The following is a 57,671-nucleotide window of genomic DNA, read 5'->3' as shown; positions in this document are numbered from 1 at the left end:
ATAAACAATCACGATTTGCCAAAACTTTTACAACAATCAAACTTTTACATAAGTATGCCTACAACTGAAGGTGTTTCTGCATCATTATTTGAAGCAATGGCATGTGGAAGCTTTCCTATTGTAACCGATTTGCCTGGAAATAGAAGTTGGGTTAAACAAAAAGAAAACGGAGTCCTAGTTGAATCAGAAAATATTGAAATATTAGCAGATTCAATTATTTGGGCTTTTCAAAATTCAGAAATTAGACAAAAAGCAGTTCTTGAAAACAGAAAATTTATAGAAGAAAATGCCAATTATACTGTTAATATGAAAAAAATAGCAGATGAATACCATAAATTAATTAGTAGAAAAATAAATTAATATATGTGTGGTATAAACGGGATTCTACATTTAAACAATAAATCTGTTGATGAAAATCAACTGTTAAAAATGCGAGATGTTCTTGAACATCGAGGACCCGATGATGCTGGTTTTTTTATCGACAAAAATATTGGTCTTGGTCACAGACGATTATCTATCATAGATACTTCATCAGCAGGACATCAGCCATTTTATTCTGAAAACGGAAGATATATTCTCGTTTTTAATGGAGAAATATACAATTATAAAGATTTTTATCCTGAATTAGAAAATAAAGGAATTAAACTAAAATCAGGTTCCGACACAGAAGTTTTACTCAAACTATACGAACTATATGGTTTAGATATGTTACCTCGTCTAAACGGAATGTTTGCTTTTGCTATTTGGGATAAAGAAGAAAAAAAACTCGTTCTTGTAAGAGATCGAATGGGCGTAAAACCTCTATATTATTCTTTATATCAAAACACCTTATACTTTGCATCAGAACAAAAAGCACTTTTTGCAGCTGGAATTCCAATACAAATATCTGCAAACGGACTTGAAGAGTATTTCTTTAACAGATTTGTGGCTGGGGAAAATACTTTATACAATAATGTAAATAAAATTTTACCAGGACACTATATGATTATCCATGAAAATGGAAATACAAAAACTAAAAAATGGTGGAATCTCAAAGAAGAAATTCAAAATCATAGTCCTATTCTTAATCCAAAAAAATGGTTTGAAGAAACATTTTTCGAATCGGTAAAACTACGTATGGTAAGTGATGTTCCTGTTGGTATTTTACTTAGTGGAGGATTAGATTCTTGCTCTATTTTATCTTCATTATATCATCAGAATTACAAAAATATTCAAACATTTAATATTGGTTTTTCAGAACAACAACACAACGAGTCCTATTTAGCAAAAAATATTACCGAAGAATATAATTATCAATTTAATTCTATAAAAGTTGAAGGAGACATCCTTTTTGATAGTTTATTAAACTCAACCTATTTTCAAGACGAACCAATAATGCATCTAAATGAACCTCATTTACTTGCAGTGTCTAAATTAGCAAATTCTAAAGTAAAAGTGTTGCTTTCTGGCGAAGGTGCTGATGAGCTAATGGGAGGTTATGTTCGTTATAAAGCTTTAAAAAGTCCCTCATTACTAAACGCTATTTCTCACCTAAGACATTTAGAGTATTTCAATAAAAACCCGAGATATAACAAACTATTACGATATTCGAATATTAAAAATAATTCAGATTTAATTCTCTTTAATAGTACAAGCATTTATCCTAATGACATTAACACATTTTATGGAGAAAAGGAAAAGCCTGCTAATGAATATCGTTATCAAATATTAAAAGAAGCAAAAGAATTATATCCTAAAAGTTTGCAAAGACAAGCGTTATATTTTGACCAGCATACTTATATGTGTTCACTTTTAGATAGAAATGATCGTTGCACAATGGGAGCATCTATAGAATGTCGAGAGCCTTTTTTAGACCAACGATTAATCGCTGGATTAGGAACCCTAAATGATAAATTATTATTTTCTGGAAAAAAAGGAAAATACATCTTAAAATCGACGATGGAAAACAAACTACCTCAAGAAATTCTGAACTTTAGAAAAATAGGTTTAAGTTCTCCTTGGGAAAATTATTTAGTCTCTAATTCAAAATTTAAATCTGAATTACAAGATTTTGCTAAAAGTGAGATTTTTAATATGCCTTTTTTAGAAAACATAAATGGTAAAAAAATTGTCGAGCAAATAGAAAAAGGCGACAAGAAAATAATACCTTACATTTTACCATTATTTATGCTACATATTTGGCAAAAAAATTACTTTGAAAAGTTTGTTTAAAATTCTTTATGCTATTTTTGCATATAAATTCATTTTTGATGACTATAATTCCTAATTTCTCTTTAAAAAAGCACAACACTTTTGGTATCGAAGCCAAAGCAAAACAATTTGTAGCCATACATTCTATCCCAGATTTAAAAGCTGTTTTGCACGAAAATCCAACTGAAAAAAAATTTATATTAGGTGGCGGAAGTAATATGTTACTCACACAAGATATTAATGCATTGGTTATTCACATCGATTTAAAAGGAAAAAAAATAATCAAACAAGATGACGATTTTGTTTGGGTAGAAAGTCAAGCAGGCGAAAACTGGCACGAATTTGTTCTTTGGACTATAAATCAAAATTTCGGCGGATTAGAAAATATGTCACTCATTCCTGGCAATGTGGGTACAACTCCAGTGCAAAACATAGGTGCATACGGAACCGAAATAAAAGATACTTTTGTCTCTTGTGAAGCAATAAACATTGCCACTCAGGAAATGAAAACTTTTACAAATACCGAATGTCATTTTGGTTATCGTGAAAGTATTTTTAAACATGATGTAAAAGACCAATTTATTATCACATCGGTAGTTTTTAAATTAACAAAAAAAGATCATAAAATAAATATTTCTTATGGAGATATTCAGTTAGAATTAGCCAATAAAAACATCGAAACTCCGAGTTTAATTGACGTTTCTAATGCTGTAATTGCCATTCGTCAGAGCAAATTGCCAGATCCAAAAGAATTAGGTAATAGTGGAAGTTTTTTTAAAAACCCTATTTTATTAAAGTCGGAATTCGAACCTATTCATAAAAAATTTCCAGAAATGAAGTTTTACGAAATTTCAGAAACCGAAGTAAAAGTCCCAGCAGGTTGGCTTATTGAGCAAGCAGGTTTCAAAGGAAAACGCTTTGGTGATGCCGGAATTCATAAAAACCAAGCCCTAGTTTTAGTAAATTATGGTAATGCAACTGGTCAAGAAATTCTGAATGTATCAAAAAACATTCAAAAGACAGTTTTCGAAATGTTTGGTATTCATATAGAAGCAGAAGTAAATGTGATTTAAAAAACGTGATTTCGTTTTAAAATCAAAATACATAATTAATATACAATGTACATTCCAGCCATTTACAAAAACGAAAATCGGGAAGACATAATCAGTTTTCTTCAAAAAAACAGTTTCGGAATTTTAATAAATCAAAATGACGGAAATATACTGGCAACTCATATTCCATTAGAACTTGAAATAAAAGAAAATGGAGAACAATTTCTAGAAGGACATATATCTAAAGAAAATCCGCAATGGCAAACTTTCGAAAATGATAATCGAATTTTAGCTATTTTCTCGGGTCCACATACTTATATTTCTTCTTCTTGGTATGATCACGAAAATGTTCCTACTTGGAATTATATTGCAGTTCATGTATACGGAAAAGTGAAAATTCTAAATTTTGAAGAAACAATCCTTTCATTAAAAAAACTAGTCGATAAATACGAAGTCAATTCAAAAAATCCAATAAGAATTGAAGATTTATCAGAAAAAACGATGAGACAAGCTAAAGGAATTATTGCTTTTCGAATCGAAATTACTTCGATAGAAGCTGTAAAAAAAGTTTCTCAAAATCGAGACGAAAAAAACCACCAAAATATTATTTCTGAGTTAGAAAAAACGAAAGATTATAATGCTTGCCAAATAGCACAAGAAATGGCAAAAAATAAAAAATAATCTTTTACAAACAATCTGAATTCTAAAATCTGAAATCTAAAATCTTTTAGTACCTTTGCAAAATATTTTTTGACTCATTTTATGACACAATTTTTACTCATTTTACTTTACATTTTTATAGGAATTGTAGTTATTCAGGTAATTTACTATTTATTTATTTTTGGCAAATTTTCTTTTGCAAAAACTCAAGAAAGTACTACTAAGCACGTTTCGGTTTCGGTAATTGTATGTGCAAAAAACGAAGAAGAAAATGTAAAAAACTTTATTCCTCTTCTGGCAAATCAAAATTATTCAAATTTTGAAATTATACTAATAGATGATGCTTCTAGTGACGATACTTTAGAGATTTTCGAACAATTTGAGAAACAGTATGCTAATATAAAGCTAGTAAAAGTTGCTAATAATGAGGCTTTTTGGGGAAACAAGAAATTTGCATTAACCCTTGGTATCAAAGCAGCTACAAAAGATTATTTACTTTTTACAGATGCCGATTGTTATCCAAATTCTGAAAATTGGATTACCGAAATGTCTTCTCATTTCACTCTACACAAAACCATTGTTTTAGGCTACGGTGCATACGAAAAAGAACCTAGTTTTTTAAATAAATTAATTCGTTTCGAAACTTTACTTACCGCAACACAATATTTTGCTTGGGCAAAGTTAGGAAAACCTTATATGGGTGTAGGTAGAAATTTAGGTTATAAAAAAGATGAATTCTTTAAAGTAAATGGTTTTATAAATCACATGAAATTACGTTCTGGTGATGATGATTTATTTATAAATGAAGCAGCAAACAAAGACAATATTGCTGTTGCTTATAACTCTGAAAGTTTTACTTATTCGAAAGCGAAAGAAACTTTTAAAGATTGGATTATGCAGAAACGTCGCCATATTTCTACAGCAAAATATTATAAATCTTTTGACAAAACACAATTGGGAATTTTTTATTTTTCTCAATTATTTTTCTTTCTCGTTCCTATTGTCCTATTAGCTTTTCAATTTCAATGGATTATTGTAACTTCAATAATTATCTTTAGATATTTAGTAGCATGGATATCTTTAGGATATTCTGCAGGAAAATTAAAAGAGAAAGATGTCATCTATTGGTTCCCAATTCTAGAAATTATTCTTATATTCACACAATTAAGCGTATTTATTAGAAATATTTTCTCAAAACCAGTCACTTGGAAATAAAACAATATATAGACAAAGCCAAATTAGGCGATCAAGTTGCTTTTACTTTTCTACTAGATAATTACTGGAACGAAGTATATGGTTTTATGTTGCAACGAACAGAAAACGAAACTGATGCCGAGGACATTACAATCGAAACTTTTTCTAAAGCTTTCGACAAAATTACTACTTACAACCCTGAATTTCAGTTTAACACTTGGCTTATTGCAATCGCAAAAAACGTTCATATCGATTTACTTCGAAAAAAGAAATCATCTCTTTTTATAGATATTACTGATGAAGAAGATGATATTGCTTATTCTATTGCAGATACTTCCCCTTCGGCAGAAGACAAATTAATCACCGAGCAAAATTTATCTCGATTACTACAATTCATCAAAGAATTAAAACCAGCTTACCAAGAAGTTATCCAAATGCGCTATTTTCAGGAAATGAGTTACCAAGAAATTGCAGATGATTTAGAAGAACCTCTAAATAATGTAAAAATTAAACTTCTTAGAGCAAAAAAGTTATTAGCTGAAATTATCACAAAAGCATAATTAGTAGTCTAAAATTAGTTTTGTTTGAATTATAATTACAAATTTAATCACAATTCAATATTTTACATAAAAATCAACGCTTTTAATACATTTAACAAAATTTTGGCACGGTTTTTTCAATTAACTAATCAAAACACTAGAAGATTATTAATTATAAAAACCGAAAATTATGTCAAAATTAAACATTAACAAAAACGAATGGTTAGAGTTGGTTTTTGAAGGAAAAAACAAAGAGTACGGAGCGTACAAAATGCGTCAAGAAGACGGCAAAACAACAATGAAAGCTTTTTTAAGTGCCATTGTATTAATTTCTGGAATTGCACTATTACCCGTTTTATTAAGTTCATTTACTGACAAACCAATTGCAAAACCTATAGAACCTGATATTGTACTTCATGTTACAGATTTAACGTTACCTCATAAAGAAGATATAAAAAAAGAATTACCAGCATTAAAAAGTGAGCCACAAAAACCTATAACAACTGAGAACTTAGTAGACCCGACAATTGTTGAAGCTACAAAAGCTCCAAATATTGATTTTACAAAACCCGAGGATGTAGGAAAAACTAACACTACAAACACCACAACAACTGGAACTGGAGGCAATCCTGAAGCTGGAAACACTGGAGTAATAACAACTACTCCTCCTGTTGAACAACCTATAAACGAAGCCTTACCTTCTGGAATTTTAGATAAAAACCCTAACTTTCCTGGCGGAATAAATGAATTCTTAAAAACGGTTGGTAAAAAATTTGTAACCCCAGAACTAGACGAAGAAAAAACAATAAAAATTCTAGTTTACTTCGTGGTTGAAAGAGATGGAACATTATCTAACATAACAGTTCCTAAAAATCCTGGTTTTGGTTTAGATATAGAAGCTATTCGTGTGCTAAAATCTATAAAAACAAAATGGGAGCCTGGAATATATAAAGGAAAACCTGTTAGAACATCTTATTCTTTACCAATTGTGGTAAAAACACAATTAAATTAAAACATAAAGTATCATTAAACTTTTATAAAGTACACTAAAAAATATTTTAGTGTACTTTTTTATTATCAAAAAAGATCAAATTAACGAATAAACAATCCTCAAACAAACTACAATTAGTATCTTTGCTTTGCAAAAAATTACATTTTATGGAAACTGTTCTAGATTCTAACATACTTCCTGTAGGAAAGCCAAAATGGCTAAAAGTAAAATTACCTATTGGTCAAAAATATACTGAATTACGTGGTTTAGTAGACAAGTACAAACTAAACACCATTTGCACCTCTGGGAGTTGCCCAAACATGGGTGAATGCTGGGGTGAAGGAACGGCAACGTTTATGATTTTAGGAAATATTTGCACTCGTTCTTGTGGTTTTTGTGGTGTAAAAACAGGAAGACCAGAAACGGTCGATTGGAATGAACCAGAAAAAGTAGCTCGTTCTATTAAAATTATGAACATAAAACACGCTGTAATTACAAGTGTAGATAGAGATGATCTAAAAGATATGGGATCTATAATTTGGATAGAAACCGTAAAAGCGATTAGAAGAATGAATCCTGAAACTACGCTAGAAACATTAATTCCAGATTTTCAGGGTGTAGAAAGAAATTTAGACCGAATTGTAGAAGCCAATCCCGAAGTCGTTTCTCATAATGTAGAAACTGTTCGTAGACTAACTCGTGAAGTTAGAATTCAGGCTAAATATGATAAAAGTCTAGAAGTTCTACGTTACTTGAAAGCCAAAGGAATTCGCAGAACAAAATCTGGAATCATGTTGGGTTTAGGAGAAACTGAAGAAGAAGTGATACAAACCATGAAAGATTTGCGTGACGCCAATGTAGATATTGTAACCATAGGCCAGTACTTACAACCAAGTAAAAAACACTTACCAGTAAAGGAGTTTATTAGACCCGAACAATTCGAAAAATACGAGCTTCTAGGAAAAGAAATGGGATTTCGTCATGTAGAAAGTGGCCCATTAGTTCGATCTTCGTATCATGCACAGAAACATATTTTATAATAAAAAAACATGACTCACGAAGAATCTGCGATAAAAGCAACTTATTTTAGCTTAATTGGAAATGCATTACTTGCCATCATAAAAGGACTAGCTGGTTTTTTTGGAAATTCCTATGCATTAATAGCTGATGCAATTGAATCTACAACCGATATTTTTTCATCATTTCTAGTTTTATTTGGAATAAAATATTCTAATAGACCCGCAGATGAGAACCACCCTTACGGTCATGGAAGAGCTGAACCACTCATCACTTTTCTAGTAGTTGGTTTTCTAATTACGTCTGCAACTATTATAGCTTATGAGAGCATTTCAAATATTGGAACACCTCATAATTTACCAAAACCTTGGACACTAATTATTCTTTTTTTTATCATTATATGGAAAGAAATTTCTTTTAGATTGGTTATGAAAAGGAGTGAAGAAACAAATAGTTCCTCATTAAAAGCTGATGCGTGGCATCATAGAAGCGACGCTATAACATCAGTAGCTGCTTTTGTTGGTATTTCAATCGCTTTGCTTTTAGGAAAAGGATATGAATCTGCAGATGATTGGGCTGCCCTTTTTGCTTCAGGATTTATATTATACAACAGTTATTTGATATTTAGACCAGCACTTGGCGAAATTATGGACGAACATTTATATGACGACCTCATATTAGACATTAGACAAGTTTCTCATAAAGTTGACGGAGTAATAGATACCGAAAAATGCTTTATTAGAAAAGCTGGTATGAAATATCATGTAGATCTTCATGCTATTGTAAGTGCAAATATTTCGGTAAAAGAAGGGCACGATATTGCCCACAAACTAAAAGACACTTTACGTGAACAAATACCACAATTAGGTCACGTATTAATACACATTGAACCTAATGAGTAAAATAAGAATCTCTATTAACGGTTTTGGGAGAATTGGTCGAAACTTATTTCGATTGTTATTAAATCATCCTACAATTGAAGTTGTTGCAATAAATGACATTGCCGATAATAGAACGATGTCTCATTTGTTAAAATATGATAGTATTCATGGTGTTCTACCGTCAAATGTTTCGTTTGATGAAACTTTTATTTTAGTAGATGGAAAATCTTATTTATTTTTTCACGAAAAAGACATTTCAAAATTAAATTGGAAATCTTTAGATATTGATTTTGTTGTGGAAAGTACAGGTAAATACAAAACTTTCGATGACATAAACGCACACATTTTAGCTGGAGCAAAAAAGGTTATTTTATCGGCTCCAGCCGAAGTAGACAATATAAAAACTGTGGTTCTTGGTGTAAATGAAAATATTCTTGACGGCACAGAAAAAATAATTTCTAATGCAAGTTGTACTACTAACAATGCTGCCCCAATGATAAAAGTGATTCAGGAATTATGTGGTATAGAACAAGCTTACATTACAACTGTTCACTCTTATACCACCGATCAGAGTTTACATGATCAACCTCACAAAGATTTGAGAAGAGCACGCGGAGCAAGCCAATCGATAGTACCAACAACAACTGGTGCTGCAAAAGCATTAACAAAAATATTTCCAGAACTAGAAGGAAAAATTGGAGGTTGTGGTATTCGTGTTCCTGTTCCAGATGGTTCACTAACTGATATTACTTTTAATGTGAAAAGAGAAGTTTCTATTGAAGAAATAAATTTTGCTTTCAAAATTGCCTCTGAAAATAAATTGAAAGGAATTCTTGCTTATACCGAAGATCCCATTGTTTCGGTAGATATTATAGGAAACCCAAATTCTTGTTTATTCGATGCACAGCTTACTTCTGTGATAGACAAAATGGTTAAAGTTGTAGGTTGGTATGACAACGAAATAGGCTATTCGAGCAGAATTATCAATTTAATTTCACTTATTCACAAAAAATAATTACTTTTAGACAGTCCTTTTCCTAAATGAAAAAAATGTTTAGCCGTTTATTATTAATCCTACTTTGCTTTTTTAATATTTCTGTTTTCTCACAAGACGGAGAAAAAACTGCATATAAAACGGATAGTTCCTTTTTTTATACAGAAAAAGCTAATTTTTATAAAAACAACAGAGTATTTGACAAAGCACTAGAAAATGCAAACAAATCGATAGTTTTTGGTCAAAAAACCAATAACATGGATGCATTGTCAAATGGATATTTTAGTCTTGCTACAGTTTATATTGATTTAAAAAAATACGATCTTGCTATTGAAAATTTATTGAGAACTGTTTCTATCTTAAATACAGTACAAGTTAATTCTAAATTAGCTTTATCCTACTACAACTTAGGCTTGTGTTATATGCAAAAAGAGAATTTCAGTAAGGCTGAATCTTATTTTGAAAAAGCAAATTCAGTATATGAAAGTATTAATTTGTCCAATGCAATAAATATGGTAAACCTACAAAAAGGGCTTATGTATTTAGAAAAAAAAGAAATTAATCAGGCAGAAAATATATTCTTACAAATATCACATCTCCCAATAGGAAAAGACACTTTTAATTTACAATCTGAAGCACTATATCAACTAGGACAAATAAAAGCAAATCAGAAAATAAATAATCTTGCTCTAAATTATTTGAATAGAGGTTATGAATTAAGTATTGACAATAAAAACACTATTCAACAAGTAAAAATTAGCAAAAAATTAAGCGAAGTATATGACAATATGAAGCAAACGAATAATTCACTTGCTTTTTTAAAAATATACACCCACTTAAAAGATTCATTAGATTCTGAATCTGAACATAGTAATAAAACTTTGGTTACAGAACGTTTCAAGGTCGATGATATGATGCGATCTTTAGAAAAATTAGATAAAGAAAAAAAGCAACAAGAAAAATCAAGTAAATTTTCTAAACTAATTAATATTTTAAGTGTAGCATTAATCACAATACTTTCACTGTTAAGTTTATCTTTATATAAAAATAATATTATTAGAAATAAATCAAACGAATTGCTACGAGATAAAAATAGTGAACTCGAAATTGCAAAAGAAAGAATAGAAAAAGCATCTAAAGCTCGTGCAGAATTCCTATCTACTGTAAGTCATGAATTAAGAACACCTCTTAATGCAATTAATGGAATTTCTCATATTTTATTAGAAGACAAACCGAAAGCAAGCCAAATAGAATACTTAAAATCATTAAAATTTTCAGGAAATTATTTACTGACTTATATAAATGAAATTCTAGAAATAAACAGGATTGAATCTGATAATATTGAGATTGAAAACATAAGTTTTAACTTAAGAGAGCTCCTAAATAATATTCAAAATTCATTAAAAGAGCAAGCAAGTCAGAATAACAATGATTTTAAATTAGATATAGACGATGATGTTCCCGAAATTTTAATTGGAGATCCTACTAAATTGTCTCAAATATTTATAAACCTAATAAACAATGCGCTAAAATTTACCCAAAATGGTTTTATTACTGTAAATACTAAGCTTATAAATAAAGACGGTGATATTTGTAGAATAAAATTTGAAGTTCATGATACTGGTATAGGAATTCCGAAAGACAAGCAAGAATCTATTTTTGAAAGTTTCTCTCAAGGCTCTGTAGAAATTAATCGAAAATATGGAGGAACTGGACTTGGACTTACGATTGTAAAAAGATTAGTTCTGTTAATGAAGGGAAAAATATCTGTTAATAGCGAAATTGGTGTTGGTTCTACTTTTACATTTAATCTAAGTTTTAAAATTGGAGAAAAAATTATTGCTTCAACAATTAACAACATTATAGATGAAAAAATATTTGTAGGTAAAAATATTTTATTAGTTGAGGATAATAAAATCAATCAAATGATTACAAAAAAATTCCTTGAGAAAAAGAAAATGCGTTGCGAAATTTGTGAAACTGGTGAAGATGCTATTGATAAAATGCAGAGCAATAATTACGATTTAGTTCTCATGGATGTACATTTACCTGGAATAAATGGAACCATCGCAACTGCCGAAATTAGAAAATTTAATACAAATACCCCAATTATAGCGCTAACAGCAATTTCATTGAATGAAAACAGGGAGATGTTACTTTCTTATGGCATGAATGACGTTATTACGAAACCATTTAATCCAGATAATTTTTATAAAGTAATTGAGAATAACTTACTTATTGAAACTAGTATTGTATAATTAATTCTTTTATTAAATTACGAACATGTGGTTCTGCTTTTTGAGCAGCTTCAAGTACCTCAGCATGAGTAATTGTACCTATACTCTCCTCATCACCCATATCTGTAATTACAGATAATCCGAAACATTCAAGATTCATGTGTCTCGCCACGATAACTTCAGGAACAGTAGACATTCCTACACAATCTGCTCCAATATTTTTAACCATTTTATATTCTGATAACGTTTCAAACGTTGGTCCTTGCAAACCAAGATAAACACCATCTTGCACTTGAATATCTAAATAAGAAGCAATTTCTTTTGCCTTAGCAATCATTTTAAGGCTGTATGGCTCGCTCATATTTACAAATCGTGGTCCAAAACGTTCGTCATTTTTTCCACGAAGCGGATGTTCTGGCATCATATTGATATGATCTTTAATAATTACTATAGATCCAACTTTATAATTAGAATTTACTCCTCCAGATGCATTAGATACAATCAATTTTTCAACCCCAAGATATTTCATCACTCGAACAGGAAAAGTCACTTGTTTCATATCGTATCCTTCATAAAAATGGAAACGACCTTGCATAGCAACTACTTTTTTTCCTTGAATGGTTCCAAAAACTAAAGCGCCTTTATGACCTTCAACAGTCGATACTGGAAAGTTTGGAATTTCTGTATATGGTAAAATATATTCTACATCAATATCATCGGTAAAATTACCTAAGCCCGACCCTAAAATCACTCCATATTCAGGCGAGAAATTAGTTTTATTTGCAATAAAATCAACGGTTTCTTGTACTTGTTCCCACATAATTTATAATTTTTTTATCAAAATTTTCTCCGTTATTAATAAATGAACTTTTTATTGGTAAATAAAAAAGAGATTCATTTGGTAACTTCTCGCTTAAACGAACAAAGTCTTTTTCGGTAGTAATAATGATTTTGTTTTTTGCTTTTTCTTTAATTTCTAAAATATCTTTTTCTAAAAAATGATGATGATCTGGATAAATTAGACATTCGTCATTTTTGGATTGCAAATATGCAAAAAAGGATTCAGGTTTAGCAATTCCTGCCAAAAGTAATTTATCAACAGTTTTTATCTCATTTACATTCAATGATTTATTATTTGAATATATTTTATCATCATAATCTATAAAAGTAAAAAACACTTCCGCTAGTTTGTTATTCCCACGAAGTAGCGATTTCTTTATTTTATTTTGTGCAAGTTCAGAAATATCTCTGGGACATTTAGTGACAATTATCATATTGGCTCTTTTTGCTCCACTCCTACTTTCTCTAAGATTACCTGTAGGTAACATAAAATCATTGGTAAACAAATCGTTGTAAGCGGTAAGTAGTATATAAAATCCTGCCTTCACTTTTCTGTGCTGAAAAGCGTCATCTAACAAAATTATATCTGGTTTATTTGATAATAAAAGTAATTGCTCGATTCCGTTTTTGCGATTGGCATCGACAGCAACTTGAATATTTGGAAATTTTTTATAAAACTGAAATGGTTCGTCTCCTAAAATTTCAGCATTTGAAGTCGCATTTGCCAAAATAAAACCTTCCGATTTTCGCTTATAGCCTCGACTTAAAGTAGCAATATTGTATTTGTCTGACAATAATCTGATTAAATATTCTATTTGTGGTGTTTTCCCTGTACCACCAACACTTAGATTTCCTACAGCAATAACTGGAATGGGAAAAGAATATGATTTTAGAATTCCACAGTCGAAAAGAAAATTACGAATACTGGTTATAAAACCATATAAAATGGCAAATGGAAATAGTATTTTTCGTAGGAAATTCATTTTACGAATATACGATTATTTATAAAGTTTTCTCCATCACAAAATCTTCCATCAAATAGCCGTTTCCAATTTCGATGTCTATTGTTTTAATTACAGAATATCCTTGTTTTTTGTAGAATTCTTGTGCATTGTTATATCTATTTACATTTAGAAAAAGTGCTGAATTATTATTTTCTGAAGCTATTTTTTCGACTTCATTCAATAATATCTTTCCTATTCCTTTACCTTGTGTTTCTGGCAAAACGTAAATTTTATGCAACTTGGTTTTGTTTGAAGATTCACAATTTAATTCATAAGAACAAAAACCAAAATATTTATTGTTCTCTTCGATTAATAAAAAAACTTGATTTTCATTTATTAATTGATTTTCTAGATAATTTAAATTGTAAAATTTATCTAACATAAAATCGAGTTGCACTTCCGAAAGAATTGCTCCGTAAGTACTTGGCCAAATTTTATAAGCTAAATCTCTAACAATCTCTAATTGAGATTTTGTTGCAACAGAAATTTTCATAAAAAATTAATTATTTACTCTTCGTTGTTCTCTTGCTAACAAAGTGTTTTTCAGCAACATTGCAATAGTCATAGGACCAACTCCTCCAGGAACTGGGGTAATATAAGATGCTTTTTTAGATACATTTTCGAAATCGACATCTCCAGTAATTACATATCCTTTGTCATTTGTTTCGTCTGGAACTCTAGTAATTCCGACGTCGATAATAACTGCTCCATCCTTAACCATTTCGGCCTTAAGATAATTAGGAACACCTAATGCTGAAATTATTATATCTGCTTGTGTGGTAATTTGTGCAATATTTTTTGTGTAACTGTGTGTTAATGTTACTGTCGAATTTCCAGGAAAACCCTTTCTTCCCATCAAGATACTCATAGGACGTCCTACAATGTGGCTACGACCAATAACTACAGTATGTTTCCCTTTTGTTTCTACTCCGTAACGTTCTAATAATTCGAGAATTCCGAATGGCGTTGCTGGAATGAATGTAGTCATATCGAGTGCCATTTTTCCAAAATTTTCTGGATGAAAACCATCTACATCTTTACTAGGATCGATAGCCATTAGTACTTTTTGAGTATCTATTTGTTCTGGTAATGGAAGTTGAACAATAAATCCGTCGATATCATCATTTTGATTTAATTCCTTAATTTTTTTAAGCAATTCTGTTTCCGAAGTAGTACTTGGCATTTTTACCAATGTCGATTCGAATCCTACTAATTCACAGGCTTTTACTTTACTTCCTACATAAGTTAAACTAGCACCATCATTCCCAACAATTAAAGCGGCCAGATGCGGCACTTTTTCTCCATTGGCTTTCATTTTATTAACTTCGGCTGTAATTTCGACTTTAATGTCTTGTGCTGTTTTTTTTCCGTCTAGTAGAATCATTGTGTTTGTTGTATTGTAGTTGTGTGTGTTTTTACTAAAAAAAGACGCGATAAATTGCGTCTTTATAATTATTATTTCATTCCTGGCATTCCGCCTTTCATTCCGCTCATCATTTTCATCATGTTTTTTCCGCCTGGACCTTGCATCATTTTCATCATTTTACTCATCTGATCAAACTGCTTCATCAATTGGTTAACCTCTTCTAACTTCCTTCCAGATCCTTTTGCAATTCTAGTTTTTCTCTTTACATCGATTATTGCTGGTTTGCTTCTCTCAGTTGGTGTCATCGAATAAATTATTGCTTCTATATGTTTGAAAGCATCATCTTCGATCTCAACATCTTTTAAGGCTTTTCCAGCTCCAGGAATCATTCCTACAAGATCTTTCATATTACCCATTTTCTTCACTTGTTGGATTTGAGATAAGAAATCATCGAAACCAAATTCATTTTTAGCAATTTTCTTTTGAATTTTTCTAGCTTCCTCTTCATCATATTGCTCTTGTGCTCTTTCTACAAGCGACACAACATCACCCATGCCAAGAATACGTTCTGCCATACGTTCTGGATAGAAAACATCAATCGCATCCATTTTTTCACCTGTACCAACAAATTTGATTGGTTTATTTACTACAGATTTAATCGAAATAGCAGCTCCACCACGAGTATCTCCATCTAATTTAGTAAGAATTACACCGTCAAAATTTAGAATATCATTGAAAGATTTTGCCGTATTTACAGCATCTTGTCCTGTCATCGCATCTACAACAAACAATGTTTCTTGTGGTTGAATGGCTTTATGAACACGAGAAATTTCTGCCATCATTTCTTCATCGACAGCTAAACGACCAGCCGTATCGACAATAACCACATTAAAACCATTAGCTTTAGCATGTTTAATTGCATTTTGAGCAATTTCTACTGGGTTTTTATTTTCTGGTTCAGAATATACCTCAACTCCTATTTGCTCTCCAACAACATGTAACTGATTAATTGCTGCAGGACGATATATATCGCAGGCAACTAATAATGGTTTTTTGTTCTTTTTAGTTTTTAGAAAATTAGCCAACTTTCCTGAGAAAGTAGTTTTTCCAGAACCTTGCAAACCTGACATTAAAATTACGGTTGGTGTTCCAGAAAGATTAATTCCTGCTACATCACCACCCATAAGTTCTGTTAGTTCATCTTTTACAATTTTAACTAATAATTGTCCTGGTTGTAAAGTTGTTAAAACATCCGATCCTATTGCTTTTTCTTTTACTTTGGTGGTAAAATCTTTAGCAATTTTAAAATTAACATCGGCATCAAGTAAAGCGCGACGTACTTCTTTTAGAGTATCCGCTACGTTTACTTCGGTAATTTTTCCGTGACCTTTTAATATATGGAAGGCTTTATCTAGCTTTTCGCTTAAACTATTGAACATATTTTTTTATTTTGATGTCGCAAATTTAAGAATTTGAAGTGGATTATATCAAAGATTATTAAAAATAAATGGTTAGTTTTTCAAGTAAGTTATTTATCTTTTACTTTATGATGCTATTCTTTCGAAAGCTATATAGTTTAAAAATTCTCCTTCTTTATTAAATTTAGGGATTGCTTCAATTTCGCATAAATAAGTAGAACCGTCTTTTTTGTAGTTTACGATTACTTCTTTGAAAGGTAATTTATTAGTTATTGCTTTTCTAATGTTGGCTTTTGTAATTTCTGAGGTTAAAATACCTTGAAATACTTTAGGCGATTTTCCAATAATTTCTTCTGGATGATAACCACTCATTGCTAGAATACTTTTTGTTGCAAAAATAATTTTGAAATTTTTATCGGTTACAATAATGTCTTTCTGATCATTATTCACAGCTTTTAGAAAACTTATTTTCTCATTCCAATCTTTCTGAATAGTATCAAAACTTAGTAATTCTAAATTCTTAATATTATGAAAATCCCAACAAACAATAGGTAAAGAAATTGTTTTTAAACCTTTTCTATATTTTGCAAAAGCGTTATCATATTCTTGAAACATAGATTTAAAATTTTATAAGTTAGACACAATAAAAGTTCCTCAAAAATAGATTTATCTATGAAAACTATAACTCTTTTTTTAAAAAAATTTAAAGCAAAAAGGTTAATTTCTTTCAAGATAAAGATAGTCAGTTTCAAAACTACCATTATTTGTATCTCGAAAATTGAGATGCGTTGGATTGTATTCGAAAACACTCCAATCTTCATCTAATATGTTTAAAGGGTTTGATTGAAATTTAAGTTCAAATCTCTTTTTCCCGTTCTCTAAAAAAGTTGTCCAAATTCCATTTATAGTATTTCCTGATTTTGACGCTGTGACTGTATTATTAGTATTGAAAGTAAAAACATATCCATTATAATTTGATGTTAATTCATGATCATCATAAAAATAAGATACTCGCCAACTACCCGTAGTAATTGTTTGCTCAAGAGTTTGACTAGGAACAGGGTTTTGAATACAATTGTCTATTGATTCTTTTATAACATCTTCAAACTGACTATTGTTTGTTATTGTAATTATTTGCCCGTTTTGATTTATGGCTGTCATTGGAAAAACGATTGAAATATATTGGGATTCAATTAAATTATCAATAAAAATAAAAAGCTCATGATCGTCAGCAATAGAAACTGAGCTTAATAATTGATTATCATTATTAAAACTATTTAACGAAATTGGATAATTAATATCTAAGCAATATATTTTTTGAAAATCATTCTCGTTTGTTAAACATTCAGTGATTAAGTTATTAAAAGCTGTATGATTGTTTAAATTTCTTTCTGTATAATTATTTAAAATTACCGAAACTGGAAATTCAATATACACAATATCATTATCTAAATTACTAGCATTAATATTATTTTGAACCGTCAAGTAATCATTTGGATTATATAATTCAATTTCAACACCATTTACAGTGACTTCATAAGGAAATTTTATCATAAAACAACTTGTGTTATCTACAATATTATCCTGTGAAGTTTTTTGCATTGCAACTCTTTTTAATAAAGTTGTAAGTGGGCTAGTAACTGAAATCGTTTCTCTTGTGCTATATTCTTCTTCATTTGATTCTTTCTGACAAGATGAGAATAAAAAAACAATAGAAAGCACCAAAATATGAAAGCAATTTTTTAAGCTTAAATTTCTCATAACATTTTTATTTTTAGCACTTAAAACAATTATCATGAAAAGTAAATTTAATGTTTTTTTCTTATAATTAAAGAAACTAAAACTATAATTTAAAAAAGCAGTTTCATTTTGAAATTTATTAACTACTCCTATAAAAATTCAACTAAAAAGAAATACCATATTAAAACTATTTTCCGAAATATTACAATATTATTTGCTAACATATCTTTTTAGTTGTTAAATGTAGTTTTCAATAAGAATTTAATTAACAATAATGATTATAAATACCCGAAAATTAAGCAGATTTTAATCTAAACTCAAATAATATTAAAACAAAATAACCTATTTTTACCCTACTTATAGTGCTAATAATTTAACACTATTTTTAAATTTTTTATAAAATTAATGAGCTCTATTTCAGAAACTTGCAACGAAATCATCTTTTCGACTTTTTTTAAAAGTCATGTTAAATCATTACGGAATTTTCTTTTATACAAATTCGGAAATAGTGATCAAGCGGACGATATGACCCAAGAAGCCTTTATAAAATTATGGCAAAATTGCGCACAAGTTCCTTTAGAAAAAGCAAAATCATACTTATACACAATAGCAAACAATAGCACTTTGAATGAAATTGCACACAAAAAAGTAATTTTAAAATATGAGACAAACTTTTCTGGAGACACAAAAAATTTTGAAAATCCTGAATTTCTTTTAGAAGAAAAACAATTTAAAGCTAAACTTCTAAATGCAATAGGAAATCTTAACGAAACACAACGCGTTGCTTTCTTGATGCATCGAATAGATGGAAAAAAATATAGTGAAATTGCAGAAGAATTAAATATAAGTGTGAAAGCTGTCGAAAAAAGAATACATTTAGCATTAGTAGGATTAAGAAAAGAAATAGAAAATATTTAAAGTAGGGTAAAGTATATATTACTTGTTTTGTAGTTATAGACTAAAAGTTAATATGATGGATGAAAATTATATTTTAGCAAAATGGCTGAATAATGATATGACACGAGAAGAATTAGCTGAATTTGAGGCTAGTCCAGACTTTAAAAAATATCAAAAAATAAAGCATTACACATCTCAATTAACAGTTGACGATTTTGATGAAAATGCCATGTTAAAGAACGTTTTGAGTTCTAAAAAAGTGGACTCAGAAGTAATTTATATAAAGAAGAATAATTGGTTTATAAAAATTGCTGCTATAATTATTCTTGGTCTTGGAATAACTTTTTTTGCACAAAATTTTATACAAATAACAGAATATGCAGAAAATGGAAAAAAAACCTCCTTCACTCTTCCTGATAAGTCGGATGTGGTTCTAAATTCAGGTTCAGAAATATCATATAAAAAATGGAATTGGGACAATAGCAGAAATATTAAACTAAAAGGAGAAGCATATTTCCATGTTGCAAAAGGTAAAAAATTTGAAGTGATTACTAATTTAGGAAAAGTATCCGTTCTAGGAACACAATTTGATGTAAAAGCAAGAAAAAATCGTTTTGATATCATTTGTTTTGAAGGAAGAGTAAAAGTAAATTATAAAAATACAGAAGTTATATTGACACACGGACAAAATGTTAGTTTTGAAAATGGAAATCAAACTAAATCAACTATAAACACGTCAAAACCAGAATGGTTAGAAAATAATATCGCCTTTAATAAAGAAAATTTAAGAAATATTTTAGATGAAATAGAAAGACGATATAATGTGACAATTTCTGTTAACGCAAACTATACTAATGATTTATTTACAGGTAAAATCCCATCTAATAATCTTGATATTGCTCTTCACATTATTGCAACCACTTATAATTTAAAACCAAATAAAATTTCAACAAATAAGATAATTTTTGAGGAAAAATAAACAATTTTTGAAGTAAATAAATGTTTTTTATAAAACGCTTTTATGTTTTATTCTTTTGCTTTGTTTTTGCCTTGAGTACTTGTGCTCAAGATAGAAACAAAGCAACTGCATTAAAAACCATTTTAGAATCTATCCAAAAAAGACATCATGTAACTTTTAATTATATAGATTCTGAAATAACCAAAGTCATAATTATTCCTCCAAAAAAATCTTTATCACTAAATCAGAAATTAGCTTACCTTCATAAAAGAACAAAACTTTATTTTGAAAATATTGACAATGAATTTATAAACATTTTCAAAAGTAACCCCACAAATAAAAACATTTGTGGCTATGTTTTTTCATTAGAAAACCATTTGCCTTTAGAAAATGCAAATATTCAATTTTCTAATAATGTAGGTACAAGGACAAATAAAAAAGGTTATTTTACAATAAAAAAAAAAGATTTAGATGAGCTCAATATAAGCTATGTAGGTTTTACCTCAAAAACAATTTTAATTTCTGAAATACAAAGTAAAAATTGCTCTAAATTTTATTTAGAGCCTAAAGTGGCGGAACTTCTCGAAGTAAAAGCTAGTCATTTTTTAGCAACCGGTATTTCAAAAACATTAGATGGTACTCTAGTTATAAAACCTAAAAAACTTGGAATACTACCTGGTCTTATAGAACCTGATGTCTTGCAAACTATACAACAAATTCCGGGTATAAATAGTGCTGATGAAAGTGTAGCAAGTATCAATGTGAGAGGAGGAACGCATGACCAAAATTTATTTTTGTGGAATGGAATAAAAATGTATCAAACAGGGCACTTTTTTGGCTTAATTTCTGCATTCAATCCCTATTTACCGCATACCATTTCTCTCTCTAAAAACGGTAGTTCAGCTTTTTATGGACAAAGTGTTTCTAGTGTTGTAGACATATCTTCTAACCCTCCCAAGTACGAAAAGAACAGTATTAGTGCAGGCATAAATATGATAAATGCAGATATCTATTCAAAATACAATTTTAATAAAGAAAGTTTTGTAGAAATTGCAGCTAGAAAATCTATCATGGATTTAGTACAAACTCCAACTTACAAACAATATTATACTAAAGCATTCCAAAACACAACCATATCAAACTATTATAATAAGAATACCAATTATTCTAGTGACAAAGATTTCAATTTTTATGATATTACTGCAAAATATTCTCAAAAAATAAATAAAAAAGACAGGCTAATTATTGATTTACTGACAATTAGTGACCAACTTAAAGTTTCTCAATCGGCAATAATTAATAATACTATTTCATCAGAAAAAAATATTCTTTACCAAAAAAATTATGGAGGAAACATATCCTATAATCGAAATTGGAATACTAAAAATAGTACTCATCTAAACATTTATTCTTCTATATATGAATTAGAATCTAGAAAAAATAAAATTGAAAGTAATCAGACAAGCAAACAATCAAATGATGTAATTGACAATGGAGTAAAATTAGAAAACAATCACATTATTAACAGTAAATTAAATTTTAATAATGGTTATCAGTATAATGAGATAGGTATTACAAATACATCTACAATAAATAGCCCAATGTTTTACAAAAAAAACACTGATATTATAAGAGCACATGCAGTTATTCTTGAAGTAAAATATAATGATACCATTTCTAAAATATATTTAAGTACTGGATTAAGGTCAAATTATATCGAACAGTTTAACAAATACTTATTTGAACCTAGACTACAGTTTAATTATGGTATAAACCAATATTTAAGTCTTGAAGTTTTAGGAGAATTTAAAAGTCAATACAGCTTTCAGGCAATCGATTTGCAAAATGATTATTTTGGAATCGAAAAAAGACATTGGATTCTTGCAAATAACTCAACAATCCCTATTCAACGAAGTAAACAAGCATCAATAGGATTTACGTTTGCAAAAAATAACTGGCTTCTTACTTTAGATAATTTTTACAAAAAAGTTATTGGAATAAATAGTTCAAGTCAAGGTTTTCAGAACCAATTAGAATTTGAAAAAATTAATGGAAATTATGAAGTTTTTGGGGCAGAAATACTTCTTCAAAAAAAAATAAACAACTTTATCACTTGGTTAAGCTATACATATAATGATAACAACTATTATTTTCCAAATTATAATCATCCCGTTTTTTCAAATAATTTCGAGTTAGATCATGTAGTATCATGGGCAGGAATTTATGAAAGAAATAATCTGAAAATTGCATTAGGTTCAAAATGGTACTCAGGAAGACCAGAAACATCTCCTTCTAGCCCAATTATAAATAATAACAATCCGTTTAATCCAACTATTAATTATGGAATACCAAACAACAAACGTTTAGAAGATTTTTTACAAGTAAACTTTTCTGCAACATACAGATGGGAAGGCTCAACCAAAATACAATACAAAGCAGGACTTTCTGTTTTAAATATATTTGATAAGCAAAATGAGATTAATGAATATTATAGAGTAAACACTACATTCAATACAATTGACGACATAAAGATTTTTGCATTACGTAGAACTCCAAATTTAAGTTTTAGGGCAACTTTTTAAAGTATTATTTTTTTATCAAAATAAAATAAAATCATGGTAGGGTAATTTAATTTAAAACTGTTATAACAACTAAACAAATTAAAAAAAACTAAAAAATCATGAAAAAAAAATTATTTAATTTAGCAGGTATCATTCTGATACTGTGCTATTCGGTAAAATTATCCGCCCAAACCGCTGGTACGCTAACGTTTACATATAACCAGCCACAACCTACCGCTCCTGCTCCTAATGCAGGTATAAAAAATGTGTTAGCAGTTTGGATTGAAAATAGTGCTGGTGTATTTATTAAAACAAAATATCGTTTTGTGTCAGGATCAACATCAGACCACTTACCTACGTGGGCTGTAAAATCTGGGGGGACATTATCTAACGCAACAGCAACAACATGTAATACTACTGATGCTATTACAGGAGCAACCTGTACTGCCACAACCACAACTGTTGGAACATTACCAGCTGGATCAACTAGGCCTACAGCTTTCGGATCAAAAACAATAACTTGGGATGCAAAAAATGTATCTGGTACAGCAAATGGAGCTGTAGTTCCTGATGGTGTATATAATGTATGGGTAGAAAGTTCATGGGTAGATTCTGGCTCTAATAATCATGGTACTATTATTAGTTTTCCTTTTACTAAAGGGCCAACGCCAGTAAATATAACACCCGCAGGAAATACTTATATTAATACCGTTTCTTTGGTTTGGACACCTTCTCCTCTGGGAATTAATGATTATTCTGTTGAAAATTTAGATGTTAATGTATATCCTAACCCTAGTAACGGATTTATTAACCTTGATTTTAATAGCGAGGTGAGCAATATTAAAGTAACGAACCTTCTAGGTCAAGAAGTGTATAACGAAAAAATAAATCAATTAACTATTGGTACCACAAAAAGTATTGATCTTTCTAAATTTCAAAATGGCATTTATATTGTAAATGTTTCTAATGAAAATGGTGGAAATTCTAATTACAAAGTAATTTTAGACAAATAATATTTAAGTTCTATATTTATAAAAAGCATTCGTAATATATACGAATGCTTTTTTTTATTCTTCTGATTCGGTCACGATTGATCTTATTCCTTTAGTTTCGTAAACCTGATAATTTCCTTTGTCATCAGAATAAATTAGATAAGCTTGTAGTTCAGGATGTTGTTCTAAAAATATTTTAGCTTTTTCTAACCCCAAGACCAATACTCCAGTTGCATTTGCATCGGAAGAAATACATTGTTTAGAAAATATCGAAGCACTAAGTAAATTATTTTTTGTAGGATAACCTGTCTTCGGATCTATATGATGCACATACTTTACCCCATCTTCTATAACAAATCTCCTATAATTTCCAGAAGTTGCAATCGCTAAATCTTCTAGTTTTACAATTGCTTTCAACGGATTACTAGATTCCTTATTATCTATAGGTTTCTCTATACCAATAGTCCAATTGTTCCCGTTTGGCTTCTTCCCTTTTGCATAAACTTCTCCTCCAATTTCTACAATGTAAGCTGTTATATCTTTTGAGTTTAAAAATTCGGAAACTACATCTACTGAATATCCTTGTGCAAAAGCATTAAAATCTAAAGCTACTCTCGGATCTTTTTTTATAATTTTATTTCCTTTTAAAGTAATTAAATTAAATCCAACAAATTTAAGAATACTATCAATCTTTTTTTTCTCTATTTTTTGTTTTTTACCAGGACCAAATCCATAAGCATTAACCAATGGATAAACTGTAGGATCAAATGCGCCTTTTGTATTTCTCCAAACTTCTTTAGCTTTTTTAAAACAATCCGTAAAATATTTATCTACAATTACATTCTTTTCATTTGAATTTATTCTAGATATAATAGAATTTGGAATATATGTTGAAACTGACAAATCGAAATCTTTTAGTATTTTTTCAATTTCAGGTTTCATATCTCTATTTTGTTTGTCAAAATAAGTGATATGATAAGTTGTTCCTTGTGCATAACCTTCAATCTTTATAGGCTCTTCTTGAGAATAAATAGATAATATATTGAATAATATAAAAACAAATGTGCATCGAATTTTAGTCATGATATTTTTAAGATTAAAGTCATTAAAGATAAGCTATTCAATGCAAAATAGTATAAAATAATAATACTTTTTTAAGCCTAAATTTAGTTTCAAACTTATTATATGACAAAACTATTTAAAAAAACACGCTTAAAATTCAATCATAAATCACTCATTTCAAAGACTCTAGACTATTTAAAATAATTATAATAATAAAAAACAAAATTTAGAGTAGGGTATTTCTTGTATTAAATGTTTTAGGATGATAAATACTAGTAACACATATAATGAAATCAGCAACAAGTAATTAATTTATTAAGAATTTTCGTATAATATTTATAACAAATAGAAATCATGAATAAAAGATTAAAAATAGTCATTATTATACTTTTAGTTGTTGGACTAACAGGATTCGTTGGGTATAATTATGTAATGCATGGAGGCGCAAGAGATTTAGAATCCGAAGACACTGCTTTTACAGTTACTTCTGAAGCAATAACAAATGAATTCACTACAAATATTGACTTATCCAATAAAAAATATCTTGAAAAACCAATTGCAATTTCAGGAACTATAACATCTATTAATAATACAGAAGTAATAATAGACAATTCGATTATTTGTAATTTAAAAAGCCCTGATAAAACCATTAAAAAAAATCTAAAAGCTACTGTAAAAGGGCGAGTTGTAGGTTATGATGATTTAATGGGTGAACTAAAATTAGACCAATGTTTTATAATTAAAAATTAACTAAATGAAAATCAAAAAACTATTAACTTTTGCCTTTGTTATTCTTGCTTTTGGATATGCAAATGCCCAAGATGACTTACTTACTGAATTAGACACTATAAAGTCTAATGAAAAAGAAATTGCACCAGCAGCTTTTAAAGCTTTGCAAGTATGTAACATGCAATCTACAAAATTACCTGTAAAAGGAGAACTATACATCTTAATTTCTCATCGTTTTGGAGATTTAGGAAATGGTATTAACAACTTTTTTGGTTTAGATAATGCTCTAACAAAAATTGGAGGAATATATGGTGTAACAAATTGGTTATCTCTAGGTGCTTCTAGACAAACTTATCAGAAAACTTATGAATTAGCAGCAAAATATAAACTTGCGAATCAAATGATTGATGGTTTTCCAGTAACAATTGTTGGATATAACACTATGGATATAAATAGTGAATTGAAACAAGCTGTAAATCCAGGATTAAAATTTAACAATAGATTGGCCTATACAACACAACTAATTGTTTCTAGAAAATTTACAGATGCATTATCATTTGAAGTTGCTCCAATTTATGTACATAAAAACTTATATGATGCCGCTACAGAACAAAAAAATCTATATTTAATTGGTGCTGGAGGAAGATGTAAACTAACCAAACGACTAAGTTTAAATTTAGAATATGCTGCAAGAGTGAGCTTACCTGACGAATTTATATCACCATATCATAACCCACTTACAATAGGTTTAGATATCGAAACTGGAGGTCACGTATTTCAAATGGTTTTTTCAAATAGTCAACCTATGAATGATGTTGCTCTTTTTTCTAACACAACAGGAAGTTGGAACGGCAAAAAATCATTATTCTTCGGATTTAACATGTATAGAGTTTTCTAGAAAAAAATAATTTAATAATATAAATATGAAAAAAATAATAATTCTAACAGCCTTTGTAATAAGTTCGTTATTTACAGCTTGCCAGTCTAATACCTACGAAGAAATTACAGTAGTTACAAACCCAACATATACAAAAAACATAGAGCCAATTTTTAAATCTCAATGTACAGGTTGTCACGCAACAGGAACTAGATTCCCGAATTTAGACAACTACGCAGATGTGAAATTAAATTGTGATTCTGGTGATGTAATTTGTAGAATTGATGATCCAACAGTATGTTTTGGAGGTATAATGCCAACTTCTGGAAGAATGCCACAAACAACAATAGACATGATAAAACTTTGGAAGTCACAAGGTTTTGTAAACTAATTATAAATATTTAAAAATGAAAAAAACAATAGCCTTATTTGTATTTCTAATGATTGGAAATATAATTTTTGCTCAAAAAATGATTACACGAACTGGTGAAATTAAATTTGAAGCAACAATGCCAGCTTTTGAAGAAATTGCAGGTACAAACAACACTGTATCTTGTATTTTTGATGAATCGACTGGAGATTTTGTAGCATTAGTTCTTGTAAAAGCATTCAAATTCAAATCTCCATTGATGGAAGAACATTTTAATGAAAATTATATGGAATCTACTAAGTTTCCTAAAGCATCATTTAAAGGAAAAATCACAAATTTCGATGCAACAAAACTAGCTGCTACTAAAACTACTTATGATCTTGAAGGTGATTTAACAATACACGGAGTTACAAAAAAAATTAAAACAAAAATAAATTTAGTTTCTTCATCTGGGAAAATTCTTGCAACTTCTAATTTTGATGTAAAACCCGAAGATTACAAAATTGAAATACCAAATCTTGTAAAAGATAAAATCGCTAAGAACGTAAAGCTTTCAATTAGTTTTGCTCTTGCCACAAAATAGTTTTTTTTGAGTTTTAAATTAGATAGGAAAAACTCCAAATGTAATGTTTGGAGTTTTTTTGTATTATAAATTTAATTTACATTCTGTCAGGAACATCTATCCCTAGAAGTTTGAATGCTGTTTTTATAGTATCGGCAACTTTTTTAGACAATTGAACTCTAAATACTTTTTTATCATGATTTTCTTCTCCAAGAATAGAAACTGTTTGATAGAACGAATTGTACTCTTTTACTAAATCATAGGTATAATTAGCAATTAACGCTGGGCTATGGTTGGCAGCAGCACTCTGAATTACTTCAGGATACATTTCTATTTGCTTGATAAGTTCTTTTTCTTTCGGATGTAATTCGGTCGAAATTGTTACTACTGTATCAAAATCTGCTTTTCGCAAAATAGATTGTATACGAGCATAAGTATATTGAATAAAAGGACCTGTATTACCCGCAAAATCGACAGATTCTTCAGGATTAAACATCATCGATTTTTTTGGATCTACTTTAAGCATATAATACTTAAGTGCACCCAAACCAATAGTCTTATACAATGCTGCTTTTTCTTCTTTCGAATAACCTTCGAGTTTACCTAAATCTTCGGATAATTTTTGTGCTGTCTCGGTCATTTCTTCCATCAAATCATCAGCATCGACAACTGTTCCTTCACGCGATTTCATTTTGCCAGAAGGCAATTCGACCATTCCGTAAGATAAATGATACAAGCTTGACGCCCAATCAAACCCTAGTTTTTGAAGTATTAAAAATAGCACTTTAAAGTGATAATCTTGCTCGTTACCAACCGTGTAAACCATTCCTCCAACATCAGGAAAATCTTTTGTACGCTGAATTGCAGTGCCGATGTCTTGCGTCATGTAAACCGCTGTTCCGTCAGAACGAAGTACAATTTTACGATCTAGTCCATCTTCTGTCAAATCTATCCAAACAGAACCGTCTGGATCTTTTTCGAAAACACCTTTATCTAATCCTATTTGAACTACTTCTTTACCTAATAAATACGTATTGCTTTCGTAATAATAAGAATCGAAATTGACGCCTAAATTTTTGTAGGTTGTTGCAAAACCGTCATAAACCCATTGATTCATGGTTTTCCAAAGAGAAACAATTACTTCATCTCCGGCTTCCCATTTACGAAGCATTTCTTTCACTTCTGCTCCAATCTTACTATATTTATTGAAATATTTATCTTTAAAATTAGATCTAAAAGTTTTATGCTCATCTGAAAAAAAATCGTGTTCTAAAGATCCTCCATCATTAACAAAAATTGGCATTTCGCCATCTTCATTTATTAATTTATCTCCTAAAGAAGTATTTTTATCTTTTTGAAATTCAATTGAATATTCTTCTGTTTTTTGCCATTCAGAAAATTCTTTTTGAAATTCTTTTTCAAACTCAACATAATATTTACCAACTAATTTATCTCCTTTTAAACCAGAAGTTTCTGGTGTTTCTCCATTTCCAAATTTCTGCCAAGCTAACATCGATTTGCAAATATGAATTCCTCTATCGTTGATAATTTGAGTTTTATATACTTTTTTACCCGAAGCTTTAATGATTTCGGCAACAGAATAGCCCAACAGATTATTACGAACGTGACCTAAATGCAATGGTTTGTTTGTGTTTGGCGAAGAATATTCGACCATAATCGCTTTTTCGCCTTCCTTTGTAGATACAAAACCAAATTGTTCGTCGGTTTTTATTTCGTTAAAGAAATTGATATAATATTCGTTAGCAATTACAATATTTAAGAAACCTGAAACTACATTGAACGCTTCTACTTCGGTTACATTTTTAACCAAGTAGTTTCCAATTTTATTTCCTAAATCGGCTGGATTTCCCTTTACAACTTTTAATAAAGGAAAAATAACCATCGTAATGTCTCCTTCAAATTCTTTCCTAGTAGATTGAAACTCAATTTTTTCGATTGTAACATCGAAAAGTTCCTGAATTGCGGTTTTGATACTTGGAATTAGAATTTCTTGTAGTGACATTTTTACTTTTTTTTAAGATGTCAAAGATACAGTTTTATTCTAAATAGTCAAAAGCATAAAAGTTCTAATCCTTTACTAATGGAGAGGATTTTATAAAAATAATCTTTTAACAAATTTTCTAAAAATTTGAATAATTTAGTTAATGTTAAAATAAAAATCTAATTTTGCCCAAAGTTCTTTATAGTATAACCTAAGAAATTAACACCTAAAGCATTACAGCATGAAGAAAATTATCTTTTTATGTTTTTTATTAGCAAGTCTAACTTCGTTAGCGCAATATAATCCAGACGCTCCTTGGATGCAATCTTTACAATCTAAAAATGGCAATGCAACCATGAAAGAAATGAAAGATGCCTTCAATGAATATTGGTTGCATCATGATAGAAATATAAAAGGAAGTGGTTATAAACCTTTTATGCGCTGGGTAAACAATCAAGAAAGTCAACTTCATGATGATGGTACAATCCTAACAAATGAAGAAATACTTCAAATTTATAATACTAAAAAACAGTCTCAAAGTAATAGAAGCATTACGGCTACAAGCAATTGGCAACCAGTTTTTGGGACATTACCTTATATTAATTCAGGTTCATGGTCATCAGGTCAAGGACGTGTACAAGCTGTCGCTGTAGATCCTAACAATGCAAATATAATATATGCAGGAACTCCTGCTGGAGGTGTTTGGAAATCAACTAATGGAGGAACCAGTTTTATTCCTTTGTTTGATGAATTTTCACAAATTGGGGTTTCTGGAATTGCTGTAGATCCCAACAACTCTAACATAGTTTACATTGTAACCGGAGATAGAGATCATTCGGACACAAGTTTTGTTGGCGTATACAAATCGATAAATGGTGGTACAACTTGGAATACAACTGGTACTATTTCTGGAGTTAGTAGAGCATCCGATATTTATGTAAATCCTTCCGATTCTAATATGGTTTGGGTAGCCACGAGTGCTGGTCTTTATAAATCAGTAAATGCTGGAACCTCATGGACGAGAACTTTAACTGGAAATATAAAAGACATTAAAATTAAACCAACAGATCCAACAATAGTATATGCTGTAAGCGCTACTGCTTTTTATAGATCTTCCGATTCAGGTTCTACTTTTACAACAATAACTTCTGGATTACCAGCTTCTTCTGGACGATTAGTTATTGATGTTACACCAGCAGATCCAAATTATATTTATGTTTTAAGTGCTACTACAGGAAATGGCTACCAAGGTATTTATAAATCGATAGACTCTGGCCTAAATTTTACAGTGACAACTAACACAACCAATGTTTTAGAATCTACTCAGGCTTGGTATGATTTAGCACTTGCGGTATCAACAACAAATGCGGAAGAAATTTATACTGGTTGTTTAAATGTTTGGAAATCGACAAATGGTGGAACTTCATTCACAAAAATGAATAATTGGAGTTCACCTACGGCGATATCTTACACGCATGCAGATATTCATATTTTAAGATTTTTTGGAACAAAATTATTCTGTGGAAGCGACGGTGGTATTTATGTTTCATCTAATGGAGCTACAAATTTTACCGATCTAACGAAAACCATTCAAAATGGGATAATTTACAAGTTAGCAGTTGCAAAACAAACCTCATCAAAAATGATGACAGGACATCAGGACAATGGAGGTCATGCATTTAATGCAAATCAATGGAAAAACTATTATGGAGCTGACGGAATGGATGTAGCTATAAGTCCTTTAAACCAAGATTTAAGTTATGGCTTTATACAATACGGAGGTTCTTTATACAAAAGCACAAATGCTGGAACTAGTTCCGGCGGATTTGTAGCTGGAGCTCCTGCTGCCGAAACTGGAACAAATGATGATGGAGGAAACTGGGTAACTCCATTAGAAATTAATAGCTTAGGAGAACTTTTCGCAGGATATTCGATGCTATATAAATTAGTTGGAAGTACTTGGACACAACAAAGTGTTTCAACAATTGGAACTGGAGATATCGATTTGATTACAATAGATCCGAGTAATGATAATAATATGTATGTTGCAAATGGTTCGCAACTATATAAAAGTACTGATAAAGGAATAAATTTTGCACTAGTATATACAGCATCTACAACAATTTCTGATGTTTGTGTACATTCTTCAAATAGCAGTATTGTTTACCTTTTAACGGCAGGTACATCTGGACAAGCATTAAAATCTATTGATGGTGGTACAACTTTTTCAAATATTGCAACAGGATTGCCTTCGATAGGGAAATTTTGTATTAAACACCAAGCATTAAATGCAAACAATCCTTTATATGTAGGAACAAATCTTGGTGTATATTATAAAGATGATACAACTGCTACTTGGACAGCTTTTGACACTAATTTGCCTAATGTAAAAGTCACAGATTTAGAAATAAACTATGTTGACAATAATATTACAGCATCAACTTTTGGGCGTGGTGTTTGGCAATCTCCACTACCAACAATCTTAGGAACTGAGGAATTTAAGCTTCAAAATATTGGAATTTATCCAAATCCTTCAAATGGAATTTTCTCGGTACAATTAGGTGAAGTTATTCCTAGAAAAATTGAAATTATCGATTTAACAGGTAAATTAATTTATACTCAAAATGAGTTTGATAATAATAAAGAAGTTACTTTAAATTTATCTTCTATCTCAAGCGGAATTTATTTTATAAAAATTGCAACTGATAATCAAAGTTTAACGAGAAAAATTATAAAAAATTAAAAATAAATATTGTAAGAATTTTAGATTCTAAAACTAAAGATTTATTATCATACGATACGCTAAAACTAGTTATTAGTTTTAGCGTATTTTTTTATATCAATAGAATAATTATTTCTAAAAAAAGTTGTAAATTTATAAAAATTTAACATTTTTTATATTTAATTTATTTAATTATAGACAAAGAATTATCAGATAATCATTAATCATTATTTTTTGATTAGGTTGATTATCAAATTGTTAACACAATGCACTTTGTCGGTAAAAAATACTTTTAATCGATTTTTTTATATATTTTTGTCAGATAAATCTATTCATTACATGAAAAAAATTTTCCTCCTTATTACTTCTCTTTTTTCAATAGTTTCTTTTTCGCAAGCTATCACTGTAAACACCAGTACTTATTCAGTTCCACAATTAGTTACTGATATTTTAGTAAATAAACCTTGTGTTCCGGTTACTAATATTACGTGGAGAACAGGAAATACTAATGGATTTGGATCTACAAACGGAATCGGATATTTTCAAAATACAAACCCAAACTTCCCCCTAACTAGTGGTGTAGTTCTAACCACTGGAAATGTTTTAAACTCACCAGGTCCAAACTCAACTCAACTAGATGATGGAAATGCAGCTTGGACTGGCGATAGTGCTCTTGAAGCTACACTTTTAGCTGCTGGAATTACAATGAACTCAACAAATGCAACTGTTTTAGAATTTGATTTTGTTCCTTTTTCTTCTAACTTTAATTTTCAGTTTTTATTTGCATCCGAAGAATATGGCAATTTTCAGTGCAAATTTTCTGATGCTTTTGCTTTTTTATTAACAAATACTTCGACAGGAGTTACAACGAATCTTGCTGTTGTGCCAAGCACTACAACACCAATATCAGTAGTTACCATTCGAGATTTTTTATATAATTCCTCTTGTCCTTCTGCCAATCCAGCTTATTTTGGCGCTTTTAATGGTGGTTCGGCAGCAGCAGGATCTGCAACAAATTTTAATGGACAAACCGTTGTTATGAATGCTTCATCATCAACTTTAGTTCCAAATACAACATATCATATTAAACTTGTAATTGCAGACAGACAAGACAACAAAGCTGATTCCGCTATATTTTTAGGAGCTAATAGTTTTAATGTTGGTCAAGATGTTTTGGGTCAAGATTTAACAATAGCAACTAATACAGCCATTTGCAACAATAACACACACACTATTACCTCAGGACTAAACCCTTTAGTTTATTCTTTTGCTTGGACATTTAACGGAAACCCAATAGGTGGAAACACGCCAAACCTGACAGTAAACCAAGCTGGAGTTTATGGGCTTACTTATACCATAATTTCAAGTAATTGTGTTGTAACAACCGATTTTATTAATATTGAATATTATAATTCAATAACAACTCCAAACCCCGTAGATTTATATAAATGTAATTCTGGGCAACCAGATTATACTTTCGATTTATCTTATAATACACCTATTGTAAATATTACTGGTACTCAAATAAGTTATCATGCGAGTTTAGTAGACGCAATATCAAATAATAGTCCATTACCAAATAATTATAACGTTCTTAATGGGAACTTACCTAAAACCATTTGGATAAGAATTTTAGACACTGCAACTGGTTGTGTTACTACAAAGACATTTCAATTAGCACTTACACCTCCTCCTGTTGCAAATAATCCAGGAAATATGACTTTGTGTGAAACTTCATTAGGTTCTGGTGTAGCCAATTTCAATTTAGCATTGCAAACAAATGGAGTCTTAGTAGCGCAATCATCTGCTATATATGGTGTTTCTTACTATACAAATGCAACCGATGCAACTGCAGGAACGAACCCTATAAATACTACTATTCCTTTCCCTTCTGGGAATACAACAATATTTATTAGAATACAAAATACCACAGATCCATTATGTTTCAATACTACAAGTTTTAATTTAATAGTTATTCCAAGACCCGTGTTAGATGTAATTCCTAATCAATACGTTTGTGTAAGTTATACTTTGCCCGTACTTGTAAATCCTGGAAATTATTATTCTGGCCCTAATCAAGGTTTGCCTATGCTAAATGCAGGAGATGTAATTACTGTCGATTCTACAATTTACATTTATTATGAAACTGGTGGATCACCTAGTTGCCCATCAGAAAGAAGTTTCCGCGTAGAAATTGTCACACTACAAGATATAACACCAGCTGATGTAATTGCTTGTGATCAGTATTTACTACCAGTTTTAGACTACAACTCTCGCTATTTTACAGCACCTGGAGGGCCTAGTGGTGGCGGAACGGAACTTTTTGGAGGAAGTACTTTAATTACAACACCTGGCGTAACAACAATTTATATTTATTTTGTTTCGACAGATGTACCTCCGTGTACAGTACAAAGTCAATTTAATGTTACTATAAATGTTACGCCAACAATAACTGGGTCTTTTCCAAATGTTTTTGATTGTATAGCATATAATTTACCGCCATTAGCAGTTGGAAATTATTATACTTTTGATAGTTTAACAGGATTATATACTCTTGCTGTTTCCCCAATAACGACTACAACAACACTTTATGTTTTTGCAACAAATAATAACTGTAGAACACCTGATATTGTTTTCACAGCTTATATAGGTACTTTAGGTATAACAAACGTAACACAATGTTTATCCTATACATTACCTGCATTACCTATTGGGGAATATCGTGATGCTCCAAATGGAGGAGGAAATATTCTTCCCGCAGGAACAGTAATTACAAGTACTACAAATGTTTATACTTATGTTCCTGGAGCTGGTACACCAAATTGTACAGACGACGATTTTTTTACCATTACTATAAATGCTCCATTTCTAACAACACCTACTGATGTAACAACTTGTGCAAGTTATACATTACCTATTCAAGCAGATGGTGGAACTTATTATTCTGGAACAAATCAAGGTTTGCCTATGTTAAATGTAGGAGATGTAATTACTACAACTGCAACAATTTATATTTACAAAGCATCTACAACTTCTGTAGGTTGTTATAATGAAAAACCTTGGTTAATTACAATTAATCAAAAACCTATAATAGACTCTAGAGCAGATGTAGAACAATGCAGCTCTTATGTTTTAAGTCCATTAACTAATGGAAATTATTTTGATGATCCAAATGGAGTAAATCCATTATCTGCAGGAGATACAATCACGACAAATAATACAATTTATATTTATGCAGCCAATCCAAATGATGCAACTTGTTTTAGTCAAAACTCTTTCAATATTTCTATTAATGGGGTTGAAGCTGATCCAATTCCGACACAACTAACATATTGTAATAGTTTTACTTTCCCGCCACATGCAACAGCAAATAATTTTTATTATGATGCTACAGGTGGGCCAACAGGAGGAGGAAACATTATCCCTGCAGGAACAACCGTTACATCTGCAACGGTATTACCTACTTACTATATTTATTACGAAACTGGAGATAGATTAAATTGTAGTGATGAAAATCCTTTCACTATCACTATAAATGACACACCTGTTTTGACTCCTACAGTACAAAGCGTTATCAATGTTTGTGATTCATACACTTTACAACCATTAACTATAGGAAAATATTATACTTTATCTGGTGGACCATCAACAACAGGAAATACAGAAATTGTAGCTCCTATAACTTATAACTTATTAAATCCAGCACCAACAACTATTTATGCTTATGCAGAAACAAATACAACCCCTAATTGTCCTGTCGAACAACCTATAAATATTACAATTTTTAATGTAACTGAACCAGCAAGTGTAACACGTTGTTCTAGCTATACTTTACCAAGTTTACCAGCTGGACAAAATTATTATTCTAATTCAGGTGGAATTGGTTTATTAGCATCAAATATCATATCTACAACACAAAACATTTATGTTTTTGGGTTTTCTGGATTCACACCAAACTGTTCCGATGAATTTATGTTTACGGTTACTATTGTCCCTAGACCTGTAGCAAATACAGTATCTATTCCACAAGAATGTGATACTTTTGGAAATAACGATGGTATTTTTGCATTCGATTTAACAACTTTATTCATTAGAAGTCAAGTTCTGAACGGACAAACGCCAGACCCAGATTTTACCTTAACTTTTTATACTTCTTTTGCAGATGCAAACAATCCGTTAGCAACGCCAATTGCAAATCCTTCGGCTTATCAAAATGACACTCCATTTACAGATAGTGTTTGGATAAGAGTAACAAATAATACACTAACAGATCCTTGTTTTGCAATTACTGAATTAAGATTGGTAGTAAATCTTTTACCTGATCCAATTTTAGAACCAGAATATTTTATTTGTAGCGATTATGAAAAAGGAACTATATTAAATTTCGCTACTTTAGACACAGGTTTATCTGGAGCAAATTATTCATTCGCATGGACTCTTGATGGAAATCCATTTGGAGGAAATACACCCTCAATTACAACTAATCAGATTGGAAATTATAGTGTAACTGTTACAGATAATTCTACAACTCCCGCTTGTCCTAAAACAATTACAACAATCGTTACAAAATATGCACCATATATAGAAATTACATATAGTGATGCTTTCGAAAACCCAACTTTTATATCTGTAAATGTTTTGGGAGCTGGTTCTGGAAACTACGAATATCGACTTGATGAGGAACCTTACCAAGACAGCAACGTGTTTTATAATGTTTCGCCAGGAAATCATAGCATATCTGTAAATGATAAAAGTGGTCATTGTAATCCAGCACCAACAAAAGCTGAAATTATAAATTATCCTAAATTCTTTACCCCAAATGGTGATGGTTTTCACGAAACTTGGAATATTATCCATTTGAAAACAACAAATCCAAATGCACCAATATTAATTTTTGACAGATTTGGAAAACTAATTAAACAAATTACACCTTCATCAGACGGTTGGAACGGAACATTCAACGGGAAACCGTTGCCTTCTACAGATTATTGGTTTACAGTAGATTATTCTGAAAAAGGAGCCTCAAAAGTATTTAAATCACACTTTGCGCTCAAAAGATAATTATCAACAATAAGATTAGTAAAACCTCGATATATAAAATTATCGAGGTTTTTTTATTTTGTTAAACATATCTTAAAAATGTAACAAAACATCCCTTATACAGTCTATTAGTTCATATCAATCATCAATTATAAAATTACAATCAAATTAAACAAACTTATGAAATTAAAAATTTTACTTATCTGCATTTTAGCTCAGTTTGCTAATTTATATGCTCAAACATCGGTTCCTGAAACCCCAAATTCTGGAAGTATTTCGGGAAAAATTATAGACAAAAAAACAAATGAACCTATTCCTTATGCAACCGTTACAATAAAAGATGACGGTAAAGTTATATCTGGTGGTATAACTAAAGAAAATGGTAATTTTGTTGTAAACAACTTACCTCTAAAAAAACTTTCTGTTGAAATACTTTTTATGGGATATAAAAAATATGTAAACAGCATTACGTTGTCTTTAGAAGATAAAAATCTTAATTTAAAAAACATAGCTCTTGAAGAAGAAGCAACAGAGCTAGGTGAGATTTCTGTTGTAAAAGAAAAATCTACTATTGAACAAAAAATAGATCGAAAAGTAATTAATGTAGGTAAAGATTTAATTTCGGCTGGAGCTACAGCTGGAGAAATCATGAATAATATCCCATCTGTAACTGTAGATCCTCAAACCAATGCAATTAGTTTGCGTGGAAATGAAAATGTAAAAATTCTAATTGATGGTAAACCTACAAATATGACATCGGCTCAGGTTTTACAACAAATACCATCAGCATCAATTAAACAAATTGAATTAATTACAAATCCTTCTGCTAAATATAATCCAGAAGGAATGAGCGGTATTATTAATATTGTTTTAAATAAAAATGCGAAAATTGGTTTCAATGGGAGTGTAAATACTGGAGTTACTTTTGCCAAAACTCCAAAAATTAATTCTTCTTTTGATTTAAATTACAAATCTGGAAAAGTAAATCTTTTTGGTAATTATGGTTTTAATCACGGAAAGCAAGCAAACGGGGGATTCATTCAAAGTTTTGAAAACAATAATAACAATTATCAGAAATTTACTTTTGGTAATAAAAACACTTCCCATTTAGTAAAAATTGGTTTGGATTATTATTTAAACGAAAAAAATACCATTTCAATTTATACTAATCAAAGTAGGTTTTTAGGAGATGGTTTTGGTTCGACCGAAGTTACTTATTTTACTGGATCAAATCCAAATTCACTTCAGTTATTTGATAACGAAAATAAAAACATATCACAAACTTATAATTTAGATTATAAGCATGATTTTAAAAAAGAGGGACATAATATCGAATTAGAAATCAATCATAATATTGATGATGGTCCTGAAAATGCTTATTTTGAAAATCCTAATATTAACAATAGTTCCTATACAAATCAAGTCGAAACTTTAGGAAAAAATACAGTTGTTAATTTAGATTACACCAATCCGTTATCGGAAACCGTAAAATTAGAATTAGGATTAGAAAGTCGAATTGAATCGACAGACAATTCATTTAATGTAAACAACGCTTATAATTCTGCTTTCGATTATAAAAGAACAATACAATCTGCTTATGGAACCTACGGAAAACAATTGGGAAAATGGAGTCTTCAGGCTGGAGCTCGTGTAGAGCAATATAATGTAGATGCTAATTTTAAAAAAATTGCTATCGCTAATCAAAATTTTAAAGACGATATTCTAACTGTTTATCCATCAGCATTTGTTACTTATAATCCTAGCGATATCAACTCATTCAATTTTAATTACTCAAGACGAGTAGACAGGCCAAGTATTGGACAGGTAAATCCTATTCGCGAATGGAGTACACCAACAATAACTTCGGTAGGAAATGCAGAATTGATTCCACAATTTACAAATTCATTTGAATTAAACTATACCCGAAAAACTAAAATTGGAAGTATTACTTCTGGAATTTTTTATAGAAGAATTCAAGATGAAATTACCCGTGTAGTTTATACTGATCCGAATGATGCTACAAGACAAATATTAACCTATTCTAATTTTGACAACAATAATGCTTATGGCATTGAATTATCTGGGAATTTAGATTTTACAAAATGGTGGAGTGTTAATTTTGGTATAGATACTTATTACAAAAAAGTAAAAGGAACTATAGAAAACAATTTACATGTTTTTGAATACACTGAGATAAATGCAACAAACTTTAACGCTCGTATGAATCATAGTTTTAAACTAACTAAAGATTTTCGTTTGCAATGGTTCACTATGTACAGAGGACAAGATAACGGACTACAGTTTACTCGTAAACCAATGTGGAAAACAGATTTAGGTGCAAGTTTAAATGTCTTGAAAGGAAAAGGGACATTAAGCATTCGTTCTAGTGATATTTTTAATGCTATGAAGTTTGAATTTGAAGGAGACAAACCGAATCCATCTGTTGGACAATTTACATGGGAAAGTCAATCTATTTATGTTGGTTTTAATTACAAATTTGGTAGTAGTAAAAACAAAGCATTACAAAGAAAACAAAGAGACAAAAATGAAACCCAAGGAAGTGGTGGGTTATTATAAAAAGCAAAAAGCTCCAAAGAAATTTGGAGCTTTTTTTATGAAAAATTTTAAAAAATTACCATTTAATAATTGCACTTGCCCAAGTAAATCCTGAACCAAAAGCAGCTAAAACAACTGTATCACCTTCTTTAATTTTACCTTGTTCCCAAGCTTCAGTTAAAGCAATAGGAATAGAAGCTGCAGTAGTATTTCCGTATTTTTGAATATTATTGAAAACTTGGTCGTCAGTCAAATTAAATTTCTTTTGTATAAACTGAGAAATTCTCAAATTAGCTTGGTGCGGAATTAGCATGTCTATATCCGAAACTTGCAAATTGTTAGCATTTAAACCCTCATTAATAACTTCACTAAATCGAACTACAGCGTGTTTAAACACAAATTGTCCGTTCATGTAAGGAAAATAACTTTCGTCGTCTGGGTCATTTTCGGCAATAATATCAGAAACCCAACGTCCGCCCATTCCTGGTGACAAAACAGCTAATTCTTTTGCATATTCCCCTTCAGAATGTAAATGTGTAGATAAAACTCCTTTAGTTAAATCTTCCTCTCTACTTAAAACAACTGCTCCTGCTCCATCTCCAAAAATAACCGAAACATTTCGTCCACGAGTGGTCATATCTAAACCCAATGATTGTACTTCTGAAGCAACAACCAAAATATTTTTATACATTCCAGTTTTTATAAACTGATCTGCAACTGAAAGTGCATATATAAATCCAGAACATTGGTTTCTTACATCTAAAGCACCAATAGTTCTTAATCCTAACTCTTTTTGCAATGCTACTCCTGGACCTGGAAAATAATAATCGGGAGAAATGGTAGCAAAAACAATGAAATCTATGTCATCGTTAGCAATTCCTGAACGTTCAATTGCTATTTTTGCAGCTTTTACACCCATCGATGTTGTTGTATCTTCTCCTCTTATAATATGACGACGTTCCTGAATACCAGTACGCTCCTGTATCCACTCATCATTTGTATCAATAATTTTTGCTAAATCGTCGTTTGTAACTATATTGTCTGGAACATAATAACCTAATCCAGTAATTTTAGAATGATACATATTTTATATTTTTATTAAAAATGAGTTTGCAAATTTACACTTATTGTAAAATTAAGCAATTAAAGTTAGTTAGTTTTACTTAATTTGTATAAATAAAAGTTATGGATTATATTATTATTTGTTTATTCGCACTATTAGCTTCAGCTTTAACCTTATTTTCGGGTTTTGGATTGGGAACAATTCTTTTACCAGTTTTTGGATTATTTTTTCCAATAGAAATTGCGGTTGTACTCACAGCATTGGTGCACTTTATGAATAATATTTTTAAACTATTTCTCTTCGGGAAAAAAGCCAATAAAAGTGTTATTTTTAAGTTCGGAATTCCAGCTATTTTATTTGCATTTCTTGGAGCTTATTTATTAAAATTATTAACTCAAATGCAACCTATTTTTCAATATTCTATTTCCGAAAAATCATTTGAAATAATGCCTTTAAAACTTATTATTGGATTATTATTAATCATTTTTTCTTTATTCGATTTTATTCCGAAACTAAAAAACTTAGAATTTGACAAAAAATACTTATCTGTTGGTGGTGTTTTAAGTGGTTTTTTTGGCGGAATTTCTGGTCATCAAGGCGCATTGAGAAGTGCTTTCTTAATTCGTTCTGGATTAAGCAAAGAATCATTTATAGCTACAGGAGTTTTTATTGCTTGTTTAGTTGATGTTTCGAGATTAAGTATTTATATCCCAAAAATAGTGAACAATGAACTTTCATTAAATTACAAATTAGTTCTATTCGCAACACTTTCTGCATTTTTAGGAGTTTATTTTGGTAATAAATTATTACAAAAAACAACCTATAAATCTATTCAGAACATTGTAGCACTCATGTTGCTTGGTTATGGTTTTTTATTAATTTTTGGAATTATTTAAACATTAATTCCTTAATTTTTAAATCTCTTTCAAAAGAAAATGTAGCTGTAATATAGTTGACATAATTATATATTTGAAGTGCTTTATTTGTATATTTTTCTTTTTCAATTTTAATCAAAATATCAGCAAACAGTTCAATATTTGAATAATTAAAACCTTCTTTTTGCGTTAAAAATTCAATAATATTTTCGTCAGAGATCGTATCTAAAATTTCTAAATCAAAATCTAGTAATTCTTTTAATTTAAAATTAACCTCAGAAACTCTTTCAGATAATCCATCATTACTTTTAATTCCTGTTAGCTTTTCTAATATCTTCTTTAAAACAAATCCAAGTTGGTTAATCTGTCTTGTCAAATGATCTTCTTTTCCCATCTTAAACTATTGTTAGTTTTACCTCATCATTGAGATTTAAAATAGAATCATGTTCAAAGAAAATTACTTTTCTATCAAATACAGCTTTAATTAAATATCTACTTCCTTTAAAAAAAGATTGTTTTACAATAGCTTTCAAAATGCCATTTTCTGCAACTTTTAATTGATGTGGATATAACAATACATCTTCATCCTCCCCATCGACAGTAATTAATTGAGATAGTTTCAATTCATTAACTTCTCCAAAAAGGGATGCTACATACTTATTCATGGGATACATATAAACATCTGCAGAAGGTGCTTTGTCAATAATTCTTCCATCTTTCAAAACAATAGTTTCATCGGAAAAAGAAAGTGCATCGGTGCTATCATGTGTAGCAATAAAACAGGTTATACCTCTTGATTTCAGATATGCAAATAAATTACGACGCAAAGCATTTTTTCTAAAATTATCTATATGACTAAAAGGTTCGTCTAGTAATAAAACTTCTGGCTCTAGAGCTATAGCTTTTGCCAGAGCTACTCGTTGCTGTTGCCCGCCGCTTAATAAGCTCACCTTAATCCTAGCAAATTCAGTCATTTCAACTACTTCTAATAATTCTTCAATGCGTAATTTTTTTAGAGCATTAAAAGCATTAGATAAAAATTTTCCAATATTTTCAGAAACAGTTTCATGAGGACTCAGATCGAAATCTTGTGCCATATATTTCATAAATGGCATTCCTGGAATTAAATTGTATTTTGGCCCTAAGACCTCTGCTTCTTTCCAAAATATTTGTCCTTCATCTAAATCATACAATCCATAAATAAGCTTTAGAAGCGTGCTTTTCCCACAACCACTTTCACCTAAAATCGCAATGTTTTGTCCTTGAGTTACAGTAAAATTAATATTCTTAATAATTACTTTATCAGTATAACCAAATGAAATATTTTTAACTTGAAGCATATCTAATTTTAAAAGTACAAACTTACGCTTTTCACAAAAAAAGAACACGATTTCTGTGGAGAAAAAGTGTTCTTAACAAAGAATAAAATAAACTAATTTTACATATATTTTTTATATTCTTGCGTATTTACTCTGGCTTTCAAATCGTGCAACAAGTTATATAATCCAAAAAATGTTCTATTAATATAAAGAAAATGTTTTGAACCTCGATTCCCATTCATTTTTCTTAACTGAGTATCTTTTGTAAATTCTTCACCCATTGTTGCGATAGCTCCAAAGAAATCTTCGTCAGAAAAATCGAAATAATCACCATGAAAAGGTTTGGTAAACAAACTTAATAATCGATAAAAAACATCTGTAAAATAAGTAATTTCTTTTTCGGAATCGTCTGAACGAAGTATTTCTAATTCATATAATTTTTGATTAAAAATTACTGGATTATTAATAATTTCCGGTGTTGCTAATTCAAAATAAGGAATATAAAACTCGTTAGGAACTGCTTTTATACAACCAAAATCGATTGCAATTAAATTAGAATCCTCGTCTATAAGAAAATTTCCTGGATGCGGATCGGCATGAACACGTTTCAAATTATGCATTTGAAACATATAAAAATCCCACATTGTTTGTCCCAACTTATCTCCTTTTTCTCTATTAGTATTGTGAGCAGCGAACTCCGAAAGATGTTCACCTTCCATCCAATCCATTGTTAAGATTTTCTCCGATGATAAATCCGCATAATATTTTGGAAACTTTAAGTTCTCAATATTTTTGCAAGCGTGAGACATTTCTTCGCTTTGTTTTAGCTCTAAAATATAATCGGTTTCTTCTAAAAGTTTGCTCTCAACTTCCTGAAAATATTTTTCTGAATCTTTACCTTTAAGATTAAACATTCTTGTTGCAATTGGTTTTACAAGTGCTAAATCTGAGCTTATACTATCAGCTACGCCTGGATATTGGATTTTTATAGCTAGTTTCTTTCCGTTTTTTGTTGCTTTATGTACTTGACCAATACTTGCTGCATTTACAGAATCGGGGGAAAAAGTATCGTATATTTCTTCAGGAAATTTTCCTAAATATTTTTTAAATGTTTTACGAACTAGTGGTGCTGATAATGCTGGCACCGAAAATTGTGATAGCGAAAATTTATCTACATAGGCTTGCGGCATGATACTTTTGTCCATACTTAGCATTTGAGCTACTTTAAGCGCGCTTCCTTTCAAGTTTTTTAGTCCATCATAAATATCTTCTGCATTATTTTCGTTAAGTTTTTCTTTGGTTAATGAAGGGTTAACTATTTTTTCGCTGTAATAGGATATATAATTTCCACCTACTTTTACTCCTGTTTTTAATAGCTGACTAGCTCGTTCAATTTTTGTTGTAGGGATACTATCTAAGGTTTTCATAGTTAAATCATTTTTTCTTTCCAAAGAAATTTACCCAAATCAAATAGACTTTCTAGTGGTTTAGTATCTAATAAATCGACAACTGTATTTACAGATTTTTCGATAATGATATCTGTTTTTTCAAATGATTTTGAAGTATCATCTAACCAAAATTTTAAGATAAATAAAAACTGAATCCAAGCTCCTTCTGAGAAAACAGGTTTGGTAATTTTTGCTACTTTATCTCTAATTCCTGAATTACTATTTTCTATCATTTTATTAATAAAATCTTTAAAATGACTTCTAAATTCCTTGAAGTCTTTTAGGTTTTTTATTCCTTCTTTGTTTTCTAATAAAGAATAAACAACGTAACTTCTGTTTAAAGTTAATATTTCAAATAATGTAAAATACAAGGACAATAATTTATTTTTATCTGGATAATTAGCATAATTCTCATCTTTTTCGAGAGTTGAAATTGTATTTTCAAAAAACTTAGTCCATATAGATTGTTTTACATCATCAAGAGAACCAAAAAACGAATAAAAATCCGATTCTTCAATATCGTTATTTTTACAAAAAACATATACATTTTTTGTATTGTGGTTATTTTCTAAAACATCATTCATGTATAAACTAATGATTTTATTATCATCAATTATATCTTTTTTTGATTCCTTTTTTTTTGCAGTTGCCATAATCATTTGATTAAATATCTTACACAAAGATAGTTATTGTTTAATTATGAATTAAAAAAGCTAAACAAAACTTATGTTAAATGTCTTTCAAAAAAAATGAAATAAAAAAAGCTGCTTCTTGCGAAACAGCTTCTAAAAATATTACTTTAAAAAACTAGTTACCAGCTTCTTTTTTAGCATCATTTACCATTTTATCATTTGCAGTAATTGCAAATTCTACTCGACGATTTTGAGATTTTCCTTCGGCTGTTTCATTCGAAGCTATAGGATCTCCTTCTCCAAGTCCAGAAGTATTAAAACGAGAACTTGCTAAACCTTTTCCTGATAAATAAGCTTTTACAGAAGCAGCTCTTTGTTGGGATAGTGTCATATTATAATCATCGGCTCCTGAACTATCTGTATAACCATATATTTGAATATCAGTATCTGGGTATTCTGTAAAAACAGTTACTAATTTGTCTAAATTTGCTTTTGCAGTAGTTGTTAGTGTAGATTTATTAGTATCAAAACGAATTGAATTTTCACCCAAAACTAACTTGATTCCTTCCCCTACTCTTTCTACTTTAGCTCCAGGTAAAGTTTCTGAAATTTTTCTAGCTTGTTTATCCATTTTATTACCAATAACACCACCAGCAACACCTCCTATAACACCTCCTAAAACAGCACCCAAAGCTCCATTTCCTCCATTTCCGATGTTATTTCCTAAAACACCTCCAAGTATTGCACCTCCAACAGCTCCAATTGCAGCTCCACGTTGGGTTTTATTTGTGTTTTTTATTGATTCGCAACTTGATAAAACAGTTCCTAAAAGAAACGTAAGCGAAAGTAAGTATATAATTGATTTTCTCATGTTGTATATGTTAGTTTGATTTGTTAAATTGATAAACGATATTCGTCATCTTTCCCCCAATGTTAATATTGTCAATTAATTTGAATGATTCGACAGTTTGATCAGCTACTTTAAGAATGTAACCTTGTTGCATTTTTTTAGCTTTTATTCCTTCAGCTAAAAATTTCAATACAAATTGCCCATCTTTATTTACATACCACTTAATTGGAGAAGCAAAACTAGTACAGTTAGGTTGTGTTAAAGCCATTTCTCCAGAATCATTGTTTGAGATAAATTTCCAAGTACTACCTACAAAACATTTTGAATCTGCCAGGTCAAAAGACGTAATTTTAAACATATCTGAACCTGCATAAGTTACAGATGTAATTGTCCAATTCCCTTTAATCGCTACTTGAGATTTTCTATCAACATTTGTTGCAGCAGCTGGCGCCGGAGTTTTACAAGAAGTAACAACTATAATAAATGTGAATAGTGCAATTATTTTTTTCATTCTATAAAAGTTTTGAATTAATAGTTAACAAAGATACAATTCAAAAAAAACAAAATTGTTTCAAAATTAAATTATTTTTTTTCAAAATTAACACTTACGCCAATTTGTCATTCTAAGCACAATTGGTATTCTATTTGAAAGTCTATTTTTAAAATTAAAACCTTTAAAAAAAACATACAAATATGACAACAGGAAAAATTAATGTTTCGGTAGAAAACATCTTTCCCTTAATCAAGAAATTCTTATACAGCGATCACGAGATTTTCTTGCGTGAGTTAATTTCTAACGGAACCGATGCAACTTTAAAATTAAAACATCTTACAAGTATTGGTGAAACCAAAGTTGAATATGGAAACCCTATCATTGAAGTAAAAATTGATAAAGAAGAAAAAAAAATCCATATTATAGACCAAGGTCTAGGAATGACAGCAGATGAAGTAGAAAAATACATTAATCAAGTGGCATTTTCTGGAGCTGAAGAATTTCTAGACAAATACAAAGATTCTGCCAAAGATTCAGGAATTATTGGTCATTTTGGTTTAGGTTTTTATTCTGCTTTTATGGTTGCAGAGAAAGTTGAAATTATTACAAAGTCTTATAAAAATGAACCAGCTGCCCATTGGACTTGCGACGGAAGCCCTGAGTTTACTTTAGAAGCTGCTGACAAAACTACACGTGGAACTGAAATCATCCTACATATTGCCGAAGATTCTTTAGAGTTTTTAGAAGATTCTAAAATCTCTGGTTTATTAAATAAGTATAATAAATTCATGCCTATTCCAATTAAATTTGGAACTAGAACAGAAAAAATAGAACAGAAAAAAGGAGAAGAAGTTGCTCCCGAAGATAAAGACAACATTTTTACAGAAGTAGAAGTTGACAACATCATTAACAATCCAAATCCAGCTTGGACAAAGCAACCAACAGATTTGACTGATGCTGATTACAAAGATTTTTACCGTGAGGTTTATCCAATGCAGTTTGAAGAGCCTTTATTTCATATTCATTTGAATGTAGACTATCCTTTTAACCTAACTGGAATACTATATTTCCCGAAATTAGGTTCCGATTTACAAATTCAAAAAGATAAAATTCAGTTGTACCAAAATCAGGTATATGTAACCGATAATGTAGAAGGAATTGTTCCTGAATTCCTAATGATGCTTCGTGGTGTGGTAGATTCACCAGACATTCCGTTAAATGTTTCTCGTTCAGGATTGCAAGCAGATGGTGCAGTAAAGAAAATATCTAACTATATTACTCGTAAAGTTGCAGATAAACTAAAAGCTCTATTCACAGAGAACCGTGAAGATTTTGAACAAAAATGGAATGATATAAAAATTGTTTTAGAATACGGAATGCTTTCTGAAGAGAAATTCTACGAAAAAGCAGGCGCTTTTGTTTTGTATCCAACGGTAGATGGTAAATATTTTACTTTAGAAGAGCTAAAAGAAAACCTAAAAGAAAAACAAACCAATAAAGACGGAAAATTAGTCATTTTATATGCAGGAAATGAGGAAGCACAGCATTCTTATATAGAAATTGCTAAAGACAAAGATTACGAAGTTTTGTTATTAGATTCTCCTATCATCTCACATTTAATTCAAAAAATTGAAGGTGATAATCAAGATCTAACTTTTGTTCGTGTCGATTCAGATCATATCGATAATTTGATTAAGAAAGAAGAAACAGCAATTTCTAAATTATCAGACGAAGAAAAAGAGAGCTTAAAAACATCTTTAGAAGCCTTTATACCAAAAGCATATTCTGTGCAACTAGAAGCTTTAGATAGTAATGCTTCTCCGTTTATTATTACACAACCAGAATTTATGCGTCGTATGAAAGAGATGAGTCAGTCTGGCGGTGGTAGTATGTTTGGTATGAGTCATATGCCAGAAATGTACAATTTAGTAGTAAATACAAATTCTGATTTAGCTACTTCAATTTTAAATAACAAAGACAAATCGGCTCAAGAAAACTTGGTAAAACAAGCTTTAGATTTGGCAAAATTGTCTCAAAATTTATTAAAAGGCGAAGAATTAACCGCTTTCGTAAAGAGAAGTTTTGAATTGATTAAGTAATTAGCCAAAAGGCAAAAGTAAAACCTGTAAGTGAAAACTTGCAGGTTTTACTTTTGTTATTTTTGAGAAAGAATAGTGATTAAGTAGCATTCTAAATTCATAAAAAAAATGAACCCATCAAAATCTCAAAATGCAGTAAATGTAATTCTACTAGAATATGAAAAAGTTATTCGTGAGTTACAAAATACGATTGAAGATATTTCACAAAGTGATTTAGCATTTATTATAGATCAGGAAACTAAAAATAAAGATTGTAAATCGATACAAACTATTCTCACACATATTGTAGGCGCTAGTTATTCTTATTGTGTGTATATAGAAAACTCCAGAGGAATTGATAGTAAAAGACCTGAACGAATCAATCGTACAAATGCGATTGATTATAAAAAAGATTTAGATGATGTTATAAAATATACTCAAAAAACATTTTCCAATATTTATGATTCCGAGTTAGAAGTATATGATAATGACAAAAAAATATTAACCTCTTGAGGACAATATTATGATATCGAACAAATCGTAGAACATGCTATTGTAAATATCTTACGTCACAGAAGACAAATTGAAAAATTTAAAACACAACTATAATTCAACCTTTTTTAAAAACACAAAAAAAGACCGAAGTATATCGATCTTTCTTTTCTTGAAGTCTTTCAACTACTTAAAGACTAGGTTTTCCAGCACCGTATCGAGTATCTGATTTATAAAAAACATGCTGTGCAAAACAAGCATAGCTTGATGCATTATGAGAAGCTTGAACAGCAGTAATAGTTGCATACTGAGGGCCATGCTCATAAAATTCATTTAAATTATTTGACATACTATCAACATAATGAATTGGTTCATGAGAAATCATTGCCGTTTGACATAATGGTCCAAATTTTGCAAAGGTTTCTGTAATATTTATAGTTCCGTTAAAAAAGGCGTAAGCTGGATAAGGAATTCCACTAGCATCTACTCCTCCATCAGCAATAGACTCTGCTTTAGTCCTCCCACGAACCAAATCAGAACTTTTATTTAAAGTTGTTACCATTTTATCAAAATTAGTATTAATCTGATCCAAATGTATCAACTTAGTTGCTGTAGGCATTGAAGTAGAAATATGAAAATGCACATTCAAAGCAGCCTCAAAGACAGTTTTATCCCCAATAAAAGGTTTCCCTGTCTTTAAAAAATTAATATATGATTTAACTTGTGGTCTAGTAACATTTAACCATTCAAAAGATTTTTTCTTAGCAATACCAAATTGAATTAACTCCTGTAATAAAGGCCAATTTCCTGAAATAGGACTAACTGCTTCGATAGTTTCAGTAGCCCAATTGTATCTTGCATATTGGTTTCCTTTAAAAAAATACAATTTTCCCGCATATTTACCTTCACCATTCAATACAGCATCAAAGCCTGACGAAAAAGAAGCTGGCAACTTCCATGCAGAAATATTTTGAGGGTAACCTGAATCTACTGAATCATTTGCCCAATCATAACGAATATATTGATTTCCTTTAAAAAAATAAGCTTTACCAGCATATTTACCCACTCCATTTACAGCGGCATCAATTCCAGTTGCAAAAGTACCAGGAAATCCCCAAGCGCTTACATCTCCTGGATATCCCGCATCCATAGCATCATTTTTCCAATCGTAACGATAATATTTTGAACCTATAAAAAAGTAAGCTTTACCAGCATACTCAGCTTGCCCATTTATAGCTGCATCTATATTTTTCCCCATAGGTAACCCCCATAGCGAATTATCCATCGGATAACCATCTACAGCACGGTCAGTATCCCAATCATAGCGATTATATCTATCCCCATTAAAAAAATAAGCTCTTCCGGCGTAAGCTTCCTGCCCTTCTAAAATAGCATGTATAAAGTTTGATTTCATGTTTTTTTATTTAATAATTAAATTGTATCAAATTGAAATACAAATTTTAGCTTTATTACAATAAAACAAAAGAGGTTATTTCCCCTATTCCAATAGGTTATTTTGCCCATTTTTAACAACAAATAATTGATTACAAGCCATTTAATTTATATAAATAAAAACTTATTTCCTCAAATTAGTTACAGCTCATGTTCATTTAAGTAATTTTAAAATAAATTTTAAACCTTTTCAATTTTAAATAGTCTTACTTATAAAAATATATAGATTATGAAAAAAATAACCACTCTCCTATTTGTCTTTCTAGGAATTGCATTAGGTTTTGCTCAAGAAAATGATTCACCAGAATTTACTGGAGATAATTTTAGTTTAGAAGGAGCTCTAGCCATTTTTAAAAAATCGAATTCATTAGAAGAATTCGAGAAGCTCATTAACGAGGAAAATAACAATGTAAACAATCTCGATTTAAATAATGACGGGAACATCGATTATATAAATGTAGATGATATTAAAGAAAACGACACTCATGTTATTGTTCTAAGTACTTATTTGAGTGAAAGCGAAAAACAAGACATCGCAACAATTGGTATCGAAAAAACAGGAAACGAAGAAGCAACCTTACAAATAGATGGTGACAACGAATTATATGCCGAGAACACTATTGTAGAACCTTTTGATACTCAAGATTCGATAGACAAATCCAAATCTGGTCCAGCTATGCCAGAGATTATTACAACTAATGTTATGGTAAATGTCTGGTTTTGGCCAAGTGTTCGTTTTATTTATTCTCCAAGATATGTAGTTTGGGTTTCACCACACCGTTGGGGATTTTATCCAAGATGGTGGAAACCTTGGAGACCATACCGTCATGCAATATTTTATACAAGATGCGCACCTCATCGTGTATATTATCATAGAACTCCAACACCTCGTGTTTTTGTAGCAAGAAAAGTATATTCACCAAGAAGACATTCCTCTACACTAATTGTTAAAAATCGCCGAGGAACAACGGTAATTCATAAAAACAAACGTGGTAATGTAAAAGCAGTAAAAGTTTCAAGACGAGGAAGACGCTAATTTAAACTTCTCATTATGAACAATAACACACTCTGGTCATTGCGGCTGGGATTTTCTAATCAGCAAGCTCAAACCATTTCGGGTTTGGGTTTGCAAAAATTCTTAGAAAAATCATTTCAGACAAAATACGATTCACAAATTCCTACTTTTTTAGACAAAAGCCCAAAATCATTTACAGAGTTGCGTGAAATCCGCCAAAAAATAAAATCTGATCCTGAGGGTACAAAAGAAATGCTTAAAAAAGAGGTGCAAGTTTCTAATGAGATGAAAGCTTGGTGGATTAAAAAAATGATGACTAATGAGTTTCCACTTCAAGAAAAAATGACCTGCTTCTGGCACAATCATTTTGTGTCTACATATCAGAAAGTGAAGGTAAATTATTGGGTTTTTCAGCACAATCAGTTATTGCGAGAAAATGCTTTTGGCAATTTTAAAGAACTCACTAAAAAAGTTTTGAAGAGTAATGCCATGGTTCGTTATCTTGATAATGTAGATAACCGAAAAAATAAACTTAATGAGAATTTAAGTCGAGAATTATTAGAGTTATTTACACTCGGAATTGGAAATTATACCGAAAGTGATATTAAAAATGGAGCGAAAGCCTTAGCGGGTATGGGAATTGGCGAAAACGAAGCACAATATCGTCCCATTTTTGAAGACAATGATACTATAACTTATTTAGGAAAAACAGGAAATTTTAAAGCAGATGATTTAGTAGATATTATTTTCGAGCAAAAAAACACGTCTTATTTTATTACACAAAAAATCTTAAAATGGTTTATTTATGATAATCCATCAACTGAATTAATTACTTATTATGGTAATTATTTCAAGAAAATGAACTTCGAAATCAAACCTTTATTAACTAAAATTTTTACCGAAGAATTTACTAAAAAAACAGCGGGTTCAAAAATAAAAAATCCGTTAGAATATAGTTTACAGCTTATTTCAGAATTAAATATCGAATTAGAAAATCCAAAAATATTAGTTTTATTTCTTCGAGAACAAGGAATGGATTTATTTAATCAACCCAATGTAAAAGGTTGGGTTGGCGGGAATTCTTGGCTCACCTCGCAAGTGTATTTGCAACGAAATAATGTTGCTGATTTGTTTTGTAGTGGTCGAACTATTAATAGAAAAATGTTTAAAGCCGAAGAAAAAGACAATGAAGTACTTTTCCAGAAAATAAACATTAAACTCGATTGGAATAAAAGCGGAAACAACAAACAAATCATTACCGAATTAAAAGACAGATTGTTATTTGATACAGATGAAAATACACAACAAGATTTCGAAAAAATATTAAAATATGATTTCGATTCTACTACTGAAGGTTCTGAAAATGCGGTTTTACGATTGTTTAATGCCATGGTAAAAACTCCTGAATACCAATTAATTTAAAACTAAAATCATGAACAGAAGAAACTTTCTCTCACTTACAGGAACTTTTACTGGCGGTGCTTTGTTGTTACCCGATTTTTTGTTTGCATTTGGTTCTCAACAAAATCTAGTTATTGGAGAACAATGTTTAGTTTTTGTTCAATTAAATGGTGGAAACGATGGCTTAAATACTTTTATCCCGTTCCAGAATCCTTTGTATTATGATTTGCGCCCAAAGATAGCTTTATCAAAAAACGAAGTCATTAGTGCTACACAAGGAATGGCTTTTCATCCTGCTTTAAAAAGTTTTGCAACAATGCAACAAAACGGTGATTTGGCTGTGATTCAAAATGTGGGTTATCCTGAACCTATTCGTTCCCATTTTCGAAGTCAAGAAATTTGGCAAACAGGCTCGGCTTCTAATCAGTATTTAGATGACGGTTGGTTGGGGCGTTATTTAGATTTACAATGCAAAGAACATCAGCCGACGGCTGGAATTAATCTAGATTCGATAGATAATTTAGCACTCAAAGGGCAAGAACCAAATTCGATTACAGTAAAAGATCCAAATCGATTTAAAGTAAATAAAAACAATGATGATTCAGTTCAATTATCTACTAATCCGCAGTTGGATTTTGTTCGAAAAATAGCAAATTCGGTTACAGAAGGCTCGGACGAAATTCAGAAAGCATTGGCAAAATCGACATCGGAAGTGAGTTATCCAAAAACTGGATTGTCTAAAAATTTAGAATGGATTGCAAGATTAATAAAAGGAAATTTGAATTCGAAAGTGTATTATACTTCCCTCGGAGGATTCGATACGCATGACAATCAATTGGCTATTCACAATAACAAACTTTCTGAATTGAACGATGCAATTTTTAGCTTTTATACTGATTTAAAAAATGCCAAGCTCATGCAAAATGTAACTATTGTAGTTTTTTCTGAGTTTGGTCGCCGTGTAAAAGACAATGGAAAAGGAACCGATCACGGAACTGCTGCTCCTATGTTTATTATTGGTGGAAGCAATAAAGGAAAAGTAATCGGAAATAATCCTAATCTTTCTGACTTAGACAATGGAGATTTAAAACATGAAACCGATTTTAGAAGTGTATATGCTTCATTATTAGAAAACAAATTAAATTTTGATGCAACAAAAATTGGGATTCAAAATAAAAAAATGGAAGGTTTATTTTAAAAAAATGCTAATTCACAACATACCAGAAAGGAAAAAGACAAATGCCAAATATTTGTATATCTTTGATTTTATAAGCATAATTAAATAGATGTAGCCACAAATACAAACGAAATGAATGCATTAGAAAAAGAAAAAACCACACGAATATTTGGACTAGATGTGATTCGTGCACTTGCTATTTTGCTAGTTTTATTTTCGCATGCATATTATTTAATAGACAGTTCAAATCCTATGGTGATTTCACTGAGTGGATTGTCAGGTTTTGCAGGAGTTGAATTATTCTTTGTGTTAAGTGGTTATCTAATAGGTTCAATATTATTACGACAATATATTACTGATAATTTTTCTTTACAAAGTATTTTTATTTTCCTAAAAAGACGTTGGTTTCGTACATTACCTAATTACTATTTGATACTTTTAATAAATTTAGGAATCGCTTTTTTTCTAGGTTATCCTTCCCAAAATTGGTATAAATATTTTTTCTTTTTTCAGAATTTTAAAACATATTCGATTAGTTTTTTTTCAGAATCATGGAGTTTATCAGTAGAAGAATGGACTTATATCCTATTACCCTTTAGTTTATTTTTTGTATTAAAATTTGGAAATAAATTGTCTAAAAAATGGACATTTTTATCTACAATTCTTTTATTGATTGTTTTAGCACATATTCTCCGCTATTTTAATATGAAAAACAGCAATATTACCAATATGGAAATTTGGAATACAAATCTAAAATCGATAGTAATTTATCGTTTCGATACTATACTTTATGGTGTTTTATTAGCTTGGTTGCATCTGTTTTATGCTCATTTTTTAGATAAATATAGAGTCTATTTTCTAATTTTAGCAGCGCATTTATTTGTCTTACAATTTGTAATTTTAAATGTTTTAGAAGTCGATATTATATCCTGTCCAGTGTATTTTTTAGTTTTCTATTTTACCCTTTCGTCAATGATTTTCTTTTTGACACTCCCTTATTTTATTTTTTGGAAAAATTCACAATCTATATTTTTCACAAGCGTTACTTTTATAAGCAAAACGTCTTATGCAGTATATTTAATTCATTATAGTATTGTAATTGTGATTTTTAAATATATTCTTAATCAGCTTTCGTATAAATTAGCATCAAGTTTAATTTTATTAATTTATTTTGGAATTACCTTTTCGTTGTCCTATATTTTATATCGATTCTACGAAAAACCAATCATGAATTTACATGATAAGAATTAAGAATTATTTAAAATTAATGTTCAATAATTCATTTTTGATAATAATAACAATACAAAAACTAGCTTTTCGTAAATTATTAGAATTGAACAATATATTCCTTTAAATATTTTTTAATAATATATCGTTTTCGTAAATTCGCATCACGAATATTCACACAAGCATCAGCGAACTGAGAAAGTAAATAAACGATAAACCGAATAAACATAGAAATTATGGCTTTTGATATTGAAATGATTGAAAAAATGTATGCAAATATGGCCTCTCGTGTAGATAAAGCACGCGAATTAGTAGGTCGTCCTCTTACATTAACAGAAAAAATTCTATATGCTCACCTTTGGGACGGAACACCTTCTAGTGTTTTTACAAGAGGTAAAGATTATGTAGATTTTGCTCCAGATAGAGTTGCTTGTCAAGATGCAACAGCACAAATGGCATTATTGCAGTTTATGCACGCAGGAAAAAGTAAAGTTGCTGTACCTACAACAGTACATTGTGATCACTTGATTCAAGCAAAAGATGGTGCAAAAACAGATTTAGCTTTTGCTAATTCACAATCTAAAGAAGTTTTCGATTTTCTTTCTTCTGTTTCAAATAAATATGGAATTGGTTTCTGGAAACCAGGATCAGGAATTATTCACCAAATCGTTTTAGAAAATTATGCATTTCCTGGAGGAATGATGATTGGTACCGATTCTCATACCGTAAATGCTGGTGGATTAGGAATGCTAGCTATTGGAGTTGGTGGAGCTGATGCAGTAGATGTAATGTCTGGAATGTCTTGGGAATTAAAATTTCCTAAACTTATTGGAGTAAAACTAACAGGAAAATTAAACGGTTGGTCATCACCAAAGGATGTTATTCTAAGAGTAGCAGATATCCTTACTGTAAAAGGAGGAACTGGTGCTGTTGTTGAATATTTTGGCGAAGGTGCAATAAATATGTCATGTACTGGAAAAGGTACAATTTGTAATATGGGTGCCGAAATTGGAGCAACAACTTCAACATTTGGTTACGATGACTCGATGAGAAGATATTTAGCAGCAACTGGTCGTCAAGACGTAGTAAATGCAGCGGATAAAGTTGCCGATTATTTAACAGGTGATAATGAAGTTTATGCAGATCCTGCAACATATTTCGATCAAGTTATAGAAATTAATTTATCTGAATTAGAACCATATATCAACGGACCATTTACACCAGATAGAGGAACACCAGTTTCTAAAATGAAAGAAGAAGCGGCTGCAAATGGCTGGCCAATAAAAGTAGAATGGGGATTAATAGGTTCTTGTACTAACTCTTCTTACGAAGATATGTCACGTGCTGCTTCTATAGTAGAGCAAGCTGTAGCACATGGAATTTCTCCAAAAGCAGAATTCGGAATAAATCCAGGTTCAGAACAAATTCGTTATACAATCGAAAGAGATGGAATCATCGCAACTTTCGAAAAAATGGGAACTAAAGTATTTACAAATGCTTGTGGACCATGTATCGGACAATGGGATAGAGCTGGAGCAGATAAAGGAGAAAAAAATACCATTGTTCACTCGTTTAATCGTAACTTTTCTAAAAGAGCCGATGGTAATCCAAATACACACGCTTTTGTAACTTCACCAGAAATGGTTGCTGCATTAGCAATTTCAGGGAGATTAGATTTTAATCCATTGACCGACTCTTTATTAAATGATAAAGGAGAAATGGTAAAATTATTACCTCCAAAAGGTGATGAATTACCATCTAAAGGATTTGATGTAGAAGACGCAGGTTTTCAAGCACCAGCTGAAGATGGTTCAGGAGTACAAGTTGCAGTTTCTGAAACATCAGATCGTTTGCAATTACTAGCTCCTTTTGCCGCTTGGGACGGAAAAAACATTATGGGTGCCAAGTTATTAATTAAAGCTTTTGGAAAATGTACCACTGACCATATTTCTATGGCTGGACCTTGGTTGCGTTTCCGTGGACATTTAGATAACATCTCAAATAATATGTTAATTGGTGCGGAAAATGCTTTTAACCAAAAAGCAAATTCAGTTAAAAATCAATTAACAGGTGCATACGATACTGTTCCTGCAGTAGCAAGAGCTTATAAAGCGGCTGGAATTTCTTCGGTTGTTGTTGGTGATCAAAATTACGGAGAAGGATCTTCGAGAGAACATGCAGCAATGGAGCCAAGATTTTTAGGTGTAAAAGCGGTTTTGGTTAAATCATTCGCTCGTATTCACGAAACAAATTTGAAAAAACAAGGAATGTTAGGTCTTACTTTTGCTAATGAAGCAGATTACGATAAAATTCAAGAAGACGATACAATTAACTTTACAGATTTAGTTGATTTTGCTCCTGGAAAACCATTAACATTAGAATTTGTTCATGCTGATGGATCGAAAGATATTATTTTAGCAAACCATACTTACAATGATAGTCAAATTGGTTGGTTTGTAGCTGGTTCTGCATTAAACTTAATTGCTGCTGGTAAAGCATAAATTTGAACAATTTGATTTTATTAAAAGACTGCTCATAAAGCAGTCTTTTTTTTATAAAAATATTTGTGTTTTTTAGCAATATGACAATTATCATTTCTTTTAATTTTTGGATACTTTATTTTTGACGTGTAAATTACACTTATGTCAGTTTCTTTAATTCAAAAATATAATGTTCCTGGTCCAAGATATACCAGCTA

General features: G+C 30.4%; 47 protein-coding genes (1 of these 47 running past the window's edge). 30 read left to right on the top strand and 17 right to left on the bottom strand.

Translation table 11 applies throughout. From position 1 onward, the window contains the following. From ACKVOV_RS08680 to ACKVOV_RS08630, 11 genes are all read left to right on the top strand, one after another. A protein-coding gene (locus ACKVOV_RS08680; RefSeq protein WP_409206367.1) for a glycosyltransferase crosses the window boundary here: on the top strand, nt 1-360 show its end. It extends 702 nt beyond the left edge of the window; 360 of the gene's 1,062 nt are visible here — the last part of the coding sequence; its start codon lies off the left edge, out of view; the stop codon is at nt 358-360. Between the two features lie 3 nt (nt 361-363). Then, entirely contained in the window at nt 364-2,211 is a 1,848-nt protein-coding gene (gene asnB, locus ACKVOV_RS08675; RefSeq protein ID WP_409206366.1) for an asparagine synthase (glutamine-hydrolyzing), read from the top strand. Nucleotides 2,212-2,249: 38 nt separating this feature from the next. Continuing rightward, nucleotides 2,250-3,263 (top strand): UDP-N-acetylmuramate dehydrogenase, encoded by a 1,014-nt coding sequence (murB, locus tag ACKVOV_RS08670; RefSeq protein WP_409206365.1) that lies wholly within the window; start codon nt 2,250-2,252, stop codon nt 3,261-3,263. Nucleotides 3,264-3,308: 45 nt separating this feature from the next. Next, on the top strand, nt 3,309-3,923 hold the full coding sequence (locus ACKVOV_RS08665; RefSeq protein ID WP_409206364.1) for an FMN-binding negative transcriptional regulator: 615 nt from the start codon (nt 3,309-3,311) through the stop codon (nt 3,921-3,923). 81 nt (nt 3,924-4,004) lie between these two features. Beyond that, the gene (locus tag ACKVOV_RS08660; protein ID WP_409206363.1) at nt 4,005-5,117 is read left to right on the top strand and encodes a glycosyltransferase; all 1,113 of its coding nucleotides are present in this window, start codon (nt 4,005-4,007) and stop codon (nt 5,115-5,117) included. Next, nucleotides 5,108-5,656, top strand: coding sequence for an RNA polymerase sigma factor (locus ACKVOV_RS08655; RefSeq protein ID WP_409206362.1), 549 nt, complete (start codon nt 5,108-5,110; stop codon nt 5,654-5,656). The genes ACKVOV_RS08660 and ACKVOV_RS08655 overlap by 10 nt, the downstream gene beginning before the upstream one ends. A 169-nt stretch (nt 5,657-5,825) precedes the next feature. After that, nucleotides 5,826-6,647 carry an energy transducer TonB gene (locus ACKVOV_RS08650; RefSeq protein ID WP_409206361.1) on the top strand — a complete coding sequence of 274 codons (822 nt, stop codon included), beginning with the start codon at nt 5,826-5,828 and terminating at the stop codon, nt 6,645-6,647. A 146-nt stretch (nt 6,648-6,793) separates the two neighbouring features. Then, a complete protein-coding gene (lipA, locus tag ACKVOV_RS08645; RefSeq protein WP_409206360.1) occupies nt 6,794-7,666 on the top strand; it encodes a lipoyl synthase in 873 nt (290 codons plus the stop codon). Between the two features lie 9 nt (nt 7,667-7,675). Next, a complete protein-coding gene (locus ACKVOV_RS08640) occupies nt 7,676-8,545 on the top strand; it encodes a cation diffusion facilitator family transporter (protein ID WP_409206359.1) in 870 nt (289 codons plus the stop codon). Next, nucleotides 8,538-9,539: a type I glyceraldehyde-3-phosphate dehydrogenase gene (gap, locus tag ACKVOV_RS08635; RefSeq protein WP_409206358.1), complete on the top strand. Its 1,002-nt coding sequence runs from the start codon at nt 8,538-8,540 to the stop codon at nt 9,537-9,539. The genes ACKVOV_RS08640 and gap overlap by 8 nt, the downstream gene beginning before the upstream one ends. Nucleotides 9,540-9,565: 26 nt before the next feature. Next, nucleotides 9,566-11,776 (top strand): ATP-binding protein, encoded by a 2,211-nt coding sequence (locus ACKVOV_RS08630; RefSeq protein ID WP_409206357.1) that lies wholly within the window; start codon nt 9,566-9,568, stop codon nt 11,774-11,776. Here the strand turns inward: ACKVOV_RS08630 and ACKVOV_RS08625 are convergent. The 7 genes from ACKVOV_RS08625 to ACKVOV_RS08595 form a co-directional block, all read right to left on the bottom strand. Further along, complete coding sequence (locus ACKVOV_RS08625) at nt 11,763-12,575, bottom strand: purine-nucleoside phosphorylase (protein ID WP_409206356.1); 813 nt, start codon at nt 12,573-12,575, stop codon at nt 11,763-11,765. The two genes, ACKVOV_RS08630 and ACKVOV_RS08625, sit on opposite strands and share 14 nt — an antisense overlap. Next, on the bottom strand, nt 12,547-13,578 hold the full coding sequence (gene lpxK, locus ACKVOV_RS08620) for a tetraacyldisaccharide 4'-kinase (RefSeq protein WP_409206355.1): 1,032 nt from the start codon (nt 13,576-13,578) through the stop codon (nt 12,547-12,549). Before lpxK ends, ACKVOV_RS08625 begins: the two co-directional genes overlap by 29 nt. A 19-nt stretch (nt 13,579-13,597) precedes the next feature. Next, nucleotides 13,598-14,092 (bottom strand): GNAT family N-acetyltransferase, encoded by a 495-nt coding sequence (locus tag ACKVOV_RS08615; protein WP_409206354.1) that lies wholly within the window; start codon nt 14,090-14,092, stop codon nt 13,598-13,600. A 6-nt stretch (nt 14,093-14,098) separates the two neighbouring features. Further along, nucleotides 14,099-14,983 carry a bifunctional 5,10-methylenetetrahydrofolate dehydrogenase/5,10-methenyltetrahydrofolate cyclohydrolase gene (locus ACKVOV_RS08610; protein ID WP_409206353.1) on the bottom strand — a complete coding sequence of 295 codons (885 nt, stop codon included), beginning with the start codon at nt 14,981-14,983 and terminating at the stop codon, nt 14,099-14,101. Between the two features lie 71 nt (nt 14,984-15,054). Continuing rightward, the gene (gene ffh / locus ACKVOV_RS08605) at nt 15,055-16,404 is read right to left on the bottom strand and encodes a signal recognition particle protein (protein ID WP_409206352.1); all 1,350 of its coding nucleotides are present in this window, start codon (nt 16,402-16,404) and stop codon (nt 15,055-15,057) included. Between the two features lie 105 nt (nt 16,405-16,509). After that, nucleotides 16,510-16,998, bottom strand: coding sequence for a PAS domain-containing protein (locus ACKVOV_RS08600; RefSeq protein ID WP_409206351.1), 489 nt, complete (start codon nt 16,996-16,998; stop codon nt 16,510-16,512). A gap of 102 nt (nt 16,999-17,100) precedes the next feature. Beyond that, nucleotides 17,101-18,144 carry a hypothetical protein gene (locus tag ACKVOV_RS08595; RefSeq protein WP_409206350.1) on the bottom strand — a complete coding sequence of 348 codons (1,044 nt, stop codon included), beginning with the start codon at nt 18,142-18,144 and terminating at the stop codon, nt 17,101-17,103. Between the two features lie 384 nt (nt 18,145-18,528). Between ACKVOV_RS08595 and ACKVOV_RS08590 the strand changes: the two genes are divergently transcribed. From ACKVOV_RS08590 to ACKVOV_RS08575, 4 genes are all read left to right on the top strand, one after another. Continuing rightward, nucleotides 18,529-19,041, top strand: coding sequence for an RNA polymerase sigma factor (locus ACKVOV_RS08590; protein WP_409206349.1), 513 nt, complete (start codon nt 18,529-18,531; stop codon nt 19,039-19,041). Between the two features lie 55 nt (nt 19,042-19,096). Next, nucleotides 19,097-19,999, top strand: a complete 903-nt coding sequence (locus tag ACKVOV_RS08585) for a FecR family protein (RefSeq protein WP_409206348.1) — start codon at nt 19,097-19,099, stop codon at nt 19,997-19,999. Nucleotides 20,000-20,019: 20 nt separating this feature from the next. Continuing rightward, the gene (locus tag ACKVOV_RS08580; RefSeq protein ID WP_409206347.1) at nt 20,020-22,560 is read left to right on the top strand and encodes a carboxypeptidase-like regulatory domain-containing protein; all 2,541 of its coding nucleotides are present in this window, start codon (nt 20,020-20,022) and stop codon (nt 22,558-22,560) included. A 98-nt stretch (nt 22,561-22,658) separates the two neighbouring features. After that, nucleotides 22,659-23,552: a T9SS type A sorting domain-containing protein gene (locus tag ACKVOV_RS08575; RefSeq protein ID WP_409206346.1), complete on the top strand. Its 894-nt coding sequence runs from the start codon at nt 22,659-22,661 to the stop codon at nt 23,550-23,552. Nucleotides 23,553-23,606: 54 nt separating this feature from the next. Here ACKVOV_RS08575 and ACKVOV_RS08570 read toward each other — a convergent pair whose 3' ends face one another. Continuing rightward, nucleotides 23,607-24,614 carry an FAD:protein FMN transferase gene (locus tag ACKVOV_RS08570; protein ID WP_409206345.1) on the bottom strand — a complete coding sequence of 336 codons (1,008 nt, stop codon included), beginning with the start codon at nt 24,612-24,614 and terminating at the stop codon, nt 23,607-23,609. Nucleotides 24,615-24,947: 333 nt separating this feature from the next. Between ACKVOV_RS08570 and ACKVOV_RS08565 the strand changes: the two genes are divergently transcribed. The 4 genes from ACKVOV_RS08565 to ACKVOV_RS08550 are packed head-to-tail and all read left to right on the top strand — an operon-like array spanning nt 24,948 to nt 27,152. Continuing rightward, nucleotides 24,948-25,343, top strand: coding sequence for an OB-fold protein (locus ACKVOV_RS08565; RefSeq protein ID WP_409206344.1), 396 nt, complete (start codon nt 24,948-24,950; stop codon nt 25,341-25,343). A gap of 4 nt (nt 25,344-25,347) precedes the next feature. Further along, nucleotides 25,348-26,220: a DUF5777 family beta-barrel protein gene (locus ACKVOV_RS08560; protein WP_409206343.1), complete on the top strand. Its 873-nt coding sequence runs from the start codon at nt 25,348-25,350 to the stop codon at nt 26,218-26,220. 25 nt (nt 26,221-26,245) lie between these two features. Further along, nucleotides 26,246-26,590 (top strand): hypothetical protein, encoded by a 345-nt coding sequence (locus tag ACKVOV_RS08555; RefSeq protein ID WP_409206342.1) that lies wholly within the window; start codon nt 26,246-26,248, stop codon nt 26,588-26,590. 16 nt (nt 26,591-26,606) lie between these two features. Then, nucleotides 26,607-27,152: a YceI family protein gene (locus tag ACKVOV_RS08550; RefSeq protein ID WP_409206341.1), complete on the top strand. Its 546-nt coding sequence runs from the start codon at nt 26,607-26,609 to the stop codon at nt 27,150-27,152. 76 nt (nt 27,153-27,228) lie between these two features. Here the strand turns inward: ACKVOV_RS08550 and argS are convergent, their stop codons facing one another. After that, the gene (gene argS, locus ACKVOV_RS08545) at nt 27,229-29,154 is read right to left on the bottom strand and encodes an arginine--tRNA ligase (RefSeq protein WP_409206340.1); all 1,926 of its coding nucleotides are present in this window, start codon (nt 29,152-29,154) and stop codon (nt 27,229-27,231) included. 220 nt (nt 29,155-29,374) lie between these two features. Here argS and ACKVOV_RS08540 point away from each other — a divergent pair, with 220 nt between their 5' ends. From ACKVOV_RS08540 to ACKVOV_RS08530, 3 genes are all read left to right on the top strand, one after another. Then, entirely contained in the window at nt 29,375-31,876 is a 2,502-nt protein-coding gene (locus ACKVOV_RS08540; RefSeq protein WP_409206339.1) for a T9SS type A sorting domain-containing protein, read from the top strand. A gap of 318 nt (nt 31,877-32,194) precedes the next feature. After that, nucleotides 32,195-36,916 (top strand): choice-of-anchor L domain-containing protein, encoded by a 4,722-nt coding sequence (locus ACKVOV_RS08535; protein WP_409206338.1) that lies wholly within the window; start codon nt 32,195-32,197, stop codon nt 36,914-36,916. 159 nt (nt 36,917-37,075) lie between these two features. Continuing rightward, the gene (locus ACKVOV_RS08530) at nt 37,076-39,472 is read left to right on the top strand and encodes a TonB-dependent receptor domain-containing protein (RefSeq protein WP_409206337.1); all 2,397 of its coding nucleotides are present in this window, start codon (nt 37,076-37,078) and stop codon (nt 39,470-39,472) included. A 55-nt stretch (nt 39,473-39,527) separates the two neighbouring features. Here ACKVOV_RS08530 and ACKVOV_RS08525 read toward each other — a convergent pair whose 3' ends face one another. Then, on the bottom strand, nt 39,528-40,535 hold the full coding sequence (locus ACKVOV_RS08525; protein ID WP_409206336.1) for a 3-oxoacyl-ACP synthase III family protein: 1,008 nt from the start codon (nt 40,533-40,535) through the stop codon (nt 39,528-39,530). A gap of 101 nt (nt 40,536-40,636) precedes the next feature. Here ACKVOV_RS08525 and ACKVOV_RS08520 point away from each other — a divergent pair, with 101 nt between their 5' ends. After that, nucleotides 40,637-41,410: a TSUP family transporter gene (locus ACKVOV_RS08520; protein ID WP_409206335.1), complete on the top strand. Its 774-nt coding sequence runs from the start codon at nt 40,637-40,639 to the stop codon at nt 41,408-41,410. Here the strand turns inward: ACKVOV_RS08520 and ACKVOV_RS08515 are convergent. From ACKVOV_RS08515 to ACKVOV_RS08490, 6 genes are all read right to left on the bottom strand, one after another. Continuing rightward, nucleotides 41,403-41,783 (bottom strand): hypothetical protein, encoded by a 381-nt coding sequence (locus ACKVOV_RS08515; protein WP_409206334.1) that lies wholly within the window; start codon nt 41,781-41,783, stop codon nt 41,403-41,405. The two genes, ACKVOV_RS08520 and ACKVOV_RS08515, sit on opposite strands and share 8 nt — an antisense overlap. A 1-nt stretch (nt 41,784) precedes the next feature. Continuing rightward, nucleotides 41,785-42,729 carry an ABC transporter ATP-binding protein gene (locus ACKVOV_RS08510; protein ID WP_409206333.1) on the bottom strand — a complete coding sequence of 315 codons (945 nt, stop codon included), beginning with the start codon at nt 42,727-42,729 and terminating at the stop codon, nt 41,785-41,787. Between the two features lie 98 nt (nt 42,730-42,827). Further along, on the bottom strand, nt 42,828-44,135 hold the full coding sequence (locus tag ACKVOV_RS08505) for an ABC1 kinase family protein (RefSeq protein WP_409206332.1): 1,308 nt from the start codon (nt 44,133-44,135) through the stop codon (nt 42,828-42,830). Nucleotides 44,136-44,137: 2 nt separating this feature from the next. Continuing rightward, on the bottom strand, nt 44,138-44,809 hold the full coding sequence (locus ACKVOV_RS08500; RefSeq protein WP_409206331.1) for a TetR family transcriptional regulator C-terminal domain-containing protein: 672 nt from the start codon (nt 44,807-44,809) through the stop codon (nt 44,138-44,140). 154 nt (nt 44,810-44,963) lie between these two features. Next, nucleotides 44,964-45,659 carry an OmpA family protein gene (locus tag ACKVOV_RS08495; RefSeq protein ID WP_409206330.1) on the bottom strand — a complete coding sequence of 232 codons (696 nt, stop codon included), beginning with the start codon at nt 45,657-45,659 and terminating at the stop codon, nt 44,964-44,966. 10 nt (nt 45,660-45,669) lie between these two features. Continuing rightward, nucleotides 45,670-46,149, bottom strand: coding sequence for a lipocalin family protein (locus tag ACKVOV_RS08490; protein WP_409206329.1), 480 nt, complete (start codon nt 46,147-46,149; stop codon nt 45,670-45,672). 182 nt (nt 46,150-46,331) lie between these two features. Between ACKVOV_RS08490 and htpG the strand changes: the two genes are divergently transcribed. Together htpG and ACKVOV_RS08480 are read left to right on the top strand one after the other, a co-directional pair. After that, nucleotides 46,332-48,230 carry a molecular chaperone HtpG gene (gene htpG, locus ACKVOV_RS08485; RefSeq protein ID WP_409206328.1) on the top strand — a complete coding sequence of 633 codons (1,899 nt, stop codon included), beginning with the start codon at nt 46,332-46,334 and terminating at the stop codon, nt 48,228-48,230. Between the two features lie 108 nt (nt 48,231-48,338). Continuing rightward, entirely contained in the window at nt 48,339-48,722 is a 384-nt protein-coding gene (locus ACKVOV_RS08480; RefSeq protein WP_409206327.1) for a DinB family protein, read from the top strand. 169 nt (nt 48,723-48,891) lie between these two features. Here the strand turns inward: ACKVOV_RS08480 and ACKVOV_RS08475 are convergent, their stop codons facing one another. Then, nucleotides 48,892-50,115 (bottom strand): hemopexin repeat-containing protein, encoded by a 1,224-nt coding sequence (locus ACKVOV_RS08475; RefSeq protein ID WP_409206326.1) that lies wholly within the window; start codon nt 50,113-50,115, stop codon nt 48,892-48,894. Between the two features lie 267 nt (nt 50,116-50,382). On the opposite strand from ACKVOV_RS08475, the gene ACKVOV_RS08470 reads away from it, so the two are divergent. The 5 genes from ACKVOV_RS08470 to ACKVOV_RS08450 all read left to right on the top strand — a co-directional run bounded on the left by ACKVOV_RS08470 (nt 50,383) and on the right by ACKVOV_RS08450 (nt 57,474). After that, nucleotides 50,383-51,189 (top strand): hypothetical protein, encoded by an 807-nt coding sequence (locus ACKVOV_RS08470; RefSeq protein WP_409206325.1) that lies wholly within the window; start codon nt 50,383-50,385, stop codon nt 51,187-51,189. 15 nt (nt 51,190-51,204) lie between these two features. Further along, a complete protein-coding gene (locus ACKVOV_RS08465) occupies nt 51,205-52,590 on the top strand; it encodes a DUF1800 domain-containing protein (protein WP_409206324.1) in 1,386 nt (461 codons plus the stop codon). A 10-nt stretch (nt 52,591-52,600) separates the two neighbouring features. Continuing rightward, the gene (locus tag ACKVOV_RS08460) at nt 52,601-53,767 is read left to right on the top strand and encodes a DUF1501 domain-containing protein (RefSeq protein ID WP_409206323.1); all 1,167 of its coding nucleotides are present in this window, start codon (nt 52,601-52,603) and stop codon (nt 53,765-53,767) included. A 111-nt stretch (nt 53,768-53,878) separates the two neighbouring features. Further along, nucleotides 53,879-54,997 (top strand): acyltransferase family protein, encoded by a 1,119-nt coding sequence (locus ACKVOV_RS08455; protein WP_409206322.1) that lies wholly within the window; start codon nt 53,879-53,881, stop codon nt 54,995-54,997. A 212-nt stretch (nt 54,998-55,209) separates the two neighbouring features. Continuing rightward, complete coding sequence (locus tag ACKVOV_RS08450) at nt 55,210-57,474, top strand: aconitate hydratase (protein ID WP_409206321.1); 2,265 nt, start codon at nt 55,210-55,212, stop codon at nt 57,472-57,474. The last annotated feature ends 197 nt before the right edge of the window (nt 57,475-57,671 follow it).

Origin of the sequence: Flavobacterium sp., from assembly GCF_046153165.1 — a bacterium.
GTDB lineage: Bacteria > Bacteroidota > Bacteroidia > Flavobacteriales > Flavobacteriaceae > Flavobacterium.
Note: the sequence above shows the minus strand (reverse complement) of the source record. Positions and strands in the feature narration are given on the sequence as shown.

What these genes read in the sequence shown, in the direction of transcription:
- ACKVOV_RS08585 (WP_409206348.1), top strand. Translation starts at nt 19,097, where the DNA reads ATGGATGAAAATTATATTTTAGCAAAATGGCTGAATAATGATATGACA.
- ACKVOV_RS08530 (WP_409206337.1), top strand. Translation starts at nt 37,076, where the DNA reads ATGAAATTAAAAATTTTACTTATCTGCATTTTAGCTCAGTTTGCTAAT.
- ACKVOV_RS08480 (WP_409206327.1), top strand. Translation starts at nt 48,339, where the DNA reads ATGAACCCATCAAAATCTCAAAATGCAGTAAATGTAATTCTACTAGAA.
- ACKVOV_RS08555 (WP_409206342.1), top strand. Translation starts at nt 26,246, where the DNA reads ATGAAAAAAATAATAATTCTAACAGCCTTTGTAATAAGTTCGTTATTT.
- ACKVOV_RS08615 (WP_409206354.1), bottom strand. Translation starts at nt 14,092, where the DNA reads ATGAAAATTTCTGTTGCAACAAAATCTCAATTAGAGATTGTTAGAGAT.
- ACKVOV_RS08610 (WP_409206353.1), bottom strand. Translation starts at nt 14,983, where the DNA reads ATGATTCTACTAGACGGAAAAAAAACAGCACAAGACATTAAAGTCGAA.
- ACKVOV_RS08650 (WP_409206361.1), top strand. Translation starts at nt 5,826, where the DNA reads ATGTCAAAATTAAACATTAACAAAAACGAATGGTTAGAGTTGGTTTTT.
- ACKVOV_RS08575 (WP_409206346.1), top strand. Translation starts at nt 22,659, where the DNA reads ATGAAAAAAAAATTATTTAATTTAGCAGGTATCATTCTGATACTGTGC.
- htpG (WP_409206328.1), top strand. Translation starts at nt 46,332, where the DNA reads ATGACAACAGGAAAAATTAATGTTTCGGTAGAAAACATCTTTCCCTTA.
- ACKVOV_RS08510 (WP_409206333.1), bottom strand. Translation starts at nt 42,729, where the DNA reads ATGCTTCAAGTTAAAAATATTTCATTTGGTTATACTGATAAAGTAATT.
- ACKVOV_RS08565 (WP_409206344.1), top strand. Translation starts at nt 24,948, where the DNA reads ATGAATAAAAGATTAAAAATAGTCATTATTATACTTTTAGTTGTTGGA.
- gap (WP_409206358.1), top strand. Translation starts at nt 8,538, where the DNA reads ATGAGTAAAATAAGAATCTCTATTAACGGTTTTGGGAGAATTGGTCGA.
- asnB (WP_409206366.1), top strand. Translation starts at nt 364, where the DNA reads ATGTGTGGTATAAACGGGATTCTACATTTAAACAATAAATCTGTTGAT.
- ACKVOV_RS08560 (WP_409206343.1), top strand. Translation starts at nt 25,348, where the DNA reads ATGAAAATCAAAAAACTATTAACTTTTGCCTTTGTTATTCTTGCTTTT.
- ACKVOV_RS08600 (WP_409206351.1), bottom strand. Translation starts at nt 16,998, where the DNA reads ATGTTTCAAGAATATGATAACGCTTTTGCAAAATATAGAAAAGGTTTA.
- ACKVOV_RS08490 (WP_409206329.1), bottom strand. Translation starts at nt 46,149, where the DNA reads ATGAAAAAAATAATTGCACTATTCACATTTATTATAGTTGTTACTTCT.
- lpxK (WP_409206355.1), bottom strand. Translation starts at nt 13,578, where the DNA reads ATGAATTTCCTACGAAAAATACTATTTCCATTTGCCATTTTATATGGT.
- argS (WP_409206340.1), bottom strand. Translation starts at nt 29,154, where the DNA reads ATGTCACTACAAGAAATTCTAATTCCAAGTATCAAAACCGCAATTCAG.
- ACKVOV_RS08665 (WP_409206364.1), top strand. Translation starts at nt 3,309, where the DNA reads ATGTACATTCCAGCCATTTACAAAAACGAAAATCGGGAAGACATAATC.
- ACKVOV_RS08550 (WP_409206341.1), top strand. Translation starts at nt 26,607, where the DNA reads ATGAAAAAAACAATAGCCTTATTTGTATTTCTAATGATTGGAAATATA.
- ACKVOV_RS08625 (WP_409206356.1), bottom strand. Translation starts at nt 12,575, where the DNA reads ATGTGGGAACAAGTACAAGAAACCGTTGATTTTATTGCAAATAAAACT.
- lipA (WP_409206360.1), top strand. Translation starts at nt 6,794, where the DNA reads ATGGAAACTGTTCTAGATTCTAACATACTTCCTGTAGGAAAGCCAAAA.
- ACKVOV_RS08470 (WP_409206325.1), top strand. Translation starts at nt 50,383, where the DNA reads ATGAAAAAAATAACCACTCTCCTATTTGTCTTTCTAGGAATTGCATTA.
- ACKVOV_RS08465 (WP_409206324.1), top strand. Translation starts at nt 51,205, where the DNA reads ATGAACAATAACACACTCTGGTCATTGCGGCTGGGATTTTCTAATCAG.
- ACKVOV_RS08450 (WP_409206321.1), top strand. Translation starts at nt 55,210, where the DNA reads ATGGCTTTTGATATTGAAATGATTGAAAAAATGTATGCAAATATGGCC.
- ACKVOV_RS08520 (WP_409206335.1), top strand. Translation starts at nt 40,637, where the DNA reads ATGGATTATATTATTATTTGTTTATTCGCACTATTAGCTTCAGCTTTA.
- ACKVOV_RS08540 (WP_409206339.1), top strand. Translation starts at nt 29,375, where the DNA reads ATGAAGAAAATTATCTTTTTATGTTTTTTATTAGCAAGTCTAACTTCG.
- ACKVOV_RS08460 (WP_409206323.1), top strand. Translation starts at nt 52,601, where the DNA reads ATGAACAGAAGAAACTTTCTCTCACTTACAGGAACTTTTACTGGCGGT.
- ACKVOV_RS08630 (WP_409206357.1), top strand. Translation starts at nt 9,566, where the DNA reads ATGAAAAAAATGTTTAGCCGTTTATTATTAATCCTACTTTGCTTTTTT.
- ACKVOV_RS08660 (WP_409206363.1), top strand. Translation starts at nt 4,005, where the DNA reads ATGACACAATTTTTACTCATTTTACTTTACATTTTTATAGGAATTGTA.
- ACKVOV_RS08525 (WP_409206336.1), bottom strand. Translation starts at nt 40,535, where the DNA reads ATGTATCATTCTAAAATTACTGGATTAGGTTATTATGTTCCAGACAAT.
- ACKVOV_RS08590 (WP_409206349.1), top strand. Translation starts at nt 18,529, where the DNA reads ATGAGCTCTATTTCAGAAACTTGCAACGAAATCATCTTTTCGACTTTT.
- ACKVOV_RS08475 (WP_409206326.1), bottom strand. Translation starts at nt 50,115, where the DNA reads ATGAAATCAAACTTTATACATGCTATTTTAGAAGGGCAGGAAGCTTAC.
- ACKVOV_RS08535 (WP_409206338.1), top strand. Translation starts at nt 32,195, where the DNA reads ATGAAAAAAATTTTCCTCCTTATTACTTCTCTTTTTTCAATAGTTTCT.
- ACKVOV_RS08505 (WP_409206332.1), bottom strand. Translation starts at nt 44,135, where the DNA reads ATGAAAACCTTAGATAGTATCCCTACAACAAAAATTGAACGAGCTAGT.
- ACKVOV_RS08515 (WP_409206334.1), bottom strand. Translation starts at nt 41,783, where the DNA reads ATGGGAAAAGAAGATCATTTGACAAGACAGATTAACCAACTTGGATTT.
- ACKVOV_RS08580 (WP_409206347.1), top strand. Translation starts at nt 20,020, where the DNA reads ATGTTTTTTATAAAACGCTTTTATGTTTTATTCTTTTGCTTTGTTTTT.
- murB (WP_409206365.1), top strand. Translation starts at nt 2,250, where the DNA reads ATGACTATAATTCCTAATTTCTCTTTAAAAAAGCACAACACTTTTGGT.
- ACKVOV_RS08495 (WP_409206330.1), bottom strand. Translation starts at nt 45,659, where the DNA reads ATGAGAAAATCAATTATATACTTACTTTCGCTTACGTTTCTTTTAGGA.
- ACKVOV_RS08640 (WP_409206359.1), top strand. Translation starts at nt 7,676, where the DNA reads ATGACTCACGAAGAATCTGCGATAAAAGCAACTTATTTTAGCTTAATT.
- ACKVOV_RS08570 (WP_409206345.1), bottom strand. Translation starts at nt 24,614, where the DNA reads ATGACTAAAATTCGATGCACATTTGTTTTTATATTATTCAATATATTA.
- ffh (WP_409206352.1), bottom strand. Translation starts at nt 16,404, where the DNA reads ATGTTCAATAGTTTAAGCGAAAAGCTAGATAAAGCCTTCCATATATTA.
- ACKVOV_RS08500 (WP_409206331.1), bottom strand. Translation starts at nt 44,809, where the DNA reads ATGGCAACTGCAAAAAAAAAGGAATCAAAAAAAGATATAATTGATGAT.
- ACKVOV_RS08595 (WP_409206350.1), bottom strand. Translation starts at nt 18,144, where the DNA reads ATGAGAAATTTAAGCTTAAAAAATTGCTTTCATATTTTGGTGCTTTCT.
- ACKVOV_RS08455 (WP_409206322.1), top strand. Translation starts at nt 53,879, where the DNA reads ATGAATGCATTAGAAAAAGAAAAAACCACACGAATATTTGGACTAGAT.